Source organism: Erwinia endophytica (genome assembly GCF_009295515.1).
In the GTDB taxonomy this organism is placed as follows: domain Bacteria; phylum Pseudomonadota; class Gammaproteobacteria; order Enterobacterales; family Enterobacteriaceae; genus Erwinia; species Erwinia endophytica.
The window spans coordinates 57,672-115,342 of the sequence record NZ_RQVV01000061.1; the positions used below are offsets into that span (position 1 = coordinate 57,672).

Below are 57,671 nucleotides of genomic sequence, written 5' to 3' on the forward strand. Positions count from 1 at the left end.
CCAGGCCACAACAGACGGCTGGATTTGGAAGTCCAGAGCACGCCCTACCGCATCCAGATTTTGCGCCAGGGTAAACGGTTGCGGCAGCCAGAACACTTCATCGTCTCCCGTTCTCTGGATGCAAGGCGAAGGAACACCATATAATTCACGGCTGGCGGGGGCATGACCGCACTCCTGCTGCCAGCTTTCACACCAGATCCGGGTAAATTCAGTCAGGGAACGCCCCATCTCTTCAATCATTCTTTTTTCACTCTCTGCCGCCTGGGTTACACTAAGGCTATGCCTATATTAAGGAACGACGTGGGTCGTCCCTTGTCGTCCGGCGATGTCTCCGGACGGTTTAACAGTTACCCCCCTGCAGATGCAAGCCAGAAGGTACAACTATGTCATTAAAGGATCCTCGTCAGGCACTCAACGGCCTGACTTTGGGAAAGCCAACAGAATACCACGATACCTACCAGCCCTCGTTGTTGCAGGCCGTACCTCGCAGTATGAACCGTGAACCTCTGGGAATTTATCCGCAGAATGTCCCCTTTCACGGGGAGGATATCTGGACATTGTATGAGTTGTCCTGGCTGAATGCCAAAGGCCTGCCACAAGTGGCTGTGGGTGAAGTGACACTCAACGCCAATAGCCTCAACCTGATCGAATCCAAGAGTTTCAAACTCTATCTTAACAGTCTCAATCAGACCCGCTTTGCTGACTGGGCCGAGGTACGTGCCACACTGAAACGGGATCTCAGTGCCTGTGCTCAGGGAGACGTAGGTGTCTCATTATTCCGGCTACAGGAACTGGAAGGCCAGCCCATTGGTCATTTTAGCGGGTACTGTATTGATGAGCAGGATATAAACATTAATAATTATCAATTCAGCGCCGACTATCTGCAGCAAGCGACCCAGCCTGACATAGTAGAAGAACAACTGGTCAGCCATCTGCTGAAATCAAACTGTCTGATAACCAACCAACCTGATTGGGGTTCGGTGCAGATCAGCTATCGGGGCCCACGTATCCAACGTGAAGCGCTGTTACGGTACCTGGTATCATTCCGTCATCATAATGAGTTCCACGAGCAATGCGTTGAACGCATTTTCAATGATATCCTGCGTTTCTGCCAACCTTCAAGGCTGAGTGTTTATGCCCGCTACACTCGTCGCGGTGGACTGGATATCAACCCATGGCGCAGTAACGGCGAGTTCAAACCGGGGCTCTCCCGCCTGGTTCGCCAGTAATGAGCTTCGTTGTTTTGCGTACCATTACGCATAAGCACACTGCGTGCTATTTTAAATCCTCATGGACAAGACTACTCTGACTATGGGGGGAACGATTTTCCCACCCAGGGATATTACCTTTCCGCGACTCTCCGACGCAGTGCCAGCATGGCTCCCGTTGAGGGCGCTCACCACCCGGATGGGTGTAAAGGAGTTAATTTGATTACACAAATCAGCCCATTAGGCTCAATGGATTTGCTGTCCCAACTGGAAGTCGACATGCTGAAGCGGACAGCCAGCAGCGACCTTTACCAACTTTTCCGCAACTGCTCGCTTGCCGTGTTGAACTCTGGTAGCCAGACCGACAGCAGCCACGAGTTGTTGTCCCGCTTTGAAGATTTCGATATTAATGTGCTGCGTCGTGAACGCGGCGTAAAACTGGAACTGATTAATCCCCCTGCTGAAGCCTTCGTCGACGGCCATATTATTCGTTCACTGCAAGCCAACCTGTTTGCCGTCCTGCGCGACATTCTGTTCGTGAACGGGCAAATCGACAGTGCGGCTCGCGTGCAGCATCTGAATATCGCAGACTCGGTGCATATCACTAACCTGGTGTTTTCTATCTTACGTAACGCCCGGGCGCTGCACATTGGTGAAGAACCCAATATTGTGGTGTGTTGGGGCGGTCATTCAATCAATGCCATCGAATATCAATATTGTCGCAACGTGGGTTCCCAGTTGGGCCTGCGCGAGCTGAATATTTGTACCGGTTGTGGCCCAGGGGTGATGGAAGCGCCAATGAAAGGTGCCGCAGTGGGTCATGCACAGCAGCGTTATAAAGAAAGTCGCTTTATTGGTCTGACTGAGCCGTCCATTATTGCCGCTGAGCCGCCAAATCCATTGGTCAATGAGCTGATAATCATGCCGGACATTGAGAAACGTCTTGAGGCATTTGTGCGTATCGCCCACGGTATCATTATCTTCCCAGGCGGGGTGGGGACAGCAGAAGAGCTGCTATATCTGTTGGGTATTATGATGAACCCACACAATCAGGAGCAGGTGTTACCGTTGATCCTGACCGGGCCAAAAGAGAGTGCCGACTATTTCCGCGTGATGGACGAATTCATTGTCAGCACCCTGGGGGAAGCGGCCCGTCGGTACTACACTATCATCATTGATGATGCACCGGCAGTGGCCCAATTAATGAAAAAAGCGATGCCGAAAGTGAAAGAGCACCGTCGTGAAACTGGCGATGCCTACAGTTTTAACTGGTCTATCCGCATCTCCCCTGACCTGCAGGTACCGTTTGTGCCGACCCATGAAAATATGGCCAATCTGAATCTCTATCCCGATCAGCCTGCTGAGCAACTTGCAGCGACCCTGCGCCGGGCATTCTCAGGTATTGTGGCCGGTAATGTAAAAGATGTCGGGGTACAAGCCATCAAAGAAAAAGGTCCATATAAGCTACATGGCGATCCGGAAATAATGCGCCGCATGGACGATTTGTTACAGGGATTCGTTGCCCAGCACCGCATGAAGCTGCCGGGAACAGCCTATATCCCCTGCTACGAAATCATCAAATAATCTTAACCGGAGCGGCGACTGTCGCTCCACTTCGTGTGTGCTCATGACTCTACATTTATTGATTGTTGATGCCCTCAATCTGATCCGTCGCATCCATGCAGTACAGGGTTCGCCATGCCAGGAAATCTGCATCCATGCATTGCAACAGCTGATCTTACACAGCCAGCCAACCCATGCAGTGGCGGTATTTGATGATGATGATCGCCTCCGGGGCTGGCGTCACCAGCTATTGTCAGACTACAAGGCGGGACGCTCGCCAATGCCGGAGACGCTGAAAGATGAGATGCCACGGCTGCGCCAGGCTTTTGCCGAAGCAGGCGTCGCCTGCTGGCATGCTACCGGCGAGGAAGCCGACGACCTGGCCGCCACACTGGCGGTGAAGGTCTCAGCCAGTGGTCACCAGGCAACTATTGTTTCCACCGATAAAGGCTATTGCCAATTACTGGCCCCCACCATTCTGATCCGCGACTACTTCCAGAAACGCTGGCTGGACGTATCGTTTATCAATAAGACCTTCGGCGTATTGCCAGCACAACTTCCTGATTACTGGGGGCTGGCCGGCGTCAGCAGCAGCAAGATCCCCGGAGTGGCTGGGATCGGCGCCAAAAGCGCCACTCAGTTGCTGCAAGAGTTTGGTTCGCTGGAGAATGTGTATCAGAACCTGCCCGCGGTGGCCGATAAATGGCGGAAAAAGCTGGAACAAAACCAACAGATGGCGATGATCTGCCGCCAGGTCGCCACCCTAAACACCCGTTTAGAACTGGAAGGCAATCTGAAGGATCTGCGGCTACTGAGGCGCTGAAAACGCCCCAAAACGCCTTTTAGGGAGGGACTAGCGCTCATCGCGGCGACCCGGCGTAGCCCCCCAGATGCGACGAATATGTACGGTCACTTCCTCGCGGTCATGGTATAGCTGACGAGCCTGGATTTGCGCGTTAATCCCGTTGGCCTTCAGTTTCTCATCCATCATTGCCAGATTCTGCGAAACCTCTTCATAACGCTTTTTCATCGGCAATTTCAGGTTGAAGATAGCCTCCCGGCACCAGCCGTTAACCAGCCAGTCGGCCATCAGGTTTGCTACCCGCACTGGCTTTTCCACCATATCGCATACCAGCCAGTAGATATTGCTGCGCGTCGGCCGATACTTAAAACCGTCTTCACGGTGGTGAAAAACCTGTCCGGTATCCATCAGACTCGCCGCCATCGTCCCGTTATCAACGGCATGCACCATCATACTGCGTTTCACCAACTGCCATGTCCAGCCGCCCGGACACGCCCCCAGATCCACCGCATACATACCACTGGCCAGACGTTCCTCCCACTCATCAGCGGGAATAAAAACATGAAACGCTTCTTCCAGTTTCAGTGTCGAACGGCTTGGTGCATCGGATGGGAACTTAAGACGAGGGATGCCCATAAAGAACGGCGAATTGTTTTGCGGCAGAGAATAGCCAACATAGCAATATCCCGGCGCGATGAAAAAGACATGGATCACCGGACGCTTGTTGCTTTCATTATTGAGCAACACCCCCGCGGCTCGCAGGCTGCTACGCAACGGGACCGTAAATTTCCGGCAAAATTTTAGCAGTTCTTTACTTTCATTGGTGTCCGGCACTTCAACACGCAGCTCACCGCCCTTCTCCACCACGCCAGTTAGCATTGCGGTTATCGGCGCCACTCGGTCTTCTGGCGGCAGATCACGTAACAGTTCGCCAACCACTATCATCTGGCGGGAAAAAATCAGTTCGCTGAATGGCAACTCGCTAATCAGCTTCCCGGCCTCTTCAGATTGATAACACTCAAACAACACGTAGCCAGAATCGGCTTTGACCCGCGCAAAACCGAAAACCTGCCTGGCCGCGGCTTTGGCTGTGATCTCCGCTGCACATTCTTTCTCAAAACCCTGACGACAATAGAGTAAAACTTTATTCATTGGCGTTCTGCCCTTTGTTTCAGACGCATCGCGCCCACCAACATCAAAATCCAGCCCACCAGGAAGCAGGTACCGCCAATCGGCGTAACATAGACCCATAACTTCAAATGCGACAGTGCCAGACAATAAAGGCTGCCACTGAATAATACCGTTCCCAGCGCCAGGAACGCGCTGCTCCAGTAAAACCAGATATTAGCCCGACGTAGCATTGCCGATGCCAACCCCAAAATCGTCAGAGTGTGGAACCCCTGATACTCCAGACCCGTTTTCAGCCAGGCCATTTCATTCGTTCCCAGCGATTTACTCAACACATGAGCGCCAAAAGCCCCCAATGCTACAAATATAAACCCGCTGATAGCTGAAAAAATCAGCATTGCACGACTCGACATTCAATCATCCTCAAGGGTGGCACGCACAGCCGTAGCCACGCATGACAAAATCACAGTTCAGTTTACATAGCGGAAGCGAAATTTTTCCTGTTCGCTGGCCGCTTTTGCCAGGATCCACTGTCGGAAGGCGGCTATTTTACCCAGTTCTGCCTGACTGTCATGGCAAACCAGATAAAAAGCGTTTTTACTGACTAACACATCATTGAACGGACAGACCAGTCGTCCGGCTTCAATCTCTGTTTGCGCCATCACATTGTTAGCCAGCGCCACGCCCTGCCCGTGGATCGCGGCCTGCAGCACCATGGCGCTATGGCTGAAAATCGGACCATGCTGCACATTGATATGCGCCACCCCCAACTGGCGGGTGTAAGACTGCCAGTCACGACGGGACGCATCATGCAACAAGGTATGATGGGCCAGATCTTCCGGTGTTTTTAAAGGGTTATCGCCAGTCAACAGCAATGGAGAACAAACCGGTAACAGGTATTCGGCATAAAGTTTTTCTACCCTCAAGCCCGGCCAGTTGCCGCGCCCATAGAAAATGGCCACATCAACATCATCAGCCAGCTTCTCTTCATCACGATCCACAGCCTGAATACGCACATCGATTCCTGGATAAGCTGAGTTAAAGCTGGAGAGACGGGGAACCAGCCACTGAATGGCAAAACTGGGCAACAAACTGACGGTCAGCGCCCCTTTGGCACTTCGTGCCTGGAGCTTGCGGGTAGCGTCGTTCAGCGCGGTAAAAATCTCTTTAATATCGAGGTAATAGCTCTGCCCTTCTTCAGTCAGCAGCAACGAACGATTACGGCGGCGAAACAGCTTCAAACCAAGAAAATCCTCAAGTGACTTGATTTGATGACTCACCGCCGCCTGCGTAACGAATAACTCTTCCGCAGCCCGGGTAAAACTGAGATGACGCGCAGCCGCATCGAAAACACGTAGCGCATTGAGAGGAGGAAGACGTTTAGACATAGTCACCAGAGACTGAATGATACGATATCAGGCCATAACGACCCTGACAGAAATTAGCGCATTAGTTTTTTTTATCTGAACCATTATAATTTGTCCGTTGAGGATGTACCAGCAAATACCTATAGTTCCCTCACTTCCTGAGCCGGAACGAAGAGCAGTTTGAAATTTAAGCGGTTACGCGAGATTTTTTACGGCTTTTGGCTTGTGGTTGTGATGTTGTGTTTGCAATTGGTCTGACGATTTTCAGATCGGGTAGCCTGGCTGCCCTTTATTCCTGTAGATTTATCCTGTCTGTCCATAGTGATGAATAGCACCGCAAATCGCGGTGCTTTTTTTTGGTTGATACTTACTGGTCCATTTCGACCATTTCTTTCACCTCTGCACGGTTAATCTGCTGCGTGTTGCCGTTGGCATCTTTATAGCTGATCATCCCGGTATCTGAATCAACGGCGGGTTTGCCATCAGCAACAATCGTCCGACCATCATTGGTATGCATCACGTAATTGCTGGAACAGGCAACCAGAGTAAAAGTCATGGCACAGGCGGTCATAAAAACAGAAAATTTTTTCATCCTTATATCTCCTTGCAGGTAATAATGCGATAAACCCCTCATCGATGCGGCCAGAAAGCAAAAAAAGAATAAATTGCCAGTCTGAAAGTCGCTTATTTGCGGGTAATAGTTTAAATCTTGCATAATCAGGATAACTCGCTTTTCCAGCATTGCCAGAAAAGTATCTGTAATTCAGAGTGGTCTGGAAATAAACCACACCAATCCATCATTGGTTTCGAGGAGTGTATGACGTCATTTATCCCCGATCAGTTTCGCCAGCAGTTCCCGGCCCTGGCCGATGCCGGTATTTACCTTGATAGTGCCGCTACTACGCTGAAACCGGAGGTGGTGATTCAGGCAACACAGCAATTTTACAGCCTGAATGCCGGCACCGTACACCGCAGCCAGTTCGCTGCGGCGCGCGAGCTGACCGAACGTTATGAACATACCCGTAGCCAGGTGGCGCGTCTGCTGAACGCTCCTGCTGCAACCAACATTATCTGGACAAAAGGCACCACCGAGGCCATTAACCTGGTCGCTCAGGGCTATTTTCGTCCCCGGCTGCAGGAGGGTGACGAGATAATCGTCAGTGAAGCAGAGCATCATGCCAACCTGGTGCCGTGGTTAATGGTGGCGGAACAGACTGGCGCGAAAGTAATCAAATGGCCGCTGGGTAAAGACCGGCTACCCGATATCACTTTATTGCCGGCGTTACTCAACTCACGTACCCGCTTGCTGGCCCTGGGGCAGATGTCCAACGTCACCGGCGGCTGCCCAGACCTCACCAAAGCCATTAGCCTTGTCCACCAGGTTGGCGCCAAAGTGATGATCGACGGGGCGCAAGGCGTAGTCCACACCCCACCCGACGTGCAAGCACTGGACATCGATTTTTATGCTTTCTCGGCCCATAAGATGTATGGCCCTATGGGGATTGGGGCGCTCTATGGCAAACCCGAGCTGCTGGACGCGATGCAGCCATGGCAGGGCGGTGGCAAAATGCTGACAACCGTCGACTTTACAGGCTTCACGCCACAGCCCGTACCGTGGCGCTTTGAAGCGGGAACGCCGAACGTCGCCGGAGTGACAGGCCTGAGCGCGGCGCTGACCTGGCTGGAAACGCTGGATAGAGTTCAGGCCGAAAGCTGGAGCTGTCATCTGGCCGACCTGGCTGAAGAGCGTCTCGCCACTCTCCCCGGTTTCCGCAGCTTCCGCGCCAGCCGATCCAGCTTACTGTCGTTCGATATTGTCGGCGTGCATCACAACGATGTCGTCACACTGCTGGCAGAAAGTGGTATCTCACTGCGCGCGGGTCAGCACTGCGCTCAACCGTTGCTACAGGCTTTGGGGATTAATGGCACTTTGCGCGCTTCATTTGCACCGTATAATACGCTCAACGATGTTGAAGCGCTGGTCAGCAGTATGATCACCGCACTGGAACTGCTGGCAGATTAACCATGACTTTTTTACTTGCACCACATCCGTTTGGCGCGCAGATCACCGCCGAGGACCTGAAACAAAAATTTGCGGCATTCACTCAATGGGAAGACCGCTACCGTCAGTTGATCATGTTGGGTAAACAACTGCCGCCCCTGCCTGATGAGCTGAAAATAGCGGAGATCGAATTGAGCGGTTGTGAGAATCGCGTCTGGTTAGGGTATCAACAACGGAGCGATGGCCGCCTGCATTTCTATGGCGACAGCGAAGGTCGCATTGTGAGGGGATTGCTTGCCGTACTACTGACAGCAGTAGAAGGACAACCACCTGCCGCGCTGTTGCGGCAGGATCCGCTGGCATTATTCGATGATTTGGGACTACGTCATCAGCTTAGCGCTTCACGCAGTGCCGGTCTGGTCGCTCTGGCAGAAGCGGTGATTAACGCCGCACGGGAAACGCGCTGATCAGGCGCGCGCCGCTTTCGCCATCATCTTTTTCAGCACATGGGCAACAGCGACAAAACCAAAGGTGGCGGTAACCATGGTTGCCGCGCCAAAACCTGATGCACAGTCCATCCTCTTCGGCCCTTCCGCCGTACGGCGTGCCGTGCAAACCGAACCATCCGCCTGTGGGTACATCAGCGCTTCCGTTGAAAACACGCAGTCAATACCCAGCTTACCTTTGCTGTTCTTCACTATATTGAAATCGTGCTTCAGACGCTCACGCAGTTTGGCCGCCAGCGGATCCTGAATCGTTTTCGCCAGATCGACAACCTGGATTTGTCCAGGATCAATCTGTCCCCCCGCCCCACCAATGGTGACCAGCGGGATCTTATTACGACGACACCAGGCCAGTAGCGCCGCTTTAGGCCGTACGCTGTCGATAGCATCAATCACGTAAGTGAATCCACCGCTCATCAGTTCTGCTGTGTTTTCCGGGGTGATAAAATCGTCAACACAGGTGACGTTACACTCCGGGTTTATTGCCAGAATACGTTCCGCCATCACCTCAGTTTTTGCCTGCCCCACGGTCTCTTTCAGGGCGTGAATTTGCCGATTGGTGTTGGTCACGCAAATATCGTCCATATCGATCAAGGTAATAGCGCCAATTCCGGTACGCGCCAGCGCTTCCGCCACCCAGGAACCCACGCCGCCAATACCGATAACACAGATATGCGCCTCAGCGAACAATTTCAGGGCCGACTGTCCGTACAAACGCGCCGTGCCGCCAAAGCGTTGCAGCCAGGCGTCAGAAAGAGTTGTCATGCTTTACCTCAGAACCTCGGAATTCAACAACGGGCCGACTGAACAGCCCGCTATCAGCCATTACTGCCGGGTCAACAGGGCAGAACCGCCATGACTATTTTGTACAGAAGAGAATATCGGCATACCTGCGCCAGGCGCCGCTTTCAGCACCCAGACGCGGCCATAATGATTATACCAGCCCGCCATATGACCGGCTTCCGGGCCGATACCCTGGTAGATATCAAAATGCTGCCCTTTAATGGCGCCACCCACATCGAGCGAGACCAGCATGCGCATCTCATATTTTCCGGTAAATTTACCGTTGTTGTCCAGTAATGGCACTTCGGCCAGCAGCGTCGTTCCCGGCGGGATCAACGAGCGATCAGACGCCGCCGCGGCTTTGGCAATCAGCGGGACGGCGCTGGCACCGCGAACTGGAGCAAACTCCTCTGGTTTAAAGAACACAAAGGAAGGGTTCTGCTCCAGTAGCTCACGCACTTCTTCCGGGCTGTGCGTTTCTCCCCAGTGGCGGATAGCCTGCATCGACATATCCTCACGCTTCACTTCACCACGATCGATCAATACTTTACCGATACTGCGATATGGGTGGCCGTTTTTACCACCGTAACCAAAGAACATTAACGGCCGCCCATCGCCAAAATCAACATAGCCGCTGCCCTGCACATCCATAATGAAGTTATCCATCAGGGAATTGCTGTAACCCAGCACGTAACGGTCATCCAGTGCGCCACTGTAAATTTGCGCACGAGTAGGCAGACGACGTTTACCCGGCGGCATACGGTATAAAGGATACTGGAACTCGCCCTGGCGGGTGTAACGGGCCTCAATAACCGGCGTATAATAGCCAGTAAACTGCACGTTACCATAGTTGTCGGTCCCTTCCATTTGATAGGCGTCCAGACCAAACTGGCGCAACTGGCGCGTATCGCCACCGGCCATCAACCAACTTTCAATCGCGCTGTAGGTCGAATTCTGTCGGGCGAACATACCCGGCGAAGCATATTTAATTTCCAATACCTGGTTGGCGAAGTCTTTGCCGTTAACCGGTCGCCCTTTCGCATTCGGTTGATTGACCAGTCCTAACGGCTGGTCCAGTTTACCATCCTTATATTGCTGCCCACGATCAGCCGGTTTTGAAGAACATCCCACCAACAGAGCAATCAATCCCCCGGTAATCACATACTTCGCCCAACGTCCTTTCATTACTTTGCAACCTCTTTGCGAAATTCCAGGCCGAAGATAGCAAAGCCACCGGGAGATTTAAACGTACGAAGGGTAAAGATAACCCAACATTGTTCAACTATAGAGCAGATGGCAGAGAAATTAAGCAGCAGGCATCCTTTTGATGACTTTATTGCAAAAAGTGGTTGCAACAAAACTCACGGCGAGTATAGTGCGCATCCACGGACGCGGGATGGAGCAGCCTGGTAGCTCGTCGGGCTCATAACCCGAAGGTCGTCGGTTCAAATCCGGCTCCCGCAACCAATTTTCCTTTGGGAAAACAGTAAAGTAATGAGAAAGACTGTTGTGACGGAAGCAACAGCACTACGGACGCGGGATGGAGCAGCCTGGTAGCTCGTCGGGCTCATAACCCGAAGGTCGTCGGTTCAAATCCGGCTCCCGCAACCAATCAAGCACCCTTAAGGGTGTTTTTTTGTTTTTGACATCCAGCCCCACTCTTTCGACACTTAACCTGTGTTTGTCCGCCCTCGCGATTATCCTGGCGCCAGCGGAGCACCACTGGCGATGTAATCTTTGATCCCGGCAAAAATCGCCGCCGCAATCTGCTGCTGAAAATGGCTGGTACGCAATTTACGCTCTTCTTCCAGATTGCTGATAAAAGCTGTTTCCACCAGAATCGACGGAATATCCGGCGCTTTCAGTACCGCAAATCCGGCCTGGTCCACCGTTTTCTTATGCAGATGATTGACCTTCCCCACCCGCGACAGTACTTCTTTACCAAATTTCAGACTGTCATTGATAGTCAGGCTCTGTACCATATCGAACATGGTATGGTCGAGATAACGGTCTCCGCTTCTGCTGACGCCGCCAATCAAGTCAGATTCGTTCTGTGTCCGCGCCAGATAGCGTGCTGCCGTGCTGGTCGCGCCTTTGGTCGAGAGAGCAAAAACCGAGGAGCCCCGCGCCGCCCGGTTAGTGAACGCATCAGCATGGATGGACACAAACAGATCGGCGCGCTGCTTGCGGGCTTTAGCCACCCTCACCCGCAATGGAATAAATACGTCCTCATTACGCGTCATGTACACCCTCATGTTCGGCTCTTTGTCGATCAACGATTTCAACCGTCGGGCGATTTGCAGCACAATATCCTTTTCTCGCGTCTTATTTTTTCCGATCGCACCAGAGTCTTCACCGCCGTGTCCCGGATCAAGCATGATCACAATCGGGCGATCCCTGCCAGCTTTCCCCGGTAAAGGCGCCCTGGCAGGTTGATCCTTCTCAAGGTTGCCTTTGTTGTAATCTTCCAGTAACGCCAGTAACGGATCGTCCTCATGGCGGCTACTTTTCCCCCCTGCCGGATACAGATCCAGCACCAGTCGGTGCTGAATACCCGCAACCGGATCCAGTGTAAACACTTTCGGCATCACGTTTTGCTTCAGTTCCAACACCAACCGCACGGTATTTTTATTGAACTGGCCTACCCGGGCATTTTTAATGTAAGGGTCGTCATTACGGACCAGGTCAGGTGCCCGGGTTAACACATGGTTAAGGTGCAGATGAGTGATATCCACCACGACGCGGTCGGGGTTACTCAGAACGAACTGCTTGTATTGCAGCGGGCCGCTGGATTCCAGCGTGACACGAGAGTAGGTCGAGGAAGGCCAGATGCGGATAGCAACCACATGGCTGGCGGCTGCAAAACCTACTTTACTGACGCTGAGCAACAGAACTGCCCCCGTATTTTTTAACCACCGGCGTCGGCCTGGCGAAGGTAAATCGGACATGCCACTCCAATATGATTGCTGTTTTTTCTAAAAAAATAATGCTAAATAACTGCCAATTTAGGAAACTTTAGCGAATCCTGCTAACGGTGTCATCAGAAAAAAGCCCGCTGATGCACCTATTAGCGCTCATCCCCCACTAACGTTGATTGAAAGTACAAGAATTGCCTCTTGCAACCAGGCAATAAAAGAATAAAAATACATTTTTATCGAATAATAATTCATAGAGGGTTTGCTGTGAAGGAACGTAGTACCGAGCTGGTTCAGGGGTTTCGCCATACCGTCCCCTATATCAATGCCCACCGTGGTAAAACGTTTGTCATTATGCTGGGTGGTGAAGCTATCGAGCATGAGAACTTTTCAAGCATCGTCAATGATATTGGCCTTCTCCACAGTCTCGGCATCCGCCTGGTCGTGGTGTATGGCGCACGACCTCAAATCGACGCAAACCTGGCTGAACACCATCTGGAGCCGGTTTACCACAAACACATCCGCGTGACAGATGCCCAATCTCTGGAACTGGTGAAGCAGGCCGCAGGCCGTTTGCAACTGGACATTACCGCACGCCTGTCGATGAGCCTGAATAATACTCCCTTGCAAGGCGCCCATATCAATGTGGTCAGCGGCAATTTTATCATCGCTCAGCCGCTGGGCGTGGATGATGGCGTTGACTACTGTCACAGTGGGCGAATCCGCCGTATTGATGAAGAGGCCATTCACCGCCAACTTGACAGTGGCGCCATCGTGTTGATGGGGCCTGTAGCGGTTTCTGTTACCGGAGAAAGCTTCAACCTGACTTCGGAAGAAGTCGCCACGCAACTGGCGATCAAGTTAAAAGCGGAGAAGATGATCGGTTTCTGCTCCGAGCAGGGAGTCACCAACAACGAAGGCGCAATTATTTCTGAGCTGTTCCCGAACGACGCGCAACAACGCATTGAAGAACTTGAACGAGATAATGACTTTCTCTCCGGCACGGTTCGCTTCCTGCGTGGTGCGGTAAAAGCCTGCCGTAGCGGCGTGCGCCGCAGTCACCTGATCAGTTATCAGGAAGATGGCGCGCTACTGCAGGAGCTGTTTTCTCGCGACGGTATTGGTACACAGATAGTCATGGAAAGCGCAGAGCAGATCCGCCGTGCGACAATCAACGATATCGGCGGCATTCTGGAACTGATCCGTCCGCTGGAGCAACAGGGGATCCTCGTGCGCCGCTCGCGTGAGCAACTGGAGATGGAGATCGACAAATTCACCATTATCGAACGCGATAATCTGACCATCGGCTGTGCAGCGCTTTACCCTTTCCCCGAAGAACAGATTGGTGAAATGGCTTGCGTGGCGGTACATCCGGATTACCGTAGTTCCTCCCGCGGAGAAGCCTTGCTGGAACGGATTGCGTTACAGGCACGCCAGATGGGGCTGAAAAAACTGTTTGTGCTGACTACCCGCAGTATTCACTGGTTCCAGGAACGTGGCTTCACACCGGTCGATATCGAACTACTGCCGGAAAGCAAAAAACAGATGTACAATTATCAGCGACGCTCCAAAGTGTTGATGGTCTCTCTGACCTGAGAAGGAATGGCAAAAAATCATTCTCCTCTATTCTTTGCTTATTCCGCCAGCCTCTCCACCAGGCCACTGCGACGCAAGGTCCGCATTTTCACCGCCTTGTTGAATACGCGGTGGTCCGCGTACAGCGTTAGTCGCAACCTTGCCCGGGTGATAGCAGTATAGACCAGCTCTCTCGTCAACACTGGCGTAAACTGATTCGGTAGCACCAAAAGCGTATGCTCGAATTCTGAGCCCTGCGACTTGTGCACCGTCATGGCAAAAGCGGTATCATGCGGTGGTAACCGGCTGGGCTGCACCGCCTTGATCGTCCCATCCGGCAGTGGAAAGAACACTTTCAGTTCCCCTTCTTCATCGTTCATGGCAATACCAATATCGCCATTAAACAAGCCCAACGCACTATCATTACGGGCAATCATCACTGGGCGACCGACGTACCATTTGCCGCTGACGCCAGGTACGCGGTGGATCAACCTTTTATTTTGCAGCGCCGCTTCAATGCGCTCATTCAGCCCCATCACACCGAAAGGCCCTTCACGCAATGCGCACAACAATTGAAAGCGACCAAAGGCCTCAAGCACTTGTGCGGGTTGTCCTCCCTGTCGCAGTTGCAACAGATAATCCTGATAACCAGCGACACCGCTGTCCAGCAGATGCTGATAGTCCTCACGGCGACTCAACGAGCAGCGGGCAATATCACTGAATCCTGCCGTAAAGACTTGCTCTACCTGCCGGATATCACCAGCATTAACCGCCAGCGCCAACTGTCCGATACCGGAAGAAGCATCAAAGCGATAGCTTTTACGCAGCAGGCAAATACTGTCACGCACTGCTGGCGCCGTCTGATCCTCGTTTCCGGCAATCAGACAACCAGTAAGACGCGTCAACTCTTCGGCCCGCTGACGGCTGTATCCCGCCTCAGCACAACGACAAATATCACCCAACACTGCACCAGCCTCTACAGAGGCCAGTTGATCGCGGTCCCCAAGGAAAATCACTCTCGCCTGCGGTGGCAACGCCGCAATCAAGTTAGCCATCATCGGTAAATCAACCATCGACGCTTCGTCCACCACCAGCAGATCCAGGTGCAACGGGTTACCCGCGTGATAGCGCATCCGCTGACTGCCCGGCACCGCACCAAGCAGACGGTGCAAAGTGGTGGCCTCCGCTGGAAAACGCTGCTTTTCAACTTCGCTGATATCCAGTCGCTGCAACGCTTTACCCAGCGATTCGGTCAGGCGCGCCGCAGCTTTGCCGGTCGGCGCCGTAAGACAAATTCGCAGATTTCCACTGGACAGTTCCAGCAATGAAGCCAACAACTTCGCCACCGTGGTGGTTTTTCCGGTGCCGGGGCCACCAGAAATCACCGCAATCTGCCGGGTAATGGCCACTGCGGCAGCAATTTTCTGCCAGTTATCGGGCTGCTGGCCGAAGTGACGATCCAATACCGAACGCAAACGGTCAGGTTCGAACATCGCCAGAGACGCTTCTTTAAGGATAAACTGCGCTACCCACCCTTCAGACTGCCACATCCGATGCAGATAAAGTCGCTTCTGATGCAGCACCAGCGGTCTGGCTAAGGACCCATCACTCACGGCCTCCGTGGCAGGCAGGAGCGTTTGCCAGTCAGGTTCGCCAGCCATCATCCAGAGCTGACGGGCAAGTTCAGGATCACGCCCGCCAAACAACAACGATTCGGTAAACTGCGCCAGCGGCAAACAGACATGGCCTTCACCCGCTTCTGCGCTGACACAGGCAGCCGCCAGCATCAGGGCGGGCTGATCATCCGTAGCCACCATACGGGCAAACTGGACATCCAAAGCGCGCAGCAACCGCCGCTCGCTGGCGACCATCAGCAATTCAGCCATCCCGCTCATTCGGCGTCTCCTTCCTTACCGGCGAACAGAGCATCCAGCGAAGCCACGAATTCAGCATCAGGTCGGGTGCGAAATACACCATTATCACTGGATGTACCGTCTACACCGCGCAGGAACAGATAGATAACACCGCCAAAATGTTGCTGATAATCGTAATCCACCAGGCGATGACGCAAATAACGATGCAACGCCAGCGTATAGAGCTGATATTGCAAATCGTAACGATGCGACTGCATCGCCTGTGCCATCGCTGTCGGGGTGTAATCCGCCCCGGACTCTCCCAGCCAGTTCGATTTGTAGTCCAACAGGTAATATTTTCCCTGCCAGCAGAACACCAGGTCGATAAACCCCTTAAGCATCCCCTGAACTTGCTGAAAATTAAGCGGCGGACAACCTTCTGATAACGGATCGTAACGACGCACCAATGCATCAAGTTTTTGGGCATTCAGCAGGCACTGGATTGGCAGATAAAATTGCAATTCAACCTGACGGCTCTCCGTTGGAAGCTGATGCAGGCTAACGCCAGAGTCATCAAGCGGCGTGTGTAAAACGCGCTCCAGCCACACCTTCATTACCGGCAACCAGCCCGGTTCATACCCCTGAGCTGCCAGTTGTTCGCTGAGCCACGGTTCATCAATCGGTTGGGTGAAGTCGAGCGCTTCAAACAATCCATGAAGAAACGTGCCCGGCGCGGCGCCTCGTGGAAAACTGTGCGGAGTCAGCGATGCGACCGGCTGTCCTGGCGCTTCACCAACCGCATCCACATCCAGACGAGGCCACAAGTCAAAAGAAACGCGATGATCCTGCTGCAAGCCCGAATAACTGGTCACCCGCCATTCATCACGCAACTGACGGGTAATTTGCTGACTGCGGAGGGTGGGGAGCGCAGGTTGTTCGGGTTGCCAGGGATGGTTCTCCGGCGCTCCGGCTTCAGTCACCGCCAGCGCCTCATTCTCCAGCATCCGTAGCTGCTCACGCAGTTGGACGGCATCGGCAGGCTCTCCCTGCTGAATCAGATAGCCGATAGCACTGCGATGCAAATCGCTGGCTCCCTCTTTTTTACGGTTGCCTTTCACCAACGGCGCAATACCGACGCTACAGTGCCAGACCGATCGCGTCAGGGCAACGTAGAGCAGGCGCAGATCTTCCGCCAGTCGCTCCTGTTCCGCCAGCTCAATACTCTCAGCATCATTGCGTAAATCCAGCAGCGCCTGGAAACTCTGCCGGTCATGATAGACCCCCTGTCCTGCCTCCCGATAGTTAGCCGCAAAAGGTAGCCAGACCAGCGGATACTGCAATCCCTTCGATTTATGGATAGTAACGATTTGCACCAGATGGCGATCACTTTCCAGGCGCAACTGTTGACTGGCCGACTGACCGTCAGGCTGCGCCACTTCCTGTGCCAGCCAGCGCACCAACGCATGTTCACTGTCCAACTGCGCCGACGCTTCCTGCAACAACTCCCCCAGATGCAGCAGATCCGTCAGACGGCGCTCGCCGTTTTCCGATGCCAGCAAGTTTTCGGCTATCTGCCGATTGACCATCAGCTCGCGCAGCATTGGCAACACGCCCCGCTTTAGCCAGCGCTGACGGTAGCGATCAAATTCGTCCACCAGTGCATCCCACTGCCGCTCATCGTGGCTCAGCGCCTCCAGTGTCAATGCATCCAACCCAAAGATACTGGTCGCCAATGCACTGCGTAAAATTCTTTCCTGTTCTGGCGCCAGTACCGCTTGCAGCAGCCACAGCATTTCGCGGGCTTCCGGGGTGCTAAACACGCTATCGCGGTTGGAGAGATAAACCGAAGGGATATTCAGGCCATTCAGCGCTTCACGCATAATCGACGCTTCCCCCCGGCTACGGACCAGGATGGTGATATCAGAAGCCTGCACCGGACGAAGATTATCACCTCTGCCAATCAGCGCGGAGCCCTGCTGACCGGCAGTCAGCCAGTGGCAAATATCCGCCGCGCACTGACGGGCCATGAATTGTTGGTAATCACTCACCCCCACACCATCGCCTGGCTGCAACCAGAAGCGCAATGCGGGTTGTTCCGCTCCCGCAACAATAAAGCGCAGAGCGGCATTCGGCCCGGCAGACGTCACGGCGATGAAGGGGATCTCGCTAAACAGAAAGGGATTTTTCTGTCGACTAAACAGTTGATTAACGCTGTTAACCATCGCAGGGGATGAACGCCAGTTAGTCTCCAGCGTATAGTGGGCGCTAACTTCATTACGCGCCTTCATATAAGTGAAAATATCTGCACCGCGAAAAGCATAGATAGCCTGCTTCGGATCGCCAATCAACAACAGCGCATGCTCAGGTTGCCGGGCATAAAGCGTGCGAAAAATGCGGTACTGTTGCGGATCTGTATCCTGGAATTCATCGATCAGCGCGACCGGATAGCGCTCCCGGATAGCGGCGGCAAGCGCGTCTCCACCAGGCTGATGCAGCGCACCATCAAGCTTACCCAGCAAATCATCAAAACCAAGCTGCGCGTTGAGCCGCTTCTCTTTTTGCGTCACGAAACGGATTTCACTTAACGCGCGAGCAATCACTAAATCGCGTAGCGACAGAGGTTCCGCCAGAAAACGGTCAATCTGCTCAAACAATGGATGCTGCGGAGGCGTTCCTTTTTTAGTTTTCTCCCACAATATCCGCTGACCGAAACGCTCCAGTTCCTTCGGGAAACGGTAATCGAGCGTCTCTTCAAGCGCCCACTGATTGAGCTTTTCCAGCCAGCCAGGTAAGTGTTTACTGCTGTAGCTACGCTTGTCGACACCTGACTGTGCAATCAGATCGTGCAAATTACCTGCCGCCAGCCACGCGGCCTTTAGCTGGTCGATCTGCGCAATAATTTTCTCATGGCGTTCAACAAATGTTTCCTGCAAATTGGGTGGATATTTGAGTGCAGGCGCCTCACCATTCAGCCAGGGCGAAAGCGTGGCCAGCAGTTGTTCCGGTCCCTGCCACATTTGGGTTATCACCCGCGCAATCGGCAACGGCAACGGATAGCAGTAACGTCGCCAAAAATCCGCTGCGGCTTGACGTCTCAGGGGACGTTCATCCTCAATCAATTGTTGTTCAAACAGCATGCCGGACTCAAACGCATTGAGGTTCAGCATACGCTGACAAAAACCGTGAATGGTAAATATCCCCGCGTCATCCATCTGTCGTTCAGCAGCCAACAGCCAGGCCGCAGCCTGTGGCAAATCATCAATTTCCCGCAACAATTGAGCCAGCATGCTATCGGCAGAATGCCCGCGGACGCAGGCAATACGCAACGTATGAATATTATCGCGGATCCGACCACGCAACTCTGCTGTGGCCGCCTCGGTAAAGGTCACCACTAGGATTTCCTCCACCGACAACGGCCGGGCATAGGCGGCATCGCCTCCCAACCCCAACAATAGCCGCAGATACAGCAACCCAATAGTAAAGGTCTTGCCTGTCCCTGCCGAGGCCTCGATAAGTCTTTCACCGTGCAAAGGCAGAGTCAGGGGATCAAGGCGCAGGGCGGTTGCTGTCATGGCTTGTCGCTTTTCACCGGAAAAGATTGCTGAAGTTTTGACACGTTCTCCCAGGTGGTGAAATCTTTCGATGCGGCATAATCCGCCTTATCGTGCTGACTTCCAGAGATCTGCGACAATAGCATCAGGCCCTGTGGAGCGATAACCGCCTCATGGAAGAAGCGGGAGAGCTCTTCTGGCGTCAACGCCTGAATCTGCGCAATCACTTTAGCGCGAGTATCAAAGTGGTAATTCTCGCGGTTGAAGTCCTTACTGAAACGTCCGGCTTCTTCATCCAGCGTTTGTGGGCGCTGTTCCAGTTCATTAATCATCGCCGACTGATACTGGGCAAAGTCCGCTTTGCTCATCTCACGCAGGCGCTTCTCAGCCGTCGGATAAAACGCCTGGAAACGAGTCAGCAGGTAAGCAGGCTGTTTCGCGTTGCTTTGCAGCAAAAAACCAATCCCCCATTGACGACCTACTGGCATCTGGAAAGAGAACACGGCATAGCCCAGTTGTTCTTCAGTACGCAGCTGATTGTAGAACCACGGCTGGATTATTTGGCTCAGCATGGCGCTATTGGCGATGCCGGTATACTCAGCATAACCCAGCGGCACATACAACGCCGCCAGTGCAGAATCCGTGCTGCTGCCAGCCTGCTGCAAGTTTGCCGAGGTTTTCCTGTCGATGTAAATATACTCACTGTGCCACCAACTTTGGCCTGCGCAGCTCAACTGGGCTTTAACATCACTGGCCAACGCTTTGGTGTTGTCCGCCGTCATGTTGCCCACCACCATCATCTGCGGAGTCGATTTCTCCAGCAGCATGTTGCGATAGGCCAGCAGATCCTGCAGGGTGATGCCAGACACCAGCTTGCGCCGCTCAGCGCGCTGGGTATATGGCAATTGAGAAAGCATCTGTACCGGCTGGATCGCCAGTTCAAACGCTTTGCCTTTTTCCGCCGCATCCAACTGCTCCAGGTACCATGATTTAGCCTGTTCCAGCTGCGGTTGCGTCGGTTCATAGGTAGCATAAATTTTCAGCAGTGCTTGCATCAACTCTGGCAGATGCTGGGTAAAGCCGCTGACATTAAAGGTGACGCCATTATTCTCACTGGTGGAAAAAATGATACCCGCCACAGAAGCCTGCGAATTAAGTTCATCCAGCGCCAAACCAGCAAGATAGTCGTTCAGACCAAATAATACCTGATTTTTCGCCGTGCTCATCGCCTCTTTGTTACGTAGAGACAAGGTGATATTGGCTTTCGGATCGTCAGCATGGTATTGGCTTGGCATATAGAACACCCGCAGACCCGGCTGGTTCACCAGCTCTTCCGGATGTGGGTATTTACGCCCAGGTTTAATCAGCGAGAAGTCGTCAGGAATGTACGGATTCAGCACAGGCAACGACAGGGAAATCTTGTCACTGGTAGCCTGCCAGGCAGCAAAACGCTGCGGGGTGATAGTATCCACCTGATAAGGCGCATTGACAAAATAAGCCATCTTATTATGTGGCTCATTCGGGCTGATATACCAGATACGGGCATTCTGCGGCGTCATACCATCCAGCCGGGCCTTAATTGCTTGCGGATCATACTGGTCGGCAAGGTAGGGGGCATCCAGCGTATGGGCAACCGGTACACGTAACATGGTGTCGGCCAGCCATTCGATATAATCCATGTCGCGAGTGATCGACGGATAGCGAAAATCCAGATCCAATACATGCGCCATTTCATCAAAATAACGCTTATCAATGCCCTCAACACGTAATTTATTCAGGTAGCTGAACACGGCGGCAATCACTTCATCCCGATGAGCCAATCCTTTATCGGTCAGTGAAACAGAGATCGAGAATACGCCACCGTTGCGATCAATAACCGGATCGGCTCCCGCATCGATAGCATCCGCCAAACCGCGGCTTTGCAACCAGTCAGAAAGCGTATTTTTACTACGATTGCCAATCAGGTAAGCAATCAGCGTGTCGGTTTTGCTGCGAAACTTATCGATATCATTGTCGATACGAAATTCGATTTTCAGTTGCTTACGCGGTTGCGCTGGCACGTAATGAATAATGATGCCTTTCTGCTTATCAGTCACCACCGGTACCGTAATATCGGGAACGGCCGCATGACGATTCTCCACCCGACCATAAGTATTAACCGCGATTTTCTGCAGCTCTTCCAGTGGTTTATTACTGTAGATTACCGCTTTCATCAGGTTCGCCGAGTAATAACGCTGGTAAAAGTCCTTCAGCGCTTCTTGCAGATTGCTGCCCGGTTTGTCTTTTAATGTTTCCAGATTCCCACCGGAAAACAGCGAGCTGGGATGTTGTGGATTGAGCGTTTCCGCTCCCACCTGCGCCATGCGCAACCCGTCACGGGAGCGGGCCATGGTCAGTTCAGCATTAACCGCATGGCGTTCACGGTCAGCGTTAACCGGATCCAGTAGCGGTTCAGCGATGGCATCGGCCAACCGATCAACCGCCGGTTCCAGCGCATCATTTTCCACCTCAAGATAAAACGCTGTACGGTAAGATGCGGTGCTGGCGTTGTGGCTGCCTCCGTGTTTTTTGAGGAATTCAGCAAGGCTATCAGGCTGCGGATAACGCTTTGAGCCCATCAACAACATATGCTCCAGGTAATGCGCCAGTCCTTGTTGATTGCGAGGGTTCTCTAACGAACCCACCGGAATAGTCAACGCTGACAGGGATTTGGTCGCCTGTGGATCGGAAACCAGCAACACTGTCATGCCATTATCAAGGCGGATAGCCTGATATTGACGTGGATCTTTTTCACTTTTACGGATCGTTTCAGGAATCAGTTGCCATCCTGATTGCGCCTGAGTCAGTGGACTCCAAAAGGTGACAAACAAGAACAGGGTGGTGAACCAGACTGCATAACGACGCATTAAAACTCCTTAACGATCTCATCTTCTGTCAGCGTTGAGCAGCGCAAAGCGCGACAAATATTTACTCCAGATAACTCACTTTCCGGCTGTGTACGAAAAGCAAGCAGAAAAAATGCAAAAAATGGTTATAAAGTAACATTACAGGACGTCTGTCTTCATATCATTCATCTGCAACAACGGCAACAGCCACACTTGTGCATGAGCGGTAATCATCTCAACAGTGCTCTCATCCAGCGAACGGAATAACCTTGCCAGATACGGATCACTGCCTTCCCCCTCCATTTGTACGTTCCCCTGCCATGCCTGTAGTAGCTTGATACGAGCTTTAGCCTGAGTTGCGTCATCATGGAAAACCATCCTTGATTTATCATCATAACTGGCTTCAAGCCACGCCCCACCACTCCTGGGCAATAGTAGCAATGGCGCACACATACCCTGTCGGTATCCCGCGATATAACGCTCCAGCCATTCACCGGCCTGCGCCGATGGCAACGGCGGAAAACACCACTGGCTCTCTTTGCGCCCCAGCATACGACTTTCACCGGTTCCCCCAGACAGGCAGTAAACCAGATGTTCCAGCCAGAGCGCCAGACCGTCGCTAAAATTCAACAGGCCAGGGCGCCAACGCAGCAAACCGTCATTCTGCACTTGCGTCAGCCAGCCACTCAGTTGTAGACCACCAACCTGCAGATTAATTTCCCAGTTGCCGGACTCTTTTCGTTGTTCGCGAACCTGGCAGGCCAACGCTGTCATATCGGTCAGTTGATCCTGCCAGAATAGCTCGCCCCAGGCGCCATAAGGCAAGTTTCCGGCCGCTCGCTGGCGGTCATACAAAAGTTCTGCGGGATGTTCATCAATCAAAGTATTCAGCAGTTGGACATTAAGCTGATAACGGCTCAGATTATCCAGCGAGAACGGTTCGGCATCCGGCAATTCAGGATCGGATAACTGAAAATTGACCCCCAACCGCTGGTTGAAAAAAGCGCGTACCGGATGGCGCCAAAAACGCATCAGTTGCTCAACGCTCAGCTCGGTGATTTCAACCTCAGGCAGCGGCAGCACAAAGGGAGGATGCGGTACACCGCTACCGTTTGCCGCGGGCAACCACTCTGCCGCATAACTTTGATACTCCGCCTGCGACGAGAAATTCTCTGCCGCAAACGGCATCCGGCTATGCAAATGGTGAAGATGCTTTTCCACGGCAGCCGCGCTGCTGTCCACATCAAGGTCTCTGTCGTCCGGCAGACAAAAGCTCTGACTAATGTACTCAACCAGCTCGCTGACCAACACCGAAGGAAAACGCTCGGCGTTATCCTGAATCGTCCTGCCGATATAGCTGATATACAATTGCTGCTGAGCGGAGATAAGTGCCTCCAGGAACAGATAACGGTCATCATCACGGCGACTGCGATCGCCTGTTTTCGGCTGCTGGCTCATCAGGTCAAACCCCAGCGGCGGTAACGTGCGCGGATAAACACCATCGTTCATTCCCAGCAGACACACCACCTTGAAAGGAATAGAACGCATCGGCATCAACGTACAAAAGTTAACGGATCCAGCGAGGAAACGCTGACTCATCCTTTCCTGATCCAGTCTTGCTGCCAGCTCATCACGCAACAGCGACAACGGGATGGTCTGCTGATAGCACGCCTGCATGCCATAGTTAATCGCCTGTTGCCACTGCGATTCAATCAGCGCCAGCGCAGCTTCGGTATCGGCATCACCGTCGAAAAAATCGTTGAGCAATTCCCGGCACAGCGGCAACCAGCTCTCCAGCCTGCGTGGTGCCATCAGCCGCTCACGCCAGCGACGCAGGCGCATTAGCAATCCAGCCAAATTGCCTGCCAGTTCGGCTATCAGGCCGCTCGACTCGTCATAAGGCAGGATCCCCTGCCAGTGTCCGGCTTCACTGCTCATCGCATAGCCCAGCAACATCCGCGTCAGCCCGAATTGCCAGGTATGTTGCCCCGTAGGCGGGAGCCCCAAATCCCGTAACGTATCGTCATCCAACCCCCAGCGAATACCGGATTCTCCCACCCAGTGCCGCAGACGTCTTAACCCCTCCTCATCGATAGAAAAGCGGGCCGCTATCGCCGGGACTTCCAGCAATGCCAACACTTCTTCAGAGGTAAAACGGCTCTCTGGCAGTCGCAACAGTGAAATAAACGCCTGCAATGCCGGATGGGCCAGGCTGGCGCGGCGGTCAGATATCGAAAATGGCAGATAACGTTCAGACGGAGCGTTACCAAATACTGCCTGAATAAAGGGCGTGTAAGCATCGATATCCGCCACCATCACGATAATATCGCGAGGCGACAGCTCCGGATCTTTCACCATCAAATCCAGTAACCGGTCCTGCAATACCTCGACCTCGCGTTGGGGACTGTGACAAAGATGAATACTCACCGAGCGATCGGCAGGATCCAATACTCGTTTATGACGGCTGGTTTCCCACTCCGCCGGGTTCATCCCGAGCACCGCATGATCGGACAACTCCAACAGGTCATGTTGCAAGCTTTTCAGCAGGTTGCTCGGTTCAATATCAACAAAAGCAAATACTTCATTTTCAAGTTCCATCCCCTGAAGTAGATAAAGATTATCGCGGCCTAATTTTCCCCACGACGCTAAAAGAGGATTCGGTAAATTTTGCTCTCCCGCCGTATTGAAAAGGGCTGAGGCATTATCCGGGGACTTAAACAAAGCAATCGGACGGTTATCTTTATAATGCCGCATTCTTCTGGCTTGTAATTTTGCCAGGAAACGATTGTCCTGAATATCACCCCAATAATACCGGCAGGGATTGGTGAACAGCAGATGGATATCAATATGCTTACCCAGCGCCTGCAGGGCCTGCAGATAAACAGGCGGCAACGCGGAAATCCCACAGATAAACACGCGGTCAGGCAGGTTAGCTGGACGTTCAGTGCTGTTTTCCAGCACCGCAATAAAACGGGTATAGAGGTTGGCGCGATGCCACTCCGGCTGCCCCAGTTCACGCGTGTATTCCACCAGTGCCGACCACAGAGGAGCTTGCCATTGCTGAGCCTCCCCCAGTTCGGCAACCGCCTGTCCCTTTTCCCAACGATTCAGCCATTCCGGACGGTAGACCAGATACTGGTCAAACAGGTCAGCTACGCGTGAAGCCAGTTGGAACAGTTTGCGCTGATCCTCATCATCGGTAAGATAGTGTCGCAACGTGGTAAATTCATTGCGCGCCAACATCGTGGGCAGGATCGCCATCAATTTCCAGCTCATACTGGATTTGTTAAAAGCACTTTCTTTGGGAATATCCGGCAAGACGCGGACAAACATGTCCCAGATAAAAGTAGCGGGCAGCGGGAAGACAATATTAGCAGCAATACCAAACTGTTCCGCCAGCGACATCTGCAACCACTGCGCCATCCCAGGACTTTGCACCAGTACCACTTCTGGCTGGAATGGATTGCACAGCGGCTGATTCTCAATTTGCCATGCTGCCAGCGATTTCAGCAAATCCAGCTGGTTTGAATGGTAAACGGTAAACATCACTGCTCCTTTATCCGGGGATAGTCATCTGCGCGGACACTGTAACCCGTCCGGCGACTGTTGCAAAACATCTGACTCGCAGAATCAAACGTCAGTCAGTTACAGCCTGGCATTGCAAACGGCTCAGTTCGGCTTTGCGTCCCAATGGGCTGGTCACCGTCACCTGCAGCAACGTACAACCTGTCGGGCCAGGCTGACGGATCAGAGAAGACTGCCAGCCGATGGCCTGATAACCTTCAAAACGTAGCCATGCCATTTGCCACGCCTCACGTTGCTGCATCTGTTGTTGAGCCCCCGTTGCCAGCGCTAACTGATAGTGCATCAACGCGGTGAAACTGAGGGAAAATAGCAGTAACGCTATCAGCGTCTCTGGCAGGCTGAACCCCTCTTTCTCAGTCATCTGTCCAACATCTCTCTTCCGGCAGAGGACAATAGTCGAGCCAGCCATGCGCGATTTTACTCAGACGACCAGCAGTACGACGTTCCATCCACTGATAAAACGCAATCGTGCCTGCGCCACTGTCCCCTCGTAACAATGCGGGACGTTGTGCCTGTTCCAGCAAGCAAGCCCGCCACGCTGGTGAGAATACGGTTTTGCACCGCCAGCCCATCTGCAATGCCCATGACTGGCGCTCTCCCCAGGCCAGTGCAGACCAGGCGTCACTGGACTGCTGAAAATAAAGGCGCTCATCAACCACCAGACTCAGCGAATCATCCAGTTGTCGCCGGGTGGCATTAAGCAACGCAGCCGAGAGCAATAAAAGGATTATCACCATAATCATTGCCCCGCTGCCCTGCTCACTGTCGGTCATAAATTCATCGCCGTTACCCAGCTTTCCAGCGTCAGAGGCTGTTGGGGGAACGCCCGGGCATAGCCGCTCAATCTGAGCCGCACCTGTCCATCGGTTTTCACTACGTTAAATTCCGTTATCATCACGGTGGCCGGATCGTTGAGCTTTTCCCAACCGCCCTCCTTACAGCTATCCACCCCCCGCTGAGCTTCAAGATTCCCCTCTCGCAGGCGAAAACCGTAGAAATCGCTGTGTTCATTTTCCACACGATCCCATTTACCATTACTGTTTTCATCCCAACGTAACAGCAGACACTCTCCCCGCGAGCCGCCGATGGTCAGCCCTGCGCCCGCACATTCGCCTGAGCAGTAACCCGCCCGCCGCACCGCTTTCTCCAGTGTTCCCATCATCAGTCTCAATTCCTCGTGCAGTTGCAACGCCATTAATGTGCGCAGGTTAGCAACCTGTAGCAGGGGCAAAAAACGGGCCACACCAATCATCAGCACTCCGCTAATCGCCAGCGCAATCAGCATTTCCAGCAGGGTGAAGCCAGCCTGTCTCATGGACATGAATCCTGACAGATGCGTACTCTGGCGCGAGACGACACGATGATATGACGCTCTCCTGCTGCGTTGGCTATCACTATCCGCCCTGGTTTCGCTACGTTACGCCGACCATAAAAGCCCATTCCTTCCGTCAGAGAACGCAGCGTCACCTCCGGCCACGGTGTGACAAACACCCAGCGCTGTCGCTGGCAGGCCTGCGGTGGCCCACTGCCTACACACCCGTTCCTCCCGCTGCGTTGCCACAACAGCCGTTGTTGATTATGCCAGTTTGCGTCATTACGCAATCGCAGGAGAAAATGCTGAAGCTGGCGTGCGCTGGTACTCAGCCGTTGCAGCTGTTGCCAGTGCTGCCAGCCGCCGATGGAGCCCAGCGTCAGCGTAGTGGCAATCATCATCACCACCAGCAACTCCAGTAAGGTAAACCCGTGCTTATTGTTCATGGACGCATCATTGTCTTTAGTCGTCAGACTGTCCAGCGCTGAAGCCCTCCCCTGCGAGCCGCCGTCAGCACACTATCTGTATAGTGATTTTCAGGTGCAAAATATTGCGGGATGCGTGGCAAAATAGCCATGATGTTGCCTGTTATGCTGGCAAATGCACTCTCTGCGGGCAACACTGCACATGATTGATCTGCTTTCCGTGCATTAAAGACAGTTGCGAGAAGTATCGTCACAGTGGGAAAGGCTGTCACTCCGGTATTTCGCTAACGAAAACCAATCTGGCACAGCTTCTGCATTGTCCCAAAAACAGTCTGTACGGAGACTGCCGCCCGGGCGGGAACGATAAAAATGTTAAACAGGGTTGGTTATGACAAATGAATGTAAACTGGTTGATTTGGCACAGGCTTTTCCACTGTTAGCTATCGATATGAAATACGCCACCGCAGATAATATCTGTGGGCGGCCCATTTACTGTGAAGATCGCTGTCTGCTGCATCCTGATGCCGCCGCGGCACTGGAGAAAAGTATCCATATCGCCGAACTGGCGGGTTATCGTCTGCTGGTTTATGACGCCTACCGCCCTCAGCAGGCACAGCATCATTTGTGGCAAGCCTGTCCTGATCCCGCCTACGTGGTTGAGGTGTCACAAGGCTCGAATCATAGTCGCGGTACTGCGATTGATGTCACGCTGATCGACAACGAGGGGCGGGTGTTGGATATGGGGGCGGGCTTTGATGAAATGCATCCACGTTCTCAGCCATATTATCCCGGGCTGTCACACGAAACGCACCGTAACCGGCTGTTGTTGAATGCCATTATGTTTGGCGGCGGCTTTACCGGCATTGCCACCGAGTGGTGGCATTTTGAGCTGACGGATTCCCTTCATTATCCCCTGCTGACGGATCGCTTTGCGTGTTATCCACTAACCTGAACGTCTGCGTTAATATCAGGAGCGCTACCATGACGCCAACGCCCTCTGCTTTTTCGTTATCCCCAAAGGCGCTACTGGCTGCGACGGTTGCTGGATTCAGTACCATGCGTGAATAAGTCGTTTGCCAGGTAAGTGGAATATATGCACAGTGAGATAATTAAGGAGCAGTGAAACCGCTCCTCTACACACGTCAGATAGCCACAGGTGCTTTAATCGCCGGATGTGGATCATACCCTTCGATTTCAAAATCTTCGAAGCGATAGTCGAACAACGAGGCAGGCTTACGCTTAATCACCAACTGTGGCAATGCCCGCGGCTCACGGGTCAGTTGCAACCGGGTCTGCTCCAGATGATTGCTGTACAAGTGGGTATCCCCCCCGGTCCAGACAAAATCACCCACTTCCAGGTTGCACTGCTGCGCCACCATATGCAGCAACAAAGCATAACTGGCGATATTGAACGGTAGCCCCAGGAAAATATCACATGAACGCTGATAAAGCTGACAGGAGAGCTTGCCCTTCGCGACATAAAACTGGAAAAACGCATGGCATGGTGCCAGCGCCATTTCATCCAGCTCCCCCACGTTCCAGGCTGAAACAATGATCCGACGCGAATCCGGGTCGCTTTTCAACTGTTGCAGCACCTTGCTTAACTGGTCAATCTGGCGACCATCAGCTGCACACCAACTGCGCCATTGTTTACCGTATACGGGGCCCAGATCGCCGTTTTCATCAGCCCACTCATCCCAAATAGTCACCTTGTTATCCTGCAAATAACCGGTATTGGTGTCGCCATTAAGGAACCACAGCAGTTCATGAATAATCGAACGCAGATGACATTTCTTAGTGGTGACCAGTGGAAAACCATCCTGTAAGTTGAAACGCATCTGATGGCCAAAAATCGACAACGTGCCAGTGCCGGTACGGTCATCTTTCGGCGTGCCCTCAGTGAGCACTTTTTGCATTAACGCCAGATACTGTTTCATTTTTCCCCACGAAGTTGCGATGCGCCGCGACGGCGATAAGCCCAAATCATCATCACAATACCGGCGAAAATCATCGGTGTGGAGAGGATCTGTCCCATACTGATGCTGTTATCGAACAAACCCAGTTGGGCATCCGGCTGACGAAAGAATTCCACGACGAAGCGGAACGTGCCATAGCCAATCAGGAACAGTCCTGAGACTGCGCCCATCGGACGATCTTTACGGATAAAGACATTCAGAATGATAAACAGTACCACGCCCTCCAGCAGCAATTCATAGATCTGCGAAGGGTGACGCGGCAGGACGCCATACGTTGCCAGCAATGACTGCCACTCAGGATGGGAGGCCGCCAGCACGACATCTTCGCTGCGGGATCCCGGGAACAACATGGCCCACGGCAAATCTGGCGCGACGCGGCCCCACAACTCGCCATTGATAAAGTTACCCAAACGCCCCGCGCCCAGACCAAACGGAATTAACGGCGCGATAAAATCAGCAACCTGGAAGAAATTACGTTGGGTTCGGCGGGCAAACCACAGCATTACGCAGATAACCCCGATTAAACCACCGTGGAATGACATACCGCCATCCCAGACCTTAAACAGATACAGCGGGTTATCGAGAAACAACGGCAAGTTATAAAACAGCACATAACCAATACGTCCGCCAAGAAACACCCCGAGGAATCCCGCATAAAGCAGGTTTTCCACTTCTTCTTTTTTCCAGCCGCTACCTGGCTGGTTGGCCCGGCGCACCGCCAGCCACATCGCGAAAATAAACCCCACCAGATACATCAAACCATACCAGTGCAGGGAGATCGGTCCGATGGAGAAAATCACCGGATCAAATTGAGGGAAAGCCAGGTAGCCGTTAGTCATCTTTCACCATTTGTAGAGTCTGCCCTGGACGGCAGACGGCAGAAATGTATCAATCAGTCCGCGCGCCTACGCGCAACGCTGCATTTAAGGCGCGCATGATAGCACAGCCCAAATTCAACGACCCGGCGGAACTGTAAACTTTCTTAAGCCGCTGAGAATCGGCACAAATAACGACAGGGAAAACTCAACGTCCCCCCCGAATCAAGCCGCCCAACCCCCGGCGTTCCATAAAAGCAGCCACCAGATGACGGACCTCTGCCGCCATCTGCGCCCGCAAAACGGTCTCAGTCAATTTGCACGCCTCCTGATAGTCGATGTGCTGCAACAGATATTTCACTCGCGCCACATTACGACCATTCATGCTCAGATGGTGATATCCCAGACCAATGAGCAGCACGACACCCGCCGGGTCACCCGCCATCTCACCACACAGGCATAGTTCAATACCGGCCTGTTTCGCCTCTTCTGCGATGGTATTCAGCGCCCGGAGCATTGCCGGATGCAGACTGTCGTACAAACTGGCAACCCGCGTGTTATTACGATCAACCGCCAACAAATACTGAGTCAGATCGTTAGTACCTACCGAGATGAATGTCACCCGACCCGCCAGATGCCCAATCATAAAGATCATTGAAGGCACTTCAATCATCACCCCTATGCGCGGTTTGGGGATCGGATACCCCAACATCTCTTCAACTTCAAGTGCAGCGCGATCGATCAAACGAATAGCTTCATCGATCTCATCAATACTGGTAATCATCGGCAACAGAATACTGAGATTACCGCTGGCGACGTTGGCCCGTAGCATCGCTCTCACCTGTATCAGGAAGATCTCCGGCTGGTCGAGTGTTAAGCGAATACCGCGCCAGCCCAGGCAAGGATTTTCTTCACTGATCGGCATATAAGGCAGTTGCTTGTCAGCGCCAACATCCAGTGTACGCAGGGTTACGGGTTTGCCCAGAAACAACTGCAACATCCCCTGGTACTGAGCCACCTGCTCCTCTTCTGAAGGGAATCCATTTTGCAACATGAAGGGAATTTCGGTACGGTACAGGCCTACGCCATCCACTGCGTTCCCCAATGCTTTTTCATGCTCAGCGCTCAGGCCCGCATTTAACATCACCTTTACCGACTCGCCGCTTTTCAGCGCTGCCGGGCATTCAACCACGTCTTCCGCCAGCTTGCTCAGCTCATTCTCTTCACTGATCAACCGCTGATATTCCTGTACCAACACCGGGTCAGGATCCACCAACAGTTCGCCACGATAACCATCAACGATCAGCAATCTGCCATTCAACAATTCAGGCTGGATATCCGCCCCCATCACGGTTGGGATCCCCAGAGCACGCACCATGATCGCCGCGTGGGAGTTGGCGGCGCCATCCCTGACCACTACGCCGACCAGGCGATCATGCGGTAACTCAGCCAGGGTGGTCGCCGTCAGTTCATCCGCCACCAGCACAAAGCGCTCGGGCCAGGCGTTGGTCCCCTGCTTCGTATCATCAAGGTGGAACAGCAGACGCTGTCCGAGCACGCGCAGATCACCAGCCCGCTCACGCAGGTAGCTGTCCTGCAGATTGGCAAATTGTGCCGCGAATTTTTCAATGACCTTTTTGACCGCCCACTCGGCAACCGATCCGCTATCGATCTCAGCATGAAGATCTTTCTTCAGACGGTTATCACTCAACAAATGGGAATAGAGATCGAAGATCGCCGCGCTTTCCTTATTGATACTGGCGGTAAATCGCTTACTGTAGCGACGAAACTCACCGGAAGCCTCGTCCATTGCCAGCGAGAGTCGCTCCCGCTCACGTGTCGTATCCAGCGTTGATGCCGCGAAAACACTGTCCAGCGAAGGCTGAGTGCTATCGACCCAACCTGATGCAACAGCAACGCCTGGCGCCGCCGCCAGCGCGCGAACACGGGTCTGTCGATACTGACCGAACAGCGCATTGAGCTGTGACTGGGAAAGGAGAGTCGCCATCTGGGTGGCGAGTGTGACAAGGAATGACTCTTCGCTTTCGTCAAACTGACGATGGTCCCGTTGCTGCACAACCAGCACGCCAAGCAACTGACGACGGCTGATTATCGGTACCCCAAGGAAAGAGCGGAAATGCTCTTCTTTTACCGACGGAATGAACTTAAAACTGGGATGACTCTGCGCATCCGCCAGGTTAATTGGCTCAGCCAGGCGCCCAACCAGCCCGACGATCCCTTCGTCGAAGGCCAGCGCGACAGTACGACCGCGCGGTTTTTTCAATCCGCGGGTCGCCATCAGGTAATAACAGCGGCGATCATGATCGGCAAGATAGACCGAACAGACTTCAGTATTCATCGCCAGGCAGATCTCACTGACCAGAATATCAAGTGCTTCGGTCAGCCTTGGTGCCCCGGCCACTTTTTCAACTATTTCGCGCAGCTGTGTGAGCATCATCTATGTGGCTTAACCTCTCTTCCGTCGGTAGAGCGCATTTCGCTGTCCGGTATTCTCCTGCAGCGGCATCACCACACCAGCAAACTCCTTCATCACCCGGCGATAGACATCGCGCTTGAAGGACACCACCTGGCGCACCGGATACCAAAAGCTGACCCAGCGCCAACCATCAAATTCCGGCGTGCCACTGGTTTGCATGTTGATATCCGCGTCATTGCACAATAATTGCAGAAGAAACCACTTCTGTTTCTGTCCGATACAAACCGGCTTTGTATCCCAACGCACCAAACGTTTTGGCAACTTGTAGCGTAACCAGTTGCGGGTAGAGGCAAGAATACGCACATCCTTACGGTGCAAACCGACTTCCTCGAAAAGCTCTCGATACATCGCCTGTTCCGCCGTCTCCCCAGGATTGATCCCGCCCTGGGGAAACTGCCAGGAGTGTTGACCATAACGTCTGGCCCACAGCACCTGTCCCTGCCTGTTACAAATTACGATACCAACATTCGGGCGGTAGCCATCATCATCGATCACTGGACTACCTCAAACTAAAACTCGGATGTTCTGATTGTTTCATACTCCTTACAGGTGGTAAACCACTGCTTTACGCTGTCAGCCTGCCGTAAATACGGGATAACTTGTATTGGTACACAAAGTTATGAACAGAACCCCCCGTTTTTAGCCGATCTTATTCACGTTTTCTGTGGATAGCTTTGTGTAGAACTCTGTTAACCCATGGGGAAAACTTTCTGACCTCCAGTAACACTGGCTCTAATAAATTTCATTAAACATCTGTTTATATTGTTATTTATCTGGATAACCTCTCATTATTCACCCTTTTTATAGTGTGTTCGCATCGTAGCGATCCCTGCCTGGCGAAAGATCGAGCACAGAGACATTTATCCACAGGTTATGCCGCTATACTGAACACGGAAACGCTAAAAAAGGCAAAAATCCCCCACGTCAAGGCTGTAAATCGAAACAGTATGATCATAAAAATCAAGTTATCCCATTTTTCTGTGGATAACAGGGGGGAAGATCCTGTTCATTGTCAGTGGCAACTCAGGCATAACCTTCTAGCATTCATAAAATAAGCCAGAGTGTTTGGATAAAAAAACATGATTTATCATGCTATTATTTCACTTTTGCACCGTATCCAACCGTGGATAACGGACAGCAAAAAAGAACGATGCTTTTTTGAACGACAACAGAGAGTTATCCATGACCCAACCTTTTGTTCCGGTACTTCCACCAGAGAATGAACACCAGTTGCTTGAACGTGCCCGTCTGTTGGCTGGCTACACGTTGGGTGAACTGGCGCTACGGGCTAATCTCACAATCCCCCATGATCTGCGTCGGGATAAAGGCTGGGTAGGGATGTTGCTGGAGCGCTATCTCGGCGCCAGCGCAGGTAGCAAACCGGAACAGGATTTTGCCGAGATTGGCGTGGAGTTGAAAACTATTCCGATTGATGCACAGGGACGCCCGCTGGAAACCACGTTCGTTTGCGTGGCACCGTTGACCGGCAATACCGGCGTGGTGTGGCAGACCAGCCATGTGCGTCACAAACTGGCTCGTGTGCTTTGGGTCCCCGTAGAAGGCAATCGCGACATTCCGCTGGCTGAGCGCCGGGTCGGCGCACCGTTACTGTGGAGCCCGAATGAAAAAGAAGAAGCGCTGCTCAGACAAGACTGGGAGGAATTGATGGATATGATCGTACTCGGTCAGGTCGAACGTATTACGGCACGCCATGGCCAGGTGCTGCAAATCCGTCCGAAAGCGGCCAACAGCAAAGCACTGACGGAAGGTATTGGGGAAAAGGGCCAACCGATCATGACGTTACCCCGCGGTTTCTATCTGAAAAAAACCTTTACCGCCCCCTTACTGGCCCGCCATTTCTTACTGTGAATCCCTCGTGCCATCAGCAAAACGGATGATTAGCTGGATAACGGCTATAGCTTCTCCCGCCCGGGTTGAGTATCCTCTTTATTTGCTTTTCATTTAGGATAAAATGAACGTATGTTTGAATGGATTGCCGATCCGAATGCCTGGCTGGCACTGGGTACGCTGACGATTTTGGAGATCGTCCTCGGTATCGATAACATTATTTTCCTTTCGCTGGTCGTCGCCAAGCTTCCTAAGCACCAGCAAAATTCTGCACGCCGTCTGGGATTAGCGGGGGCAATGCTGATGCGTCTTGGCCTGCTGGCCTCCATTGCCTGGGTGATCCGTCTGACCACCCCGCTGTTCACCCTGTGGGAACACGATTTTTCCGTCCGGGATATCATCCTGTTGCTGGGCGGTCTGTTCCTGCTGTGGAAATCGAGCATGGAGATCCACGAGACCATCGAGGGGTCTACTGAAGAGCAAACGACCAATGTTCATTCATATTTAGGCGCCATCATACAAATTATGCTGCTGGATATTATTTTCAGTCTCGACTCGGTGATTACCGCGGTGGGACTCTCTGATCATCTGATTATTATGATGGCGGCAGTGGTGATTTCGGTAATGATAATGATGTTTGCCGCCCGCAGTATTGGGGAATTTGTTGACAAACATCCTTCGGTTAAAATGCTGGCGCTGGCGTTCCTTATTCTGGTCGGTTTCACCCTCATACTGGAAAGCGTCAATATACATGTTCCGAAAGGCTATATCTATTTCGCCATGTTCTTCTCAATGGCAGTTGAGTGCCTGAATTTATTAAGAAATAAGAAGAATCACGCCTGATAAACACTGGCCGACTCTCCGGCCAGTCAACCCTCTGTAATATCACTTTACGAAAAAAGGCAATATCCCCACACATTTTCTGCACATTTTAGGAGTGTTACTATTACCTCAGCGTACAATAATACGTTATCAATAACTGACGAGTGGCAGACTAAGGATACTGAATATGAAGTGGGTGTTTAGCACGGTTGCGCTAATACTGGCAACACTGGTCAGCGGGTGCAGCAGCGATTATGTCATGGCGACCAAAGACGGCAAAATGATCATGACTCAGGGAAAACCGGAAATTGATAAAGATACCGGACTGGTGAAATATATCGACAATGCCGGTCATGAGGTACAGATTAACGGCGACGATATCTCCTCAATTGTCGAGCGTTAACATAAATATCCACCCTCAGTGGTCATACAGACGAGGTTCTTTTCATTTTCATCCCCCAGTGTTGCAGGATAAAAATGCTAAGGCATTTTGGTACACGCTGGCATTATCCCTCAAGTGTGAAACGGCGGTCTGAACCTCACGACCCACAATTCACACATTGGCTGGAAACCGATATGGACAGGACCCGCCCGTTAGGACGACGGGCCCATGGACTGATCTCAGCTATCCAGAGCGCTGGCTCAGGCCCGTGACGGAGGATGAGTCATGCAACCCGGCACCTTGCGGTTTACTGTTTGCCCGGTATCACGGCTGGCTTCAGCGCATTTCCCGATAAATCCCCTCTTCCCCCTGTTGCGCCCGACGGTTATAGTCAAATGTCGGACCTGGCAACACGCCGTAAAGCAGTAGCAAAGCGTGAAGATTCACTGCCACGTTCCAGACCTTTTAATAATGAAAAAAGGAAGCTGGCAAATGCACTATCATCGTATCCCCCACAGCACTCTTGAAGTCAGCAGCCTGGGGTTGGGCACCATGACGTTCGGTGAGCAAAACAGCGAATCTGATGCCCATGCCCAGTTAGATTTAGCACTTCGTTCCGGTATTAACCTTATTGATACCGCTGAAATGTATCCGGTACCACCACGTCCGGAAACCCAGGGACTCACCGAAAAATACATTGGTAGCTGGCTTAAAGCCCGTAACAACCGCGATAAAATCATCCTCGCGTCAAAAGTGTCAGGTCCGGTGCGGGGCGCTGATGCCACCATTCGTCCTGACCAGGCGCTTGACCGTAAAAATATCCGTGAGGCGCTGGAAGCCAGCCTGAAACGCCTGAACACCGACTATCTCGATCTCTATCAGTTACACTGGCCCCAGCGTCAGACCAATTGCTTCGGCAAACTGAACTATCAATACAGCGACCAGACTGCGCCCGTGACGCTGTTGGAAACGCTGGAAGCGCTGAATGAGCAGGTGCGTGCAGGTAAAATCCGCTATATCGGGGTGTCCAACGAAACCCCCTGGGGGGTGATGCGTTACCTGCAACTGGCGGAAAAACATGAACTGCCGCGCATTGTCAGTATTCAAAACCCCTACAGCCTGCTGAACCGCAGTTTTGAAGTGGGGCTGGCGGAAATCAGCCAGCACGAAGGGGTCGAACTGTTGGCTTATTCCAGCCTGGCGTTTGGGACGCTAAGCGGTAAATATCTGAATGGCGCCAAACCGGCCGGAGCGCGCAATACGCTGTTCAGCCGCTTTACCCGCTACAGCGGTGAGCAGACCCAACGGGCGATTAGCGAATACGTGGCGTTAGCGAAGAAACACGGTCTGGATCCCTCTCAAATGGCGCTGGCCTTTGTGCGCCAACAGCCGTTCGTTGCCAGTACCCTGCTGGGCGCCACGACACTGGAGCAATTGCAGATTAATATCGACAGCTATAATCTGACGCTGGATGAGGACGTGCTGCAAGCGTTGGAAGCCATTCATCGTCGCTATACCTTCCCGGCACCATAATGCGGTCGCACGGGTGGGATACATTCCGCCCGTGACGCAATCACGCCCCCACCTGTATGCAATAGTCACATGGTGGTTAGCTACCACGATGTGAAGCGGAGTGAACCCGTCTCTCCCGAAGGTGCCCCCTTGCCTTGCAGCTTGTGACTAAAAGGACACATTGAAAAGCGATCCGGGACCTCTGTAAAAGGGCGTTGCCGGATATCAAAAACAGGACTGCCGGAGATAAGATCAATGTGATGTTCTCCCGTTGCCCCACGGGAGAACGGGGTTTGCGTGTGCTATATGCCCACTTCCGGTATGCCTCAGGACATGAAGCGGACGTTAACAGTGTTACGAAAAGAGATGCCCGGAGGACGTGATACGTGTTTTCACGCCTCAATATTTACGTTTTCAGAAAATCAAATTACCTATCGATGCACCGCCATCAACATATAACGTTTGTCCAGTCATAAAGGCCGCATCCCCGGACATAAGAAAAGCAATGGTTGCCGCGATCTCATCCGGTTGGCCGAACCGCTTCATAGGGACACCTGCGAGATATCGCTTTTCACCCACGCTTCCTGGCGGATTGTTTGCCCTGAAAAGCTCGGTTTCAGTCGGCCCCGGCGCAACGGCATTCACGGTAATTCCGGTCTGGGCAAGTTCCAGTGCCCAGTTACGGGTGAAGCTAATCAAGGCAGCTTTCGCTGCTGCATAAGCGGTTCGTTCAACACTACCGAGCACAGTAAGACTGGAAATATTGACGATTCGTCCCCAGCCCCGGTCCTTCATGCCCGCCAGAATGGCCTGAGTGCCCTGTATTGCCGGGTAGAGATTGACCCGCATGACCGCTTCAAATGTGGATAAATCCACTTCGCCGAGGCGCTGCGGCTTTACCAGACCGACATTGTTCACGATCCCGTCAAAAGCGAATCGCTGACTTAACTGTTCAAAGGTCTTGTGTGTTTGCTGGAGGTCTGCGAGGTCTGCGCTGATTAAGGTGCCGGGAAAATTATCGTTCGCCCCTCTCGCCAGACCGACAACCTGATGACCCGCTTCGGCAAGCCGATGGGCCAGAGCCAGCCCGATGCCTTTACTGGCACCGGTGATTAAAAAAGTTCTCTTCATCATTTACTCCGGTTATTAACCTCTGGGACAACTCGCAAGAGGTATAAGAAAGACATTTACAGGCTACGTGCGCATCGAAGCGAAGGCAGCATGTCTTCAGGATCTGGACGGCGGGTGTAGCCGGGATTGGCTTAGGTATAAATAATCGAGCCATCCTGATCGATGACATAACGTGCAGGCACAATGCACAGACCGCGAAAGACAGGGCGTGGTTAACGACATTGTCCCCGCAGGCAAGCCACGGGGCGCATTTATAAATACGGAAGAAGAAATTGCTTGATTTAACACGGTAGCTGTCGAGAGGCTAATTCATGTGCGCCAGGTGCAAATTATGTGTCCGGCGCCTGATGATTGCGCTGCTGCGCCAGTTGCCAGCCCCACAATACCGCTATCGCCAGTGCAAACACCACGCCAAATCCGACGCCGGTTGCCACTGGCGACAAGCCCAGTTTAATCGCCAGAGAGTACACCCCAAGCATCAACAGCATGGCGCTATTTTCGCCAAGGTTTTGAACGGCGATGGCATTACCCGCGCCCACACTGTCTTTGCCACGCATCTGCAGCAACGCATTGAGCGGCACCACAAAGAAACCTCCCAGAGCCCCGATAGCCGCCAGCAAGCCACAAGCACCGAGGGTCGTATGCTGCAACGAAAAGCACACCACCGCCACGCCAATCAACACCCCAGCCGGCATACATCGCCCCACCGTTTTCAGCGTGACCCACTTCGCCGCCGCCCCGGCGCCAATCATAATCCCGACCGCTACCATCGCATTGAGCAACGTTGGCGTTTTATTGTCAGTAATCCCCAGCGCCACCGGTACCCATAGCACCAGCAGTAAACGCAGCGTGGCTCCCGCGCCCCAAAACAGGCTGGTTCCTGTCAGCGAAAAACGGGTTTCGCCATCACGCCACAGCACGCCACAGGCCCGGAAGAAGCTGGCCGATATCTGCCTCGGGTGCCAGGTCAGCCCGGGGCGAGCCGCAGATAGTGGCGGGATCAGCAGATTAGCCGTCACCGCCAGGCCATAGGCCACGACACAGATAATCAGCGCCACCAGCAGGCTCCAGTCGGCCAGCACACCCCCCGCGACAGATCCCATCAGAATTGCCGCAATGGTAGAGGACTCCATCAGACTATTGGCTTTCACCAACGTTTCCCCCCCCGCAATTTCGCCGAGAATGCCGTATTTTGCCGGTGAATAGGCCGCCGCACCCACCCCGACCAGACTGTAGCCGAGGAATGGGTTGAATCCTAAACAAATGACCAGCGCGCCGAGCAGTTTCAATCCGTTGGCAAACATCATTACCCGACCTTTGGCAAACCCATCGGCTAGCTGGCCAACAAACGGCGCCAGAATAATGTAGGTGGCAACGAAAACCATTTGCAGCACCGGCTGACTCCACTCAGGGTAAACCTGTTGTTTCAGTACCGCGAGAGTAGCAAACAACAGCGCGTTATCGCCAAAAGCGGAAAAAAACTGGGCGGCTATCACCGCCATCATTCCTCGCGACAACAGCCGTTCACTGCTAGCGGCAGTATGATGACTCATCATTATTGTTCTCCGCCTGTTCAGCTAACTTTCTCAGTGCGACCAAATCAGGTTTGCCGCTGCCCAGCAACGGTAACTGTTTCAGGAAGCGAATATCACGCGGCACCGCCAACTCAGGGCTACCCAGTTCACGCGCGGCACGCTGCAATTTATCCCGACTCAACTCGCTGTCCGTGGTGAACAGCACCAGTGCTTCACCACGATTACCATCCGGCTTGATGGCGGCGGCATGCTGCTTCCCGGCTGACGCTTTCAACGCGATTTGCTCCACGATTTCCAGCGAAACCATTTCACCGGCAATTTTGGCGAAGCGCTTGATCCGCCCCTGAATCTGACAAAACCCGTGTTGATCAAAGTCAACGATATCGCCGGTATCGTACCAGCCCGCGTCCATCTGCCCGGCACCATTATCCGCCTGCGGCGCTTCCAGTACGCCAGGGTTCTCAACGCGCAGATAACCTTTCATGATGTTCGGTCCACGTAGTTGTAACAGCCCCCCCTGCTCAATGCCCGGAACGGCTATCAGGCGAAAGTCCATACCCGGCAGGATCCGCCCAACCGTGTGATTTTTGGCGGCCATCGGCACGTTAATCGCCACCACGGGCGCACACTCCGTCACGCCGTACCCTTCCAGAATACGGATGCCGAATTTATCCATCCATGTCTGGCGAGTGCTTTCCTGCAATTTTTCCGCTCCCGCCACCACATAGCGTAGACGGGCGAAATCATAAGGATTGGCAAAACGGGCATAGTTGCCGAGGAACGTTGAAGTACCAAACAACACCGTGCAACTCCGATCATAGACCAGCTCCGGTATGATGCGATAATGCAGCGGACTGGGATAAAGAAATACCTGTGCGCCAGTCATCAACGGGGTGAACAGCCCAACTGTCAGGCCAAAGGCATGAAACAGCGGTAGCGCTGACATAAAACGGTCACGCGGGGTAAAGTCCGCTACCGTGCGGATTTGCTCAACGTTCGCCAGCAGACTTTTATGTGAGTGCACCACGCCTTTCGGATTGCCCTCTGAACCGGAGGTAAACAACACCATCGCCGCATCTTCCGGTTGCTGCTCAACGGCGGCCAGCGCAGGGAATAGCAGCCGACTGAGAACCCACAACTTGTCCTGGACGGTGACGCTGTCTCGCAGATCTTCCAGGAATACCCAGTTCACCTGGGGTAGCCCTTCGGGCAAATGTCCCAACTTACCTTTATCGAGGAACTGACGCGAAGTGAACACCGTCTTCACCCCGGCGGCCTGCAACGCACTCCCCAGCCCCTTAACCCCTGCGGTATAGTTGAGCATCGCCGGAATGCGGCCACGCATGGAAGCCCCGAGGATCGCCGCAGCCGTTATTGTCGCATTGGGCAACAACAGACCGATGTATTCCCCCTGGGCGGTATAACGCGCCAGAATACGCCCTACCGCGAGAGACTTCTTCAATAGCCCGCTGTAGCTGTCCACATTGAAATTAACGTCTTCAATACAGGGTTTGAAAAAACCGTAGCGCGTACGCGCCGCCAGAAAGGCCTGATACAACGTCTCACGCGGACGTACCGCCATGCGGGCTTCCATCATAATATGATGCAAATGTTCACCGGCCAGTTTACGTCGCTCACGTGCGGTTTTCGCCTCCGGCATTGGCAGTGTGGTGGCAGGAAGCACCGTCAGGCTGATGCGGGGAAACAGACGACGTTTGGACACCCCCGACAGACGACCAAAAGGCGAGAATTCAGCCCCTTCGATCCGCACTGGCACCACGGTGGCCTGCGATTTAGCGGCAACAAAGCCCGCACCATCGTAAATTTTCATCAGCGAACCCGTCACGGTGATACGTCCTTCCGGAAAAATCACCACCGGTCGTCCCTGACCGATCATCTTCACCAGGTGCTTGACCGACATCGGTTTGGTCGGGTCCAGCGGTACAAAGTCAATCACTGAACGCACCCAGCGCATATACCACTGCTCGCTAATGGATGTGTACACCGCAAAAACCGGTTTTACCGGCAAGAAAACAGCCAGCAGCACGCCATCCAGGAAGGACATATGATTGGGAACAATCAGGACTTTTTCTTTCGACAAACCAGATAAATCGCCGCGCAGGCTGGCGCGAAAACACACCTGCAATAGCAAACGAAAAAAGGAAAATAACATGCCAACTCCTTAGCACAAAAAGTTGGCTACAACGATGCAGGATACCGGGGAATAACTCAATGCACAGCGGGGAAAAATCGCCAAATTCAGGCTTAAATGCGGCAATAATCAGCACCCATGATCCCGCTCTGTTGCCATCACAGTTGTCATATGAATTTAATGTGACCCTACCCTGTTTTATAAAAGCCCCCCAACGAAACCGGCAAAATGGATAAACAGCCACTGTTTTTATAACCTGTTAATTTTGCCAACAAAATTAGCCAGATCGCGTTTCATTACTCACAACATCTTCTACAGGATTCCTTTTTACCTCACCAACGCGACTCCCCATCTTTTTCTTATTACTGCAACTCACTTTACACCCACGCTTAAATAATAAAGACAGTACAGCATGAATTAAATAACTGACAAAGGTTATTAAATCAGGTTTATCAACTACAAATACTCACGTTAATCATTTTAAACCCTAAAAAGCCACGAATGAAATCACTTGAACTGACTATTTTTTAGCATATTTACATGCTACACGTTCTAGTTTAGCGTTGAAGACAACCTGCATAACACGAGGAAATCCTCTTCCTCCGGTTGCCTGGCCCATAACAACACCAACACATTTTGGAGCATCGCTATGACGTCCATTTTTCAACATCGGGGATATTTTTTGGCTGTCGGTCTGCTGGCTGCCACTGCGTCTTGCAGCAGTACCGCCTTCGCGGCTGATATAAAAACGTGCGCAAAAACCTACACCATCGGCTTCAGCCATCCGGTTGGCGAATCGCAGTTTGCTATCGCGCTGAAGAAAAAAGTGGAGGCGGCTGGTGAAAAACAGGGCTGTGTGAAGGTGTTACTGGACAATACCCAGCAGAGCAATCTGGAATCTCAACGCGCCACGCTGGAAAGTTGGGTCACTCGCCGGGTCGATGCCATTGTGGTGTTGCCGGTTGAAGCCACCGCGCTGGATGGCCTGCGGGTCCAGGCACAAAAAAAGGGCATAAAATGGCTGACTTATGCAGGTGCGACCAAAGGTTCCGACGGGTCGGTCGGCTTTGATAACGTGCAAAGCGGCGATCTGGTCGCCAAAGACGCCCTGGCCTGGGTGAAGCAACGCTATCCCAACGGGAAAATCACCGCGGCTGTCACCACCCTCACCCCCCTGAAAGGTTTTGCCGGACGCTGGGAAGAACCGCTGAAGCAGTTCAAAGCGGCAGGCTTGCCGGTCGTCTCACAGCAGGATTGCGCCACCCAGGCCTGCGGCATGCAGATTGCCGAGGATACGCTACGCCAGCATCCTGATTTACGGGTGTTTATCGGGATTAATGACGATGCCGCTCTTGGAGCCCTGAGGGCCTTTAAGAACGCGGGCATTAAAGCGGAAGACACTTACATTGCCGGACAGGACGGCACCGTTGAAGGTCTGGAAGCAGTGAAACAGGGCGGCGCTTACCGTGCTTCCGCCGCTATCCTGCTGGACGATCTGGCCCAGTCGATTATCGATAATTCGCTGGCGGCGATAACCGGCAAAGGACGCACCAATTATCAGACTGCTGTTGAACTTGGCACCCTGCGTAATCCTCAGCGTCTTGATGCCCTGATCGCGCAATATAAGGACTGAGTATGAGTATCGATCTGACCCCGAAGCGTCTGAGTATCCGCCAGCTTCGTAAGTCTTTCGACGCACAGGAAGTGCTAAAGGGCATCGATCTGGAACTGAAAGCGGGTGAAGTCCATGCTCTGCTCGGCCCTAACGGCGCGGGGAAATCCACCCTGCTGGGCTGTCTGAGCGGAGCCGTCACGCCGGACTCGGGTGAAATAGTGATTGGAGAAACCGCCTATAAGCAGTTTACGCCCACCTCCGCCTTTGAGGCGGGCATAGCCAGCATTTACCAACATTTTCAGTTAATTGGTTCACTGAGCGTCAGCGATAATATTTTTCTGGTCAATGAAATGCGCACGACATTCGGCACCACGCGTCAACGAGCGCAAAGAAACCGTAGCGTGGAACTGCTGGAATCGCTGGGAGTCGAGGTGAATCCCGCCAGTCTGGTGGAGGATCTCAGCGTGGGCGAGCAGCAAACGGTGGAAATCGCCCGCGCGCTGCTGAAAGAACCCTCGGTACTGATTCTGGATGAGCCTACCGCCGCCTTGAGTGAAAACGAAGTCACCGCTTTGTTAGAGCTGGTGCGTCGTCTGGCGCAGGACCACGGTTTGATCGTCATTTATGTCACTCACCTGCTACGGGAAGTGCTGGAAGTCGCGGATAAGGTCACCGTCCTGCGCGACGGTAACGTATTGTGGACGCGCGAAATTAACGATCTTAATCTTGCCGATCTGGTGCATGCCATTTCGCCAGAGAGTCATTTTTCTCGTACGCAGCAACAAAAGCAGATCGGCCCAGCACTGGTGACACTGGAAGCCTACCGCTCCGCCTGGACCGGCCCGGTCGATCTGACGCTGCATCAGGGAGAAATCGTTGGCGTATTTGGCTTGCTGGGCTCAGGCCGTACCGACCTGTTGGAAGGGCTGGCGGGTGTTAAATCGAGCCACGGCAGCTTGCGGCTTAATGGTCGCGACCTGCACCATACCTCACCGCAAAAGGCTCGTCAGCAAGGGATCGTGCTGGTCGCCTCCGACCGTAAAGAACAGTCGCTGTTTGGCAGTATGAGCGCCTGTGAAAATCTCCTGCTTCCCCACTACTCCACACTTTCGCGCCCATGGCGGCCCATGAAAAAAGAACGGGCAATTTTCCAAACGTTGGCGAAGCGTGTCGGTCTGAGGCCTGCTGATCCTGACCGGGAAGGCGCTAACTTCTCCGGCGGCAATGCGCAGAAACTGATGGTAGGCCGCTGGATGACTGACATCGACCACAGCCATTTGCTCCTGCTGGATGAGCCAACGCAGGGGGTGGATGTTGGGGCAAGGCAGGAACTGTATGGGCTGATACGGGAATATGCCACCCAGCCGGAACACACAGTGCTCTTTGCCTCCAGCGATCCTGAAGAGATTGTGGCGCTGGCTGATCGAGTGATGGTTCTGGTCGATGGCCAGGTCGCTGATATTGTCGATCCAAACATTGGCGAAGAGAAACTGATAGCCCTGGCGCACGGCTGATCGTGTGCTATTTCCCCCTTTTTATGGCGATAGATTATGTCTGATAGCTTAAAACCCCCTGTGGACATCTCGCTGAAACGTAGCGAACCACGTTCATCGTCTCCCAGGCTGAAAAACTTTGGCCTGCTGATAACTCGCTGGATCTTGCCAGTCGCCACCGTAGCACTGATGGCGTGGTTCTCATGGCTGACGCCGGTATTTTTTACCACCGATAACTTACTGGCGATAGCCACACAAAACGCGCCAACATTTATCGTGGCGGCTATTTTCGCCATGCTGATGATGGCAGGCTACGTGGATCTGTCGATCGGTTCAGTGCTGGCCCTGGTGGGAGTTTCCGCCGGGCTGGCGTTAAACAGTTGGGGGCTGGTTCCCGGTATTCTGGTCGGGCTGGCGGTGGGTATCGCCGCAGGTTTGCTGAACGGCATACTGATTGGCCTGCTCTCTTTCTCTCCCATCGTTGTCACCCTGGGGGGACTGGCGGCCGCTCGCGGACTGGCGCAATACCTCGGCCAGGGCTCGATTTATGGTTTTCCTGACGCCTTCGCCAATTTTGGTTCCGACAGCACGCTGGGCCTGCCCAATCTGGCGCTGATCGCCGCGCTGATTTGCCTGATCAGTGTCATAGCCACCAGCTGTTTCCCGGTGGGTCGCCAGATTATCGCTATTGGCGTCAATCCGCGCGCGGCCTTTCTGATCGGTATCCGCGTGCGACTGGTCGTCACGCTGTTATATACGCTGACCGGGCTGGCGGTCGGCATTGCCGGCCTGTTACAAATTGCCCGTCTCAACAGCGCGCCATCCGGCACGCTGGGAGAGGGCTTCGAGGTCATTATCCTGACTGCGGTGCTGCTGGGAGGGGTGCCGTTTACTGGCGGAAAAGGCAGTATCTGGCGCGTACTGGTTGGCGTCTGGCTGATTGGCACTCTGCGCAATGGGCTGATTTTACTCGATATTGGTACCGAGCTAAGCGGCATCATTACCGGCGGCGTGCTGGTAATGGCCGCCGCACTGGAAGCCATCCGTTATTACATCCACAAGACGAAATAAGGCAATGCTATGTATCTGATTGGCTATCTTTCAGCCCTGAGCTGTCGCGCCGGAGAAGGTGTGGAAGTAATGATTAGCAGTAGTGTCAGCGAAGTCAGTCTCGATGTAGTACGGCTGATCCACGGCGATGATAACCCGCAAGGGCCGGGCTTTCTTTACCAACCGGTAGAACAGATCCCGGTGCGTCAGGTACAGGCTCAGGAACAACAAACGCCGATCGGTTCCTGGGCCATCAGCCGACAGCCGATTCGCTTTGTTGAGCAGTCTACATTGCAGCTTTCTCTGGCGGTCTGGCCCACCTTACCACCGCAGGAAGGATTACAGGGGATCGTCAGCTTGCCCGCGGTGGAGTTTCAGTTAGCGATGAATGCTGAAGGTTGCCTGGTCCTGCGCTGGCGACACCAGATATTGCTCACGACCCCAGCACTGCAACTGAGGCGGTGGTATCAGATAGCGGTTTCAGTTGGAGAAAATGGCTGTGAACTCAATCTGACAGACGCCCAGGGAACAACATCGTGCATCCGTGGCGCCGGGGCGATACTCAATGGAAGCAGTAAGGTGTTATTCGCCGCGATGAGCATTGAATCCCGTGGTCAACAACATTTTCCGCAGGGCGTTTATAACGGGAAAATTGCCCAACCGAGGATCGCCGTTGCCGGGCAGGTTGCCGCCCGCTGGGCCTTCGAACAGGAGATGAGCCGCCAACACGTTCCCGACAACAGCGGCAACGGATGTGATTTGCAACTGATCAATGCCCCAACTCGCGCCATGACCGGGCCTAACTGGCGTAACGATGTCCATGACTGGAAGCAGGACCCGTCGCAATACAATGCCATCCATTTTCATGATGATGACCTGGCGGATGCCTGTTGGCCAGTAACCGCTCACGTTGAGATCCCCGCATCACTCAGTAGCGGCGTCTATGCCGTGCGTCTGCGGGCTGCCGGCCTGTCAGATGACTATATTCCGTTGATTGTCCGTCCCGCGCCCGACCAGACTCCGGCAAAAATAGTCATGGTGATGGCAACCTATACCTACATCGCCTATGCCAATGAGCATCTGACCGAAGGCGATTTTGAACAAGGCAGCGAAATCCCCGTTCAGACCGGAGACTGGGAAGATCTGGTCGCTATTCACCAGGAGTGGGGAAAAAGCCATTACGATCGACACAATGACGGTTCCGGCGTCGCCTATTCCAGCTCGCGACGTCCTATTCCCAATCTGCGTCCGAACTATCGCTTCTGGGGTTTTCACGCGCCGCGCCGTTTCTCCGCCGATCTCTATATGATCTGGTTCCTGACACAACTGGGCGAAGCGTTTGACGTGGTCACCGAACACGATCTGCATGCAGAGAGCACCACTCTTCTGTCGGATTATCAGACAGTTCTCACTGGCAGCCATCCGGAATATTACAGCGAGCCGATGCTCGCGGCTTACCAACAGCACGTGGCGCAAGGCGGATGCCTGATGTATCTGGGCGGGGATGGTTTTTACTGGGTAACCACACCGTTTAATGATTTACCGCATCTACTGGAAGTACGCAAATCAGAAGGCCTGCGCCACTGGGATGCGGAACCCGGCGAACGCTACCATGCCAGCACCGGGGAACTGGGGGGAATCTGGCGTAGCCGTGGACGCAGCGCACATCAGCTATTCGGCGTGGGCATGGGTGGCCACGGCTGGGATAATAAAGCGCCCGGTTATCGCCGCAGTGAACGCTCTTATCAGCCGGATGTCGCCTGGGTCTTCGACGGTATTAACGAACCGGTGGTCGGTGATTTCGGCCTGATCATGAATGGCACCAGCGGCGATGAAATTGATCGCGTTGATTTCCGTTATGGCACCCCGGAACAGACGATTATCCTGGCTTCATCAGAACCGCACAGCGAGTGGTATGTTCCGGTTCCGGAAGATGTCACAACAGTATCGAACCGACTCAACGCACGCTATAATCGCGATGTTCGTTCCGATATGGTTCTGGTGGAACATGCCAGCGGCGGTGCGGTGTTTTCAGTGGGGTCAATCATATTCACTGGCGCGCTGCCGGTGAATAATGGCGAGAATAACATCGCCCGTCTGCTGAAAAATGTTATCGGTAATTTTACCAGCAGAAAATAATTATGACGCCTCCGTGAGTGGGAGAATAGCGAGACGCGCCAGCTTCTATGAATAATAAACAGACCAGTATGCTCACCAGTTCCGGTTTTGCCCTGGCGGCGGCCGATCAGGTCAGCACGGCGCTGTGGCGCGGCACGATCAATAATCGCTTTACCCAGCCACAGTTTCTGGCCCTCAATGGTCTGCTGTACAAACCTGGGATCGGACACTATGAGCTGGCTGACCGCGTTGGCATTGACCGTGCGACCATCGGCCCCATTCTGAAGCGCTTGATGGAACAAGGGCTGGTGGAACGCCGTAAAGACCCAACGGACTCACGCCGTTCGATGCTGTTTCTCTCCCCCGAGGCGCATCATCTGCTGGCGGAAATGGCCTCGCTGGTGGAGGCGGTTGACCGCCAATTGATGGCGCCGCTCAGTGCGGCCGAACAGGCAGCGCTGGTACAAAGCTGGGCGATGCTAAGCGAAGAGAGCGGCTTACAGGAAATGGTGGAATTTGATGACCATGCCGCCGATCCGGTGATCCCGCCTTTAGCGCACTATCCGTGGTTTTTTTTACGCCAGGCCTGTCGCAATTACCGCCGTCTGTGGCGTGAACGAGTCGATGAGACTATCAGTACCTCGCTGTTTACGCTGATGGAAGTGGTCGCGATGCGGCCGGGTATTGATATCCGTACTGCTGCGCAGTTGGCGTCGATAGAAGAAAGCAATGCGGTACGAATGGTGATGCGAATGGTGAGAACCCGGATGATGCGTGATCCGCGTGATCCCAACGATGCCCGTCGCTCTCTGCTATCACTGACGGAGAATGGCCAGGCAACCTTTCAGGCCTTACAGCAGCGCTTTCCACTGGTTCAGCGCGGTTTGACCCGAAAGCTGCCACCGCTGGCCGTTGAGGAATTTCACCGACTGACGCGCCTGGTCGCCCGACTATGACGGTACGTGCCGTTCAGCCATTCGCCACAATGGTGATGAAATCACCGGCATACTCAATGATTTTGCGGTCAGCAGTGATTAAAACGTGATCTTCGGCGGATGCCTGAGCGACCAGCAAGCGGTCAAAAGGATCGTGATGCATGGCAGGAAGATGCTGAATTTGCAGAATATGGTGCGCTTTAATACTCAGTTCTTTAAACCCGCTGGTGAACAACCCAGCCCGCAGTACCGGCAGATCAACCTCAAAATGGGGTTTATTCAGCGCATTCTTGATAGCGACCTCCCACAAATTGACCACGCTGAAATAAACATCATGTCCAGTATCGGTCAGGATCTCACGCACCGGCGTCCTCAGCTTTTCCGGGGCATAAGCGGCAAAGAGTACAATGTGGGTATCCAGTAAATACATTATTCCTTCCCTGAAAACAAATCCTCTATTTCACTGCCGTTCATCTCATCGAAATTATCCGGGAGGGTCAATGTCCCGCTTAAAAATCCCAGAGCGCGCTTCGGTTTTTCTTCCGAAAAAGGCACAACTTTCACCAGTGCTTTGCCATTACGCGCAATCACAAAAGGCTCTCCGCTTTCCACCACCACGTTAATCAGCCGCGACAGATTGGTTTTTGCCTCATAAATATTAATTTTTTCCATCCTTCCCTCCCTGTGTTGTTGTCTAAAATACAACCAGAGACACCTCCTGGTCAAGTCAGATTGACCAGACCAGATTCAGGAAACAGAAACCGTTACATTATTATTCCGGCAGATTCTTCGCATCCCACCCTCCACCCAGCGCGGCGATCAGCTCAACACTGGCGAGCCACTGGGTGCTTTGTAATGACAACAGGTTCTGCTGTGCGCTCAGACTGGTATTTTCCGTGGTGGCCACATCAAGATAATCAATCATCCCGGCCTGATACTGGTTATACGTCACACGAGCGGATTCTTTCGACGCTTCTGTCGCAAGCTGCTGTGCCTGTATTTCATCCTGCAAGGTGTGCAGTTGGACCAGATAATTTTCCACTTCCTGGAAACCCGTCAACACCGCCTGGCGATAACTGGCGACTGCCGCGTCGTAGCTGGCTCTCGCCTGCTCAACATTAGCGGAAGTCGCGCCGAAATCCAGCAACGTACCGCTCAGTTCCGGCCCCAGCGACCAGACACGATTCGGCAACGAGATCAAATTATGCAAGGTTGAGCTGGAAAAACCACCAGAGGCGCTCAGCGTCAGGTCAGGATAATAACCGGCAATCGCCACGCCGACGGCTGCATTGGCGGCGGCCACATTACGCTCGGCATAAGCGATATCCGGACGACGCTGCAGCAACTCGGAAGGAATGGACTGCGGGATGGTCGGCAAGGTCGCGGTCAGGTTAGCGGCCGGCAAGCTGAACTCGGCGGGCGTCTTGCCAATCAGCATGGCGATGGCATGTTCGGTTTGCGCGCGCTGCCAGCGCAGATCCAGCGCCGAGGCCCGGGCGCTTTCCAGTTGCGCCTGTGCCTGAGCCAGTGTGGCGCGAGATTCGCTCCCCACCTGATATTTGTTATTAATGACGGTCAGGTAGCGCTGATAAGCGGCAATACTCTGCTGATACAGCGCAATCTGTTGATCCATAATCCGGAGCTGGAAGTAGTCCTGAGCCAGTTCGGACTGGGCGCTGAGGGTAATATTCGCCAGTTCTGCCGCGCTGGCCTGCGCGCTGGCTTTATTCTCTTCCAGGGTACGTCTGAGTTTGCCCCAGATATCCAGTTCCCAACTGGCGCTGGCTTGCAACGAGTGGCTGTTACTGGTGGTTCGTTGAGAATCCCCCGTACTGCTGCTGCGTGTGGAGGAACCGGTATAGGTGGCGCTGGGGAACAAATCGGAACGCGATGCCGCCACCAACGCTTTTGCCTGACGATACTGCGCTTCATACTGCGCGACATTCTGGTTCGAGATAGCCACCTGACGCAACAGGCCGGAGAGCGTTTCATCATGGTAAACCGCCCACCATTCACCTTTGTCCTGCCCATCCTGCGGCTGTGCCTGACGCCAGCCTTGCGCTTCTTTATACTGACTGGGCACCTTAACCGTTGGCCGGTGATAATCTGGACCGACAGCGCAACCACTCAGTAGCAGCGCCAGCAAAACCGGGGTGAATTTCGTCATTTTCTTCTTCATCATCAATTAAGGCACCATCCGCAGGCGTGCCCACTGGCGTTTCGTGGCGCGGCTGAGGCGATCAAGGTAGAGATACACCACTGGGGTGGTGAATAGCGTTAATAACTGACTCAGCGCCAAACCACCGACAATCGCCAGCCCCAGCGGACTGCGCAGGTCGGCATCACCGCCGCTGCCCAAAGCCAACGGCAGCGCGCCAAAGAAGGCCGCCAGGGTCGTCATCATAATGGGGCGAAAGCGCATCAGGCAGGCCTGAATGATCGCCTGCTGCGGCGACAGCCCCTGATGACGCTCTGCGGACAGGGCGAAATCGATCATCATAATGGCGTTTTTCTTCACAATACCAATCAGTAGCAGGATGCCAATCAAGGCGATTACCGTCAGTTGAGTATTAGTCAACAGCAGCAGCAATAAGGCGCCAACCCCTGCGGAAGGCAGGGTGGAAAGGATGGTCAGCGGATGAATATAACTTTCATACAGCATCCCCAGCACAATATAGACCGCCGCCAGCGCCGCCAGAATCAACCACGGCATCGACGCAGCCAGGTCGGCAAAGGCTTTCGCTGTCCCCTGGAATCCCGCCTGGATATTGTCTGGCAACGCGATTTTTGCCATCGCGGTTTTAATTAGCACGGACGCCTGTTCCAGTGATACACCGTCCGCCAGATTAAAGGCGATGGTGCTGGTCGCCGACTGCCCCTGGTGCGCTACCGACAATGGCGCATTCGCCCCGCTAAAAGAGGCAAAAGCAGAGAGCGGGATCGGGTCGCCGTCATCATTGACCACATACATTTTGTTCAACATATCCGGGTCACGCGTGTAAGCATCCTGTAACGACATCACCACATGATACTGGTTTAGCGTTTTATACAGCGTTGCCACCTGACGCTGGGCGAAAGCGTTATTCAACAATGTATCCAACATGTTGACGTTCACCCCCAGTCGTTTGGCGCGATCACGATCAATGTTAATCATCACTTCCTGGCCGCCAGTCTGCGAATCAGAATCGACACTGGTCAACTGGGGAATGGCTTCCAGTGCGGCTTTTACTTTCGGCGTCCAGACTCGCAGTGTATCCAAATCGTCTGCCTGTAAGCTGTACTGATAAGACGCATTGGCGCTACGTCCGCCAATATGAATATCCTGTGCCGCCATCAGGAACAACTCGACGCCGGGGATATTACGGGCCTTACTACTCAAGCGGTTCGCGACCTCGCTGGCCGTCGCATCACGCTGCTCAAAATCTTTCAGATGTACAAAAAAATTAGCGGAGTTACGCGAACCAAAAGCGCCGCTGCCCATTGAAGACATCACCCCATCCACCGCCGGATCCTGCTGGATCATTTGCGCAAATTGTTGCATTTTCGGCTTCATGGCCTGGAAAGAGACATTCTGATCGGCACGCAACATCCCCATCAACAGTCCGGTATCCTGGTTAGGGAAAAAGCCTTTTTGCACCACCGAGTACAAAAACAGGTTGAGGGCAACCGTCAGGAGCAAGCTGAACAGGGTCAGCCGCTGGTGGCGCATTACCCAGTTCAGCGCCGCAGCATACGCCGCCAACAGCCGGTTCAGCCCGTTCTCAATCCACTGATACAATGGATGTGGCCGCACAGTCACTTTCGGCTTACGTTTCAGGAGCCGGGCACAGAGCATCGGCGTCAGGCTCAGTGAGACCAGCATGGAAATAATCAGCGAGACGGTCAGCGTTACGGCAAACTCGCGGAACAATCGCCCAACGATACTGCCCATCAACAAAATCGGGATAAACACCGCCACCAGTGAAAGCGTCATTGACAGCACGGTGAAACTGACTTCATGTGCCCCTTTCAATGCCGCACGGACCGGACTCAAGCCCTCTTCGATATAACGGGTGATATTTTCCAACACCACGATGGCGTCATCCACCACGAACCCCGTGGCGATAATCAGCGCCATCAACGACAGGTTATCCAGACTGTAGCCCAGGATGTACATGACCGCGCAGGTGCCAATCAGCGAAACCGGCAACGCCAGCGCCGGGATAATGACCGCCTGCAAGTTGCGCAAAAAGACAAAAACCACGCCGATAACCAACAGGACGGCAATCAACAGTGTTTCTTCGGTGTCATACAATGAAGCCCGAATGTTGGGAGAACGGTCAACCACGATTTTTAACGCCACATCAGCAGGCAGCTCTTTTTCCAATAGCGGTAATTGCGCCTTAATCGCATCGATGGTTTTCAGCATGTTCGCCCCGGCCTGGCGAGTGACGCCGATCATCACCGACGGCGTACCGTTGTAGTAGCCAACGTTGTATTTATCTTCTACCGAGTCATAAACGGTGGCGACATCGCTGAGATGAATCGCTTTTCCATCCTGATAGCGGACCACCAGATGACGGTACTGGCTGGCCTGATCCAGTTGACCGTTGCTGTCCACCACCCACGACTGTTTATTCCCTTGTAACATGCCTTTCGGCAGATTGGTGGTGCTGTTGGAGATGGCCGCGCGCACCGTATCCAGCGAAATGCCGAAGTGAGTCAGCATCTGCGGCTGCAAATCAATCCTCACTGCGGGTAAGGCGCTGCCCATCAGCGACACATCCCCCACGCCCTGTACCTGGGCTATTTTCTGGCTGATCTTGCTGTCGGCCAGATCATACAACTCCCCCTTAGGGCGGGTGGCCGAGGTCAGAGCCAGCATCACAATCGGTGCATCGGACGGGTTAGCCTTACGATAGGTGGGTAGCGTGACCATACTACTCGGCAACAGACTGCGGGACGCGTTGATCGCCGCCTGCACATCCCGCGCCGCACCGTTGATGTCACGATCGAGTTCGAACTGCAAAATAATATTGCTCGATCCCTGCGAACTGCTGGAGGTCATTTCAGTGACCCCGGCAATTTCACCCAACGCACGTTCCAGCGGCGTGGCGACCGTTGCCGCCATGGTTTCCGGACTGGCTCCGGCCAGACTGGCACTGACCATAATGGTCGGAAAATCCACCTGTGGCAGCGGCGCCACTGGCAGCAGACGATAACCTAACCCCCCCAGCAGCAGCACGGCTAACGTCAGCAGCAACGTGGCGACAGGCCGGAAGATAAACAGCCGCGTGATATTCATGGGCGTTGTACCGCTTTACGCATCCTGCGGCGTCCACGTTCAGCCATACGGTCAAACCACAGATAGATAACCGGGGTGGAGAACAGCGTCAGCACCTGGCTGAACACCAAACCACCGACGATCACCAGCCCCAGCGGCTGACGCAGCTCCGCACCAGAGCCGGAAGCCAGCATCAACGGCAGTGCGCCCAGTAACGCCGCCATGGTGGTCATCAAAATCGGCCGGAAACGCAACAGACAGGCCTGGTGGATCGCTTCTCGCGGGCTGAGGTGCTGGTTTTTTTCCGCCTCCAGCGCAAAGTCGATCATCATTATCGCGTTCTTTTTGACAATGCCGATCAGCAATATCACCCCGATCAAGGCAATCAAACTGAATTCACTGCCGGCCAGCAACAGCGTCAGCAATGCCCCCACTGCCGCAGACGGCAAGGTGGACAGAATAGTCACCGGATGGATAAAGCTTTCATACAGGATGCCCAATACCACATACATGGTCATCAATGCGGCGAGGATCAGCCACAACGTGTTGCTGGTGGCATTCTGAAACGCCGCGGTTTCTCCCTGATAACGCAAGGTGATACTGGCGGGCAGGGCCAGCGTTTGCTGGGTTTCCGCTATAGCCTTCTGCGCATCTTCCAGCGAATAACCATCATGCAGGTTGAATGAGATGGTCACTGCCGGGAACTGGTTCAGTCGCATATGCACCAGCGAGCCAATACGCTGATGAATCGTGGCGACAGAAGTCAGCTTAACCATTCCGGTTGTGGCGCTGCGGGTACTGTCAGAAGAGGATGAGCTGTCTGATGATGAATCGCTGGATGACGAACCGTTGCTGGCGGTTGATACGCTGGAACTGTTCGTCGTTGCCAGATAAACATCGTCAAACGATGCGGGCGACTGCTGATATTTAGGCGCCACCTCCAGCACCACGCGGTACTGATTGGACTGCGTAAAAATCGTCGACACCAGTCGTTGCCCAAACGCGTTATACAGCGCAGTATCGACATCCGCCGCGGTGATGCCATAACGGGCAGCCTTATCGCGGTTCAACTCGACATAAGCAACCTGGCCCTGATCCTGTAAGTTACTCACCACTGAGCTAAACTCCGGGCGCTTTTGCAGCGCGGCGACCAGCTCAGGCGACCACTTAACCAGATTTTCACTGTCAGCATCGTCCAGAGAAAACTGGTACTGCGCTGGCGTGACCTGATCGTTGACCGTCAGATCCTGTGCAGCCAGCATATACAACTGGATGCCCGGCACCTTTTGCGTCGCCTGCTGTAGCTCGGCAATCACCTGGCTGACCCGCTGGTCACGTTTCTCAAACGGCTTAAGGTTAATCTGCAGACGACCGCTATTCAGGCTGGTATTGCTGCCGTCAATACCAATGGTCGATGACAGACTGTCCACTGCCGGGTTTTTTAACACGATCTCCGCCAACTGCTGCTGACGCTTCGCCATTTCACTGAACGAGACATCCTGCGAGGCCACAGTGATACCCTGAATCAGTCCAGTATCCTGGGTCGGGAAAAAACCTTTCGGGATAATCACATATAACAGCGCGGTAAACACCAACGTCGCCATCGCCACCAGCAACGTGACGCGTTGATGATTGAGTACCACGGTCAGCAGGCGGTCATATCCAGCCACCAACTTATCGAAAAATTCTCCCCCTTTACGGTAAAAACGACTCTGGCGATCTTGCGGGATATGGCGCAGCAGATAAGCACACAGCATCGGCGTCAGCGTCAGCGAGACTCCCATTGAGACCAGAATCGATACCGCCAGGGTAATGGCGAACTCGCGGAACAGACGCCCAACGACATCCCCCATAAACAACAGTGGGATCAATACCGCGATCAGCGAAAATGTCAGGGAAATAATAGTGAAACCAATTTGCGCTGAGCCTTTCAGCGCCGCCTCCATCGGTGTTTCGCCCTGCTCCAGCCGCCGGGAAATGTTCTCCACCACCACAATGGCATCATCGATAACAAAGCCGGTAGCGATAGTCAGCGCCATCAGCGACAGGTTGTTCAGGCTGAAATCCGCCAGATACATCACACCAAAAGTCCCGATCAGCGACAGCGGCACCGCCACACTGGGGATTAACGTCGCGGCGACGTTACGCAGGAACAGGAAAGTCACCATCACCACCAACGCAATCGACAGCATCAGTTCAAATTGCACGTCGCTGATTGAGGCGCGGATAGTTTGTGTACGATCAGAGAGGACCTGTATTTTCACGCCATCGGGCAATGCGGCCTGCAGGGCTGGCAGTCTGGCCTTAATACTGTCGACCACCGCGATAACATTGGCTCCCGGCTGGCGCTGCACGCTGATCACTATCGCCGGCTGATTGTTAGCCCAGGCGGACTGGTAAATATTCTCCGGCGCCTGCTGAATATGAGCAATATCACGCAGTCTCAGCGCTGCGCCGTTCTGATAGGTCAGGATCAGATTGCCGTACTCTTCAGCGGTACGTAGCTGATCATTGGCATCAATAGTGACGGAATGATAACGGCCGTCAAAGCCCCCTTTCGAACCGTTCACGTTGCTGTTGCTGATCAAGGTATTGACGTCTTCCAGCGTCAATCCGTGCGCCGCCAACGCCTGCGGATTCATCTGGACCCGGATCGCCGGTTGGTGGCCGCCCGCCAGTGTCACCATGCCAACGCCGGAGATCTGCGACAGCTTGAGTGCGATACGCGTGTTGACCAGATCCTGTACTTTAATCAGCGGCAAGGTACTGGAACTGGCGGCCAGGGTTATCACCGCGGTATCCGCCGGGTTGACCTTTTTATAGGTCGGCGGATTAGGCAGGTCATTCGGTAACAGATTATCCGCCGCGTTGATCGCCGCCTGCACCTCCTGCTCGGCAACATCCAACGACAGGTCAAGTGAGAACGTTAGCGTAATCACCGAGGCGCCGCTGGAACTGCTGGAGGTCATCTGGCTCAACCCAGCCATCTGTCCCAACTGGCGTTCCAACGGAGCAGTGACCGAAGAGGCCATCACATCCGGACTGGCTCCCGGATAAAGCGTCGTGACCT

44 protein-coding genes and 2 tRNA genes (2 of these 46 cut by a window edge) are annotated in these 57,671 nt (G+C 53.5%); 18 read left to right on the plus strand and 28 right to left on the minus strand.

From position 1 onward, the window contains the following. Nucleotides 1–240, minus strand: the 5' end (the start) of a protein-coding gene (gene syd / locus EH228_RS19475; RefSeq protein ID WP_152323269.1) for a SecY-interacting protein. It extends 336 nt beyond the left edge of the window; 240 of the gene's 576 nt are visible here — the first part of the coding sequence; it begins with the start codon at nt 238–240; the stop codon falls past the left edge of the window. Nucleotides 241–383: 143 nt separating this feature from the next. On the opposite strand from syd, the gene queF reads away from it, so the two are divergent. The 3 genes from queF (at nt 384) to xni (ending at nt 3,594) form a co-directional block, all read left to right on the plus strand. After that, entirely contained in the window at nt 384–1,229 is an 846-nt protein-coding gene (gene queF, locus EH228_RS19480; protein WP_152323270.1) for an NADPH-dependent 7-cyano-7-deazaguanine reductase QueF, read from the plus strand. A gap of 198 nt (nt 1,230–1,427) precedes the next feature. Next, on the plus strand, nt 1,428–2,792 hold the full coding sequence (ppnN, locus tag EH228_RS19485; RefSeq protein ID WP_152323271.1) for a nucleotide 5'-monophosphate nucleosidase PpnN: 1,365 nt from the start codon (nt 1,428–1,430) through the stop codon (nt 2,790–2,792). A 43-nt stretch (nt 2,793–2,835) separates the two neighbouring features. Next, nucleotides 2,836–3,594, plus strand: a complete 759-nt coding sequence (xni, locus tag EH228_RS19490; RefSeq protein WP_152323272.1) for a flap endonuclease Xni — start codon at nt 2,836–2,838, stop codon at nt 3,592–3,594. Between the two features lie 30 nt (nt 3,595–3,624). On the opposite strand, the gene rlmM is transcribed toward xni, so the two are convergent. The 4 genes from rlmM to EH228_RS19510 all read right to left on the minus strand — a co-directional run bounded on the left by rlmM (nt 3,625) and on the right by EH228_RS19510 (nt 6,660). After that, on the minus strand, nt 3,625–4,725 hold the full coding sequence (gene rlmM, locus EH228_RS19495) for a 23S rRNA (cytidine(2498)-2'-O)-methyltransferase RlmM (RefSeq protein WP_152323273.1): 1,101 nt from the start codon (nt 4,723–4,725) through the stop codon (nt 3,625–3,627). Next, nucleotides 4,722–5,114 carry a DUF423 domain-containing protein gene (locus EH228_RS19500; protein ID WP_152323274.1) on the minus strand — a complete coding sequence of 131 codons (393 nt, stop codon included), beginning with the start codon at nt 5,112–5,114 and terminating at the stop codon, nt 4,722–4,724. The genes rlmM and EH228_RS19500 overlap by 4 nt, the downstream gene beginning before the upstream one ends. Nucleotides 5,115–5,171: 57 nt before the next feature. After that, nucleotides 5,172–6,089 (minus strand): glycine cleavage system transcriptional regulator GcvA, encoded by a 918-nt coding sequence (gcvA, locus tag EH228_RS19505; RefSeq protein WP_152323275.1) that lies wholly within the window; start codon nt 6,087–6,089, stop codon nt 5,172–5,174. Between the two features lie 346 nt (nt 6,090–6,435). Continuing rightward, nucleotides 6,436–6,660 carry a YgdI/YgdR family lipoprotein gene (locus EH228_RS19510; protein WP_152323276.1) on the minus strand — a complete coding sequence of 75 codons (225 nt, stop codon included), beginning with the start codon at nt 6,658–6,660 and terminating at the stop codon, nt 6,436–6,438. Nucleotides 6,661–6,885: 225 nt separating this feature from the next. Between EH228_RS19510 and csdA the strand changes: the two genes are divergently transcribed. Continuing rightward, nucleotides 6,886–8,091, plus strand: a complete 1,206-nt coding sequence (gene csdA, locus EH228_RS19515) for a cysteine desulfurase CsdA (protein ID WP_152323277.1) — start codon at nt 6,886–6,888, stop codon at nt 8,089–8,091. Between the two features lie 2 nt (nt 8,092–8,093). Next, nucleotides 8,094–8,537, plus strand: a complete 444-nt coding sequence (gene csdE, locus EH228_RS19520) for a cysteine desulfurase sulfur acceptor subunit CsdE (RefSeq protein ID WP_152323278.1) — start codon at nt 8,094–8,096, stop codon at nt 8,535–8,537. Here csdE and tcdA read toward each other — a convergent pair whose 3' ends face one another. Together tcdA and mltA are read right to left on the minus strand one after the other, a co-directional pair. Next, nucleotides 8,538–9,338: a tRNA cyclic N6-threonylcarbamoyladenosine(37) synthase TcdA gene (tcdA, locus tag EH228_RS19525; RefSeq protein ID WP_152323279.1), complete on the minus strand. Its 801-nt coding sequence runs from the start codon at nt 9,336–9,338 to the stop codon at nt 8,538–8,540. 60 nt (nt 9,339–9,398) lie between these two features. Next, on the minus strand, nt 9,399–10,541 hold the full coding sequence (mltA, locus tag EH228_RS19530; protein WP_152323280.1) for a murein transglycosylase A: 1,143 nt from the start codon (nt 10,539–10,541) through the stop codon (nt 9,399–9,401). Between the two features lie 205 nt (nt 10,542–10,746). Here mltA and EH228_RS19535 point away from each other — a divergent pair. Both EH228_RS19535 and EH228_RS19540 read left to right on the plus strand, forming a co-directional pair. After that, nucleotides 10,747–10,823, plus strand: a tRNA-Met gene (locus EH228_RS19535). A gap of 67 nt (nt 10,824–10,890) precedes the next feature. Then, nucleotides 10,891–10,967, plus strand: a tRNA-Met gene (locus EH228_RS19540). Nucleotides 10,968–11,053: 86 nt separating this feature from the next. Here EH228_RS19540 and amiC read toward each other — a convergent pair. Further along, nucleotides 11,054–12,304 (minus strand): N-acetylmuramoyl-L-alanine amidase AmiC, encoded by a 1,251-nt coding sequence (gene amiC / locus EH228_RS19545; RefSeq protein WP_152323281.1) that lies wholly within the window; start codon nt 12,302–12,304, stop codon nt 11,054–11,056. Between the two features lie 234 nt (nt 12,305–12,538). On the opposite strand from amiC, the gene argA reads away from it, so the two are divergent. Next, entirely contained in the window at nt 12,539–13,867 is a 1,329-nt protein-coding gene (argA, locus tag EH228_RS19550; RefSeq protein ID WP_152323282.1) for an amino-acid N-acetyltransferase, read from the plus strand. A 38-nt stretch (nt 13,868–13,905) separates the two neighbouring features. Here the strand turns inward: argA and recD are convergent, their stop codons facing one another. From recD to EH228_RS19590, 8 genes are all read right to left on the minus strand, one after another. Then, the gene (recD, locus tag EH228_RS19555) at nt 13,906–15,741 is read right to left on the minus strand and encodes an exodeoxyribonuclease V subunit alpha (protein WP_152323283.1); all 1,836 of its coding nucleotides are present in this window, start codon (nt 15,739–15,741) and stop codon (nt 13,906–13,908) included. Continuing rightward, the gene (gene recB, locus EH228_RS19560) at nt 15,738–19,271 is read right to left on the minus strand and encodes an exodeoxyribonuclease V subunit beta (RefSeq protein ID WP_152323284.1); all 3,534 of its coding nucleotides are present in this window, start codon (nt 19,269–19,271) and stop codon (nt 15,738–15,740) included. Before recB ends, recD begins: the two co-directional genes overlap by 4 nt. Then, the gene (gene ptrA / locus EH228_RS19565; RefSeq protein ID WP_152323285.1) at nt 19,268–22,156 is read right to left on the minus strand and encodes a pitrilysin; all 2,889 of its coding nucleotides are present in this window, start codon (nt 22,154–22,156) and stop codon (nt 19,268–19,270) included. The genes recB and ptrA overlap by 4 nt, the downstream gene beginning before the upstream one ends. Nucleotides 22,157–22,294: 138 nt before the next feature. Next, nucleotides 22,295–25,681, minus strand: a complete 3,387-nt coding sequence (gene recC, locus EH228_RS19570; RefSeq protein WP_152323286.1) for an exodeoxyribonuclease V subunit gamma — start codon at nt 25,679–25,681, stop codon at nt 22,295–22,297. 91 nt (nt 25,682–25,772) lie between these two features. Further along, a complete protein-coding gene (locus tag EH228_RS19575) occupies nt 25,773–26,081 on the minus strand; it encodes a prepilin-type N-terminal cleavage/methylation domain-containing protein (RefSeq protein WP_152323287.1) in 309 nt (102 codons plus the stop codon). Next, nucleotides 26,074–26,493 carry a DUF2509 family protein gene (locus tag EH228_RS19580; RefSeq protein ID WP_240116332.1) on the minus strand — a complete coding sequence of 140 codons (420 nt, stop codon included), beginning with the start codon at nt 26,491–26,493 and terminating at the stop codon, nt 26,074–26,076. Before EH228_RS19580 ends, EH228_RS19575 begins: the two co-directional genes overlap by 8 nt. Next, complete coding sequence (locus EH228_RS19585; protein ID WP_152323288.1) at nt 26,490–27,041, minus strand: prepilin peptidase-dependent protein; 552 nt, start codon at nt 27,039–27,041, stop codon at nt 26,490–26,492. The genes EH228_RS19580 and EH228_RS19585 overlap by 4 nt, the downstream gene beginning before the upstream one ends. Beyond that, a complete protein-coding gene (locus EH228_RS19590; RefSeq protein WP_152323289.1) occupies nt 27,032–27,478 on the minus strand; it encodes a prepilin-type N-terminal cleavage/methylation domain-containing protein in 447 nt (148 codons plus the stop codon). The genes EH228_RS19585 and EH228_RS19590 overlap by 10 nt, the downstream gene beginning before the upstream one ends. A gap of 367 nt (nt 27,479–27,845) precedes the next feature. Here EH228_RS19590 and ddpX point away from each other — a divergent pair, with 367 nt between their 5' ends. Beyond that, a complete protein-coding gene (gene ddpX, locus EH228_RS19595; RefSeq protein ID WP_152323290.1) occupies nt 27,846–28,409 on the plus strand; it encodes a D-alanyl-D-alanine dipeptidase in 564 nt (187 codons plus the stop codon). A 190-nt stretch (nt 28,410–28,599) separates the two neighbouring features. Here ddpX and thyA read toward each other — a convergent pair whose 3' ends face one another. The 4 genes from thyA to rppH all read right to left on the minus strand — a co-directional run bounded on the left by thyA (nt 28,600) and on the right by rppH (nt 33,240). Next, the gene (thyA, locus tag EH228_RS19600; protein WP_152323291.1) at nt 28,600–29,394 is read right to left on the minus strand and encodes a thymidylate synthase; all 795 of its coding nucleotides are present in this window, start codon (nt 29,392–29,394) and stop codon (nt 28,600–28,602) included. Further along, a complete protein-coding gene (lgt, locus tag EH228_RS19605; protein WP_152323292.1) occupies nt 29,391–30,272 on the minus strand; it encodes a prolipoprotein diacylglyceryl transferase in 882 nt (293 codons plus the stop codon). The genes thyA and lgt overlap by 4 nt, the downstream gene beginning before the upstream one ends. A 184-nt stretch (nt 30,273–30,456) precedes the next feature. Further along, a complete protein-coding gene (gene ptsP, locus EH228_RS19610) occupies nt 30,457–32,703 on the minus strand; it encodes a phosphoenolpyruvate--protein phosphotransferase (protein ID WP_152323383.1) in 2,247 nt (748 codons plus the stop codon). A 12-nt stretch (nt 32,704–32,715) separates the two neighbouring features. Next, nucleotides 32,716–33,240, minus strand: coding sequence for an RNA pyrophosphohydrolase (rppH, locus tag EH228_RS19615; RefSeq protein WP_152323293.1), 525 nt, complete (start codon nt 33,238–33,240; stop codon nt 32,716–32,718). Nucleotides 33,241–33,927: 687 nt separating this feature from the next. Between rppH and mutH the strand changes: the two genes are divergently transcribed. The 4 genes from mutH to EH228_RS19640 all read left to right on the plus strand — a co-directional run bounded on the left by mutH (nt 33,928) and on the right by EH228_RS19640 (nt 37,330). Continuing rightward, nucleotides 33,928–34,614 (plus strand): DNA mismatch repair endonuclease MutH, encoded by a 687-nt coding sequence (gene mutH, locus EH228_RS19625; protein WP_152323294.1) that lies wholly within the window; start codon nt 33,928–33,930, stop codon nt 34,612–34,614. 111 nt (nt 34,615–34,725) lie between these two features. Then, nucleotides 34,726–35,436, plus strand: coding sequence for a TerC family protein (locus EH228_RS19630; RefSeq protein ID WP_152323295.1), 711 nt, complete (start codon nt 34,726–34,728; stop codon nt 35,434–35,436). Between the two features lie 166 nt (nt 35,437–35,602). Continuing rightward, a complete protein-coding gene (locus EH228_RS19635) occupies nt 35,603–35,818 on the plus strand; it encodes a YgdI/YgdR family lipoprotein (RefSeq protein WP_152323296.1) in 216 nt (71 codons plus the stop codon). 471 nt (nt 35,819–36,289) lie between these two features. Continuing rightward, nucleotides 36,290–37,330: an NADP(H)-dependent aldo-keto reductase gene (locus EH228_RS19640; RefSeq protein ID WP_152323297.1), complete on the plus strand. Its 1,041-nt coding sequence runs from the start codon at nt 36,290–36,292 to the stop codon at nt 37,328–37,330. Nucleotides 37,331–37,723: 393 nt separating this feature from the next. Here the strand turns inward: EH228_RS19640 and EH228_RS19645 are convergent, their stop codons facing one another. The 3 genes from EH228_RS19645 to aas all read right to left on the minus strand — a co-directional run bounded on the left by EH228_RS19645 (nt 37,724) and on the right by aas (nt 42,148). Then, nucleotides 37,724–38,443, minus strand: coding sequence for an SDR family oxidoreductase (locus EH228_RS19645; RefSeq protein WP_152323298.1), 720 nt, complete (start codon nt 38,441–38,443; stop codon nt 37,724–37,726). 326 nt (nt 38,444–38,769) lie between these two features. Then, nucleotides 38,770–39,993 (minus strand): lysophospholipid transporter LplT, encoded by a 1,224-nt coding sequence (gene lplT, locus EH228_RS19650; protein ID WP_152323299.1) that lies wholly within the window; start codon nt 39,991–39,993, stop codon nt 38,770–38,772. Further along, on the minus strand, nt 39,971–42,148 hold the full coding sequence (gene aas / locus EH228_RS19655) for a bifunctional acyl-ACP--phospholipid O-acyltransferase/long-chain-fatty-acid--ACP ligase (protein WP_152323300.1): 2,178 nt from the start codon (nt 42,146–42,148) through the stop codon (nt 39,971–39,973). Before aas ends, lplT begins: the two co-directional genes overlap by 23 nt. Nucleotides 42,149–42,776: 628 nt before the next feature. Here aas and EH228_RS19660 point away from each other — a divergent pair. The 5 genes from EH228_RS19660 to EH228_RS19680 are packed head-to-tail and all read left to right on the plus strand — an operon-like array spanning nt 42,777 to nt 49,359. Beyond that, entirely contained in the window at nt 42,777–43,760 is a 984-nt protein-coding gene (locus EH228_RS19660) for a sugar ABC transporter substrate-binding protein (protein WP_152323301.1), read from the plus strand. Nucleotides 43,761–43,762: 2 nt separating this feature from the next. After that, a complete protein-coding gene (locus EH228_RS19665) occupies nt 43,763–45,256 on the plus strand; it encodes a sugar ABC transporter ATP-binding protein (RefSeq protein ID WP_152323302.1) in 1,494 nt (497 codons plus the stop codon). A 36-nt stretch (nt 45,257–45,292) separates the two neighbouring features. Beyond that, nucleotides 45,293–46,306 carry an ABC transporter permease gene (locus EH228_RS19670; RefSeq protein ID WP_152323303.1) on the plus strand — a complete coding sequence of 338 codons (1,014 nt, stop codon included), beginning with the start codon at nt 45,293–45,295 and terminating at the stop codon, nt 46,304–46,306. 9 nt (nt 46,307–46,315) lie between these two features. Next, nucleotides 46,316–48,424 carry a N,N-dimethylformamidase beta subunit family domain-containing protein gene (locus EH228_RS19675; RefSeq protein WP_152323304.1) on the plus strand — a complete coding sequence of 703 codons (2,109 nt, stop codon included), beginning with the start codon at nt 46,316–46,318 and terminating at the stop codon, nt 48,422–48,424. A gap of 47 nt (nt 48,425–48,471) precedes the next feature. After that, nucleotides 48,472–49,359, plus strand: coding sequence for a MarR family transcriptional regulator (locus tag EH228_RS19680; RefSeq protein ID WP_152323305.1), 888 nt, complete (start codon nt 48,472–48,474; stop codon nt 49,357–49,359). A 13-nt stretch (nt 49,360–49,372) separates the two neighbouring features. Here the strand turns inward: EH228_RS19680 and EH228_RS19685 are convergent, their stop codons facing one another. The 5 genes from EH228_RS19685 to EH228_RS19705 form a co-directional block, all read right to left on the minus strand. Further along, nucleotides 49,373–49,768 (minus strand): type II toxin-antitoxin system VapC family toxin, encoded by a 396-nt coding sequence (locus EH228_RS19685; RefSeq protein WP_204902674.1) that lies wholly within the window; start codon nt 49,766–49,768, stop codon nt 49,373–49,375. Beyond that, on the minus strand, nt 49,768–50,010 hold the full coding sequence (locus EH228_RS19690) for a type II toxin-antitoxin system Phd/YefM family antitoxin (RefSeq protein ID WP_152323307.1): 243 nt from the start codon (nt 50,008–50,010) through the stop codon (nt 49,768–49,770). The genes EH228_RS19685 and EH228_RS19690 overlap by 1 nt, the downstream gene beginning before the upstream one ends. 100 nt (nt 50,011–50,110) lie before the next feature. Continuing rightward, nucleotides 50,111–51,505, minus strand: coding sequence for an efflux transporter outer membrane subunit (locus EH228_RS19695; RefSeq protein ID WP_240116333.1), 1,395 nt, complete (start codon nt 51,503–51,505; stop codon nt 50,111–50,113). A gap of 18 nt (nt 51,506–51,523) precedes the next feature. Beyond that, entirely contained in the window at nt 51,524–54,622 is a 3,099-nt protein-coding gene (locus EH228_RS19700; protein WP_152323309.1) for a multidrug efflux RND transporter permease subunit, read from the minus strand. After that, nucleotides 54,619–57,671, minus strand: the 3' portion of a protein-coding gene (locus EH228_RS19705) for an efflux RND transporter permease subunit (RefSeq protein ID WP_152323310.1). The gene runs 136 nt beyond the window's last position; the window shows 3,053 of its 3,189 coding nt (coding positions 137–3,189); its start codon lies off the right edge, out of view; its stop codon occupies nt 54,619–54,621. Before EH228_RS19705 ends, EH228_RS19700 begins: the two co-directional genes overlap by 4 nt.

What these genes read in the sequence shown, in the direction of transcription:
- queF (WP_152323270.1), top strand. Translation starts at nt 384, where the DNA reads ATGTCATTAAAGGATCCTCGTCAGGCACTCAACGGCCTGACTTTGGGA.
- xni (WP_152323272.1), top strand. Translation starts at nt 2,836, where the DNA reads ATGACTCTACATTTATTGATTGTTGATGCCCTCAATCTGATCCGTCGC.
- rlmM (WP_152323273.1), bottom strand. Translation starts at nt 4,725, where the DNA reads ATGAATAAAGTTTTACTCTATTGTCGTCAGGGTTTTGAGAAAGAATGT.
- EH228_RS19500 (WP_152323274.1), bottom strand. Translation starts at nt 5,114, where the DNA reads ATGTCGAGTCGTGCAATGCTGATTTTTTCAGCTATCAGCGGGTTTATA.
- gcvA (WP_152323275.1), bottom strand. Translation starts at nt 6,089, where the DNA reads ATGTCTAAACGTCTTCCTCCTCTCAATGCGCTACGTGTTTTCGATGCG.
- EH228_RS19510 (WP_152323276.1), bottom strand. Translation starts at nt 6,660, where the DNA reads ATGAAAAAATTTTCTGTTTTTATGACCGCCTGTGCCATGACTTTTACT.
- csdA (WP_152323277.1), top strand. Translation starts at nt 6,886, where the DNA reads ATGACGTCATTTATCCCCGATCAGTTTCGCCAGCAGTTCCCGGCCCTG.
- csdE (WP_152323278.1), top strand. Translation starts at nt 8,094, where the DNA reads ATGACTTTTTTACTTGCACCACATCCGTTTGGCGCGCAGATCACCGCC.
- tcdA (WP_152323279.1), bottom strand. Translation starts at nt 9,338, where the DNA reads ATGACAACTCTTTCTGACGCCTGGCTGCAACGCTTTGGCGGCACGGCG.
- mltA (WP_152323280.1), bottom strand. Translation starts at nt 10,541, where the DNA reads ATGAAAGGACGTTGGGCGAAGTATGTGATTACCGGGGGATTGATTGCT.
- amiC (WP_152323281.1), bottom strand. Translation starts at nt 12,304, where the DNA reads ATGTCCGATTTACCTTCGCCAGGCCGACGCCGGTGGTTAAAAAATACG.
- recD (WP_152323283.1), bottom strand. Translation starts at nt 15,741, where the DNA reads ATGAGCGGGATGGCTGAATTGCTGATGGTCGCCAGCGAGCGGCGGTTG.
- recB (WP_152323284.1), bottom strand. Translation starts at nt 19,271, where the DNA reads ATGACAGCAACCGCCCTGCGCCTTGATCCCCTGACTCTGCCTTTGCAC.
- ptrA (WP_152323285.1), bottom strand. Translation starts at nt 22,156, where the DNA reads ATGCGTCGTTATGCAGTCTGGTTCACCACCCTGTTCTTGTTTGTCACC.
- recC (WP_152323286.1), bottom strand. Translation starts at nt 25,681, where the DNA reads ATGTTTACCGTTTACCATTCAAACCAGCTGGATTTGCTGAAATCGCTG.
- EH228_RS19575 (WP_152323287.1), bottom strand. Translation starts at nt 26,081, where the DNA reads ATGACTGAGAAAGAGGGGTTCAGCCTGCCAGAGACGCTGATAGCGTTA.
- EH228_RS19580 (WP_240116332.1), bottom strand. Translation starts at nt 26,493, where the DNA reads ATGACCGACAGTGAGCAGGGCAGCGGGGCAATGATTATGGTGATAATC.
- EH228_RS19585 (WP_152323288.1), bottom strand. Translation starts at nt 27,041, where the DNA reads ATGTCCATGAGACAGGCTGGCTTCACCCTGCTGGAAATGCTGATTGCG.
- EH228_RS19590 (WP_152323289.1), bottom strand. Translation starts at nt 27,478, where the DNA reads ATGAACAATAAGCACGGGTTTACCTTACTGGAGTTGCTGGTGGTGATG.
- ddpX (WP_152323290.1), top strand. Translation starts at nt 27,846, where the DNA reads ATGACAAATGAATGTAAACTGGTTGATTTGGCACAGGCTTTTCCACTG.
- thyA (WP_152323291.1), bottom strand. Translation starts at nt 29,394, where the DNA reads ATGAAACAGTATCTGGCGTTAATGCAAAAAGTGCTCACTGAGGGCACG.
- lgt (WP_152323292.1), bottom strand. Translation starts at nt 30,272, where the DNA reads ATGACTAACGGCTACCTGGCTTTCCCTCAATTTGATCCGGTGATTTTC.
- ptsP (WP_152323383.1), bottom strand. Translation starts at nt 32,703, where the DNA reads ATGCTCACACAGCTGCGCGAAATAGTTGAAAAAGTGGCCGGGGCACCA.
- mutH (WP_152323294.1), top strand. Translation starts at nt 33,928, where the DNA reads ATGACCCAACCTTTTGTTCCGGTACTTCCACCAGAGAATGAACACCAG.
- EH228_RS19630 (WP_152323295.1), top strand. Translation starts at nt 34,726, where the DNA reads ATGTTTGAATGGATTGCCGATCCGAATGCCTGGCTGGCACTGGGTACG.
- EH228_RS19635 (WP_152323296.1), top strand. Translation starts at nt 35,603, where the DNA reads ATGAAGTGGGTGTTTAGCACGGTTGCGCTAATACTGGCAACACTGGTC.
- EH228_RS19640 (WP_152323297.1), top strand. Translation starts at nt 36,290, where the DNA reads ATGCACTATCATCGTATCCCCCACAGCACTCTTGAAGTCAGCAGCCTG.
- EH228_RS19645 (WP_152323298.1), bottom strand. Translation starts at nt 38,443, where the DNA reads ATGATGAAGAGAACTTTTTTAATCACCGGTGCCAGTAAAGGCATCGGG.
- lplT (WP_152323299.1), bottom strand. Translation starts at nt 39,993, where the DNA reads ATGAGTCATCATACTGCCGCTAGCAGTGAACGGCTGTTGTCGCGAGGA.
- aas (WP_152323300.1), bottom strand. Translation starts at nt 42,148, where the DNA reads ATGTTATTTTCCTTTTTTCGTTTGCTATTGCAGGTGTGTTTTCGCGCC.
- EH228_RS19660 (WP_152323301.1), top strand. Translation starts at nt 42,777, where the DNA reads ATGACGTCCATTTTTCAACATCGGGGATATTTTTTGGCTGTCGGTCTG.
- EH228_RS19665 (WP_152323302.1), top strand. Translation starts at nt 43,763, where the DNA reads ATGAGTATCGATCTGACCCCGAAGCGTCTGAGTATCCGCCAGCTTCGT.
- EH228_RS19670 (WP_152323303.1), top strand. Translation starts at nt 45,293, where the DNA reads ATGTCTGATAGCTTAAAACCCCCTGTGGACATCTCGCTGAAACGTAGC.
- EH228_RS19675 (WP_152323304.1), top strand. Translation starts at nt 46,316, where the DNA reads ATGTATCTGATTGGCTATCTTTCAGCCCTGAGCTGTCGCGCCGGAGAA.
- EH228_RS19680 (WP_152323305.1), top strand. Translation starts at nt 48,472, where the DNA reads ATGAATAATAAACAGACCAGTATGCTCACCAGTTCCGGTTTTGCCCTG.
- EH228_RS19685 (WP_204902674.1), bottom strand. Translation starts at nt 49,768, where the DNA reads ATGTATTTACTGGATACCCACATTGTACTCTTTGCCGCTTATGCCCCG.
- EH228_RS19690 (WP_152323307.1), bottom strand. Translation starts at nt 50,010, where the DNA reads ATGGAAAAAATTAATATTTATGAGGCAAAAACCAATCTGTCGCGGCTG.
- EH228_RS19695 (WP_240116333.1), bottom strand. Translation starts at nt 51,505, where the DNA reads ATGACGAAATTCACCCCGGTTTTGCTGGCGCTGCTACTGAGTGGTTGC.
- EH228_RS19700 (WP_152323309.1), bottom strand. Translation starts at nt 54,622, where the DNA reads ATGAATATCACGCGGCTGTTTATCTTCCGGCCTGTCGCCACGTTGCTG.